Origin of the sequence: Shewanella sp. NKUCC05_KAH (assembly GCF_019345585.1) — a bacterium.
GTDB classification, from domain to species: domain Bacteria; phylum Pseudomonadota; class Gammaproteobacteria; order Enterobacterales; family Shewanellaceae; genus Shewanella; species Shewanella oncorhynchi.
The window spans coordinates 403,700-447,058 of sequence record NZ_JAHKQZ010000001.1 but is presented as its reverse complement, the minus strand read 5'-3'; the positions used below and the strand labels follow the sequence as shown (position 1 = coordinate 447,058).

Sequence of the window (43,359 nt, the reverse complement as noted above, 5' to 3'; positions counted from 1 at the left end):
TGCTCAAAGAAATTATCGGTTAGTAAATCAAAAAGGAGATAAGTCATTTACACTTTATCCACTAAACCTATAACAAGTTTATCAACGAACGCCACTTCGTGGCTGGACAGCTTAAAGCGTGGCTTCGCCACAGGCTGCCCGTTATAAAGGCGTTATGCATTTTGAGGTTTATGTGCACAGAATTTTATGGTTGATCTCTGGCCTGCTTGCAAGTAGCGCATTTGCTTCAGATCTAGCTACACACAAGGCCGGAATCTGGACTATTGAATCTACCGAAAATATGAGTCGGTGGGTCATCATTCATAACCTTGAGAGCGCAGCGACTACCGGTGTATTTCATATTGAAGTGATTGGTCGAAAACATGGCAATGCTGCTTGGCAAGTCGAGCGCCTAGTTCGCCATATGGCAATCACAGAAAAAGTATTGAAGGCCAGTGTTAAAGACCCTCTGAATAAAGGCGGTGTTTATCCTGAATCTTTTGACAATGCTTATTCGTCTTGGCAGAAAGAAAACAATGGCAAGGGTGGGGCAATTTGCGACACATCCTTAATAGAGTGCATGTAAATGCATAATCAGGCGTTGTAGTGGATGCCCGACACTGTGCGCTTACTTGCACAATGTGCAAGTAAGCACTCCGTTCCGGCCACCACTGAACTTGGCGTTATGTTTCAGGACAGTCATGAGTGAATATTTGGAATTTGAGCGATTATCCGAAATAGATGATCTGCTGAAACTAAGAGTGAAAGGCGAAAGTAGCGGATTTGCCGGTATAGCCGATTGCTACGTTAATGAAGACCAATTTCAAGAGTTTTGCACTCAACTAATTGGCTTTCCCAAGAAACGAGAGGATAGCGTTCGGTTTTGCTCTGGTGAGAGTGATCAGTTGTCTCATTTCGATATTGTGTTCTCTTGCGCCGATAATTCTGGGCGCATACTGGCGGCTATACAAATTGTATCCAGAGATACCCGTTATCCCCGAGAAAAGGTATGTTTTGTAGCTTCATTCTCATTTAAGGTTGAGCCAGCCGCATTTGATCGTTTTGTAGGTGGCTTATCTCGGGTATCGGTAATTAATAATGTGGGTTCAAAAGCGGCCCTAGTAAATGAAACATAATAATAGGCATCACTTGCGGCCTGCGGCCGCTGGGAGGCCAACCCGCTGCGCCTCGTTGCCTGTGTGTGGTGCGTTAGGCCCCTTTGCTATATGCCACTGATAAGAATCAATTTACTGTTACTGTTCAGCTTATTGGCAACAATAGTATTACTGGTTGCTGCTTTCTTTTCTTACGATTTAGCGCATGGAAATTTATGGCGTTTTTTATCATGGCCTGCTCATAAGGCTCGCCTCTGGAATGGCGGCATCGTGCTCCAATCAATAACTGACTTCATATTCACAAAGTACAGCCAAGGCAATGTACATATCGCAGAAGCCTTGATATTAATTTTTACGTGGTGGCCAGTAACATTTGCAGCCATGTACTTTACATTCCGAACCAAGCGTAAAGGCCCCTAACTAGTGGTTCAAATCGCTCGCTTCGTTCACTGGGACGGGCCCCGCCCCTTAACCAAACGTTAGGTTTCGAAACATGGTCGCACATCGACTATTTTTTGTTTCTATCCTACACGGTCTATGTTGCGGGTTGTACGGGTGTCATGGGTAGTTCGCACTAACTCATAATGGGGCAGAAGTGAGTTAAAGCAACTTGTCGAATCAAATTGCATTGTGATTTGAATATTGACAGGTTAAGTCCATGACTAATCCAGTTTAATCATGCGTTCAGTTTGATCTGTTCTTAGACCACTATCTTCACCTGCAGACGTGTCACCCGATAACATTACGCTTCATGCCCTGTCGTCAGCTTTAACCAATCCCAATACAAATCATGAGCCGTGGGCAGTAATGCACTAATGCGGTGGTCGATCATGGCCGGTATCTAAGAGTGTTGTTCCTATGTTCCTGCCGCGTGTTAACACTGCAAGTGTGTCTGCTAATTTTATGCTGGCTAATTGCTTGTTGGGATAAAGGGATGGATAGGGCCGATGCCTAGCATTAATGTGCATGTTTACGTTTGTAAGCGGCTTTACCTGCAGATGCATTAGGCGTTCAGATATTCGCTTATGTCTGTGGGTGAAGTCAGCTTTGATAGGGCAGATATAGGCGTGTTGTATCGCGATGGCGAGTGGCAGATACCGCACGTTTTCTTTGCTGTAGTTGTTACTTATATGTTGTGTGGTGATAGGGGGATTACACCGTTATGGTTCAACAGTGCTTCGATGCGGCCTAGATAATCCCTAGATCCACTCAAAAAGTTGGGAGCACTCTAGACCATGCAGCAGTAGGGCTATAGGCGAGTCATTGCATCAACCCTACAGGAGGATGCAACGACTCGCTTTTGTTGGCCTTATGTTAATTTTATCAGGTTAAAAAGATCAGGGGAATTGCGAGGTTTTGAGTAGTCTTGCGTGAGCTCCAAGCGCTCAATCTCCACTCGACATCACACTTCTGGACAAAAGCGAGCTAGGTTTTTTATTCTAATTCGTAGAGTTTGGATTAAAATTTCTATGGATTAACGCCGCCTACAGCCGCCTAGCGCAGCGAGGTCCAGCGCGCAAAGATGCTTGGCTTTATTATGTGTGTGATACAAGGTAAGAGCCATATTCATCTTGAATAACGCCTTGGTTTACAAAATTGAGCGAACTTATACCCAACTCTTTAGTCGCATTCTCGATATTTTCAGAGTGTACCACTTTGGCCGGCTCATAGTACTCACCTGTTGGAGAGTCAAAGGTATAGATATCTAGGTAATCTTCTGAACCTTGGTCATAAACTTCCCAAAGACTACCGCTAATACCTTTCTCCGTCTTTGCAAAGGAAGCCCAACGAATGCACCTTTCATCATTGAGTGTGAACCCTCCGAGGAATATCTCAATTAACTTTCCGCGATGCAGCGCGGAATTCGCTTCTTCAATAGTGAGGTATCTACGAGTCATAATTTATCCAAAATTGAATTGCCACCGTTACTTTGGTCACTTTGAAGCATTACTAAAATTTGTTCAACTAGCGGATTACTTGCAAAGTGCTGATGTGGAACAAAAATCATTTTGGGGCATAAACGTGCCAGAACGGTTCGGCCTGACACGAGTATGGACCAGAGCTCGCGAGCCCGAAGCTCGCGCAAATGCCAGCATGATACGCGTGAATCTGTCTATTCTAGAGTAATTCACTGAAACTAAACATTAAATTTTTTCATTAGAAAATATCTTGCTGGACTGCCAGAAAATTCAGGAATGACACCTGCAAGTTCAAAACCTATTTTTTGATAAAAAATTGGTGCTTGAATTGATAAGGTGTCCAATTGTGCTATTAGGCATCCTCTGTTTTTAGCTTCTAATTCAGCCATGAGCATCAACTCACGTCCTAAGCCTGCACCTCTATGCTTTTTAGCAACCCATACAACATCAATTAAAAAATTTCTGTATATGGTTCTACCTGATATGCCACCAATAAGTTGATCACTTTCATCTCTAGCGGTCAGCATCAACGGCTGTGCTGCTTCATTTCCTATTTGCTCATGAATATGTTCTCTAACACCTTCAATCAGCGCGTTAAAAATTGTTGGTTCTTGCTCATTTATCACTTGAAATTTCATTAACATACCTTAGCGTTAATCTATAACTCGTCATTGATTTTTGGTTAAAACTGGATTGGTGGTTTTTAATGAAGAATGTTGCTTTAGTAACCTGCCAAATCCTGCCAAATTCCGGTAAGTGAAATGAGTTCTTCAGGTGGTGTTGCTGCTGCTCGCCAATAATGCCGACCATCGCCGGTGCGCTTTAACAGCTTATGGTTACACAATTCTCGCCTAATAAGCGCGAAGTCAGCAAATCCAAGAAAACGCTTAATTACGCTATTAACGTCCTGTTCACTGTAGGATTGTTGGTACTGAAAACGGCACCAAAAAAACCATAAACTTTGATCTTGAAGGGCACGTTTAGCTGGCCACGCTCTAAGGATGTAATTTGAGTCCATGAAAGGTTGTAGCTTTCGCGGAATCATAATATCAAGTTGTTTGGGTTTGTTTAATTTGACCGCATTATTTGTAGTTAACGCAGCATCACGAAAATGTTGGAAATTGGCATGTCCTGCCGACTGGGCAAGAATATTGAGCATTTCAAGGTGCGAAGGAAACCTTTCACAATTTTTAAATTGATTACGCAGATATTTAGCCAGCGTCGAAATATCTTCACAGCTAAAAGGGATGATTTGTTTCGTCATAGTGATACCCGTTTATGGGTGCCCACAATTAAGTTGTCTATTTGCAATGCAAACAGAGTCACGATCGCCGTCCTACGACATAGGCACACAATATACAAAGTACCTTTATATTTAACGTTTCGGCAGGTTTAGCTCTACGATTTTTCGTAGCGGCGATGCCTAGGTGAACTGCCGACCAGCCCGTATTATTAATTAACAAGATCAATATGACAAGTTTTTAATGTGACTTAAAAGCGGCTACAAAACGAGAAAAATAATAAAATCATGACAGCGATTTTAAGAGCTCTCGAACCAGAAATCGTTCTCTCAAATAGCATACCAAGCCAGTGAATCAGACTAGGCAAGTATGATTCACTGTAACGATTTTTGAACTCCCTCATGGTCAGGTCATACTTTTGGGTATCCATTACTTTATGTATATCTAACTATCAGACTAAGCAAGAGCTAGCCTTCGAGCCGTGGCAAGCTTTGGGGCAGAAGTGAGCTAAAGCTACCTGTCGGATCTAATTGCATCGTGCGTTCTGTTTGACCTGTTCTTAGACCACTTTCTTCACCTGCAGACGTGTCACCCGAGCACCTTACGCGTCATGCCTAGTCGTCAGCTTTATCTAATCCCAATACAAATCATGAGCCGTGGGCAGTAATGCACTAATGCGGTGGTCGATCATGGCTGGTATCTAAGAGTGTTGTTCCACTTGGTCCTATGATCCTGCCGTGTTGATCTGCAGGTGTGTCGCTAATCTCACGCTGGCTAATTGCTTGTTGGGATAAGGGTATGGATAGGGCTGATATCTAGCATCAAGGTGAATGCTTACGTTCGTTAGCTGCTTAATACCTGCAGATGCATTAGTCATTCAGGTATTCGCTTATGTCTGTGGGTGAAGTCGGCATTGATAGGGCATATATAGGCGTGTTGTACAGCGATGGCGAGTGGCGGATACCGCACGTTTCCTTAGTCTTATTTGTTACATGTGTGTTGTTTTGAGATAGGTGTATTACACCATTGGGATTCAACAGTACTTCGATGCGGCCTAGATAATCCCTAGATCCCCTCAAAAAGTTGGGAGCACTCAAACCCATGCAGCAGTAGGGCTACAGGCGAGTCGTTGCATCAACCCTAGAGGAGGATGCAATGACTCGCTTTTGTTGCTTTTGTGTTAACACTTGAGGGCGTAAAGGGTAGGGCAAAAGGTGAGTTTTTTGGTAGTTCTGGGTGAATTGATGGCGCCCAAATGGATCCTTCTATTCGGCTCACTGTTTCGGTCGCGGCCTCATCCTGCGAAGGCGTTATCCGCTCCCCGTTTTTAGTCATCGAAAGCAGGCGAACTGGGATGATCTGCACACTGTTTCTGGGTGATTGAACTCGTTTTTAGGCTCATGCTGCCTTAATCTGAATTGTTATTGATATGTTTCTATTCAATGGGTGTTGCTCAGTGTGTTGCACCAATATGGTTCAACCGTTTTTCGATGCGGCCTAGATAATCCCTAGATAGCCTCAAAAAGTTGGGAGCACTCTAGCCCATGCAGCAGTAAGGCTACAGACGAGTCATTGCATCAACCCTAGTGGAGGATGCAATAGCGTGCATTTGTTGCTTTGGTGTTAAATATTGACGATAGGGTGAAGAGGGTAAAAGCCAAGGTTTTAAACGGTTTTTGACGGTTTTATGTGAACAGTAGCTGTCTAGGCCTTGGCTCATTTTAACCGAGTGCCTGACTCGTTCTCTTTACCTATATTAGTCATCCTGCATGGATAGGAATGGAGCGATGATCATGTGCAATTATGAGGAATTTTGATTTTCAGATGGGCGGATTTCGTGCCTCGCCGATGCTCACGGTTTGATTGAAGCAGAACGCGACACCTTATGGTGATGAGAATCACTCGCAACACGATGTAGATGCGAACTATTATCATCGCGGGTCCTTCCGGCTCGGTTGATTGCGGGTTCGGTGACGCGCAGTGCTTCACTACATATGAGGATTTTAGAGGGCTTGGTTGTTGTTTTATTAGCGGGCTTTTAGGGGGCGTTCATAATATTGAACGCTATATATGGTGTTGATTATAAATAATTATTCTCCTTACTTTCTCCGAAGCTCAAAAATAGGTGTGCTCGGATATACCAACTTCGACAGATCGATTTTGTGATCCTTTGATCTTTGCTTTATGCGCCAATGTTATATCTCCATTTTTTTACTTCGGAGGATGAGGTAGTGGCGATATAAGCGGAGCAAAGAGGGCTAAACCACCTTCTTAGGAAGGTGGTTTATTTCAATTTGGCTTATTTTTTAAAGAATGCTTCGTTTGTACCGTATGGGCCTAGGTTAAGATCACGTTTACGAATGGCATCAACACGATCAAAGGCTTCTTCAGCCACTCTCAAGTTTTTCACATCTTTGCGCCAATAGTATTTAAAACCATCAAAGTGAGCATTATTCGGATACCAGTAGAACACGCCTAAACCCTCTTTGTTTAAAATTGGCGTGTTGTGGATATGAGCCCCAGGTATGTAGAAGTATTGACCTTTAGCTAGGGTTTCAAATTTATTGTTTGCTAATGTTTTACTTGTGCCATTTACGACGTAATAACACTCAGGTTGGCCATGAAAGTGCGGCTCATGATCTGACTTGCCACCATTAGTAATACCGATAACAACTGGGCTGTCAGACAATTCTTTCCAAATATAGCCAACGGGAGAGTTTTTAGGGTCGCAGTTTTTTGCTTCTAGGACATTGCCATTATCATCCAAGGTTTTACAGAAACGTTGATCCGCGGCGATGCTGTCGTTGGGTTTAATGGTATTAAAATCGATTTTGCCTGCTTCCCAATCAGTAATATAAGCTTCAATTTCTGGGTTACGACATTGCTCAGGCATAGTATCTTGTGGGACATAAGGAGTACTGTCCGCTGGCACCGGTGTCATTTGTTGGTATGGAAGTTGTGCATGGTTACATTGTGGGCCTTGCGCCATAGCTGCCGTTGATGCCAATGCGGCGATTCCAAAAAGCATTTTTAATTTCATCATTATCTATCCTATTGTCTTAATTTTTAAAATGGCGGTATTGTGTTGGTATTATTGTTCTGTCACTAACAATAAAGAGATTGGTCTACCGCAAAGGTGAAATGGATCACGTCATGTTTTCAGTGGCAAACTTATTCGTGACTCTGCTCGCGAATAATCTTATCTGCGACCCTAGCATTAGAAATAGAATTGCAGACTGACTTGTGCATAGTTGGAGGCTCCCTGAGTTGCCCTGGGCTGGGATACTGTGGGCACAAGAGAAGTGATATTGTCTTGCATTTGATAACGACCTATTTCAGCGCCTAAAGTGAGTGATTGGGTTAAATTGGTGAATAAGTTAACCCCAGAATGACTACGATCTGTTTGTTCTACTTTTGTGGATGTGTGCCCATAAAAGATACTTGAACGTGTGTGTTGGGTCCAAAAGTGCCTATAGGCGAACATGACGGATAAAGAATTTTCTAATTGCCCATCTGTGATATCTCTAGCTGCATCGGTTCCTACATAGCGCCCTAAATGACCATAGTGCAATTGAATACGAAGATCATCTTTCCCTATGGAATGTATTTTTGCCGCTATTGATGTACCACCACCCCATTGGGCTGTATCGGCGGAGTCTAAATATCTTAGTAAACCTGATATCGACACATTACCCCAGTCACCCGATTGGTTGTAACGAACGATCATGTCTGGCAGATAATCATGGTTGGTATCAATCCATAGCGGTTCTGTTGACGTGAGTGCTGTGGCGAATTTAGTTTGTGCACTTGCTTGTTCTGGTGATTGAGTTCCGTAGGTGTAGGGGTTTTCTAGGGCAAACTGCCAATGGGCTGTGTCATAGCGTACCAGCGCTTGTCTTATCATGGCTTGACCAACTAATGGCCCGCCTAAATCGGCTGTTTCAGCAAAGGTGCTGGTATTGACTAAGGTGGACCAAGTTTGCCCAGCCGTTACGCCTTGGTAGGATATAAATGCGTGCCTTAGGCGGGGGCTGTAGGAATTGGAAATGATCGGATTCCCCTGTGCCGAGCCAACAAAGTCAATTTCAGCAAAGGCTTGAACTTCATTTGAGGTGATGGTCATATTTACGCGACTTTCTTGCGCACTGAATTGAGTACGTTTAGTGTTATCCGCGAAAGAACCTCCACCTGTCCAACTGTCTTGAAACTTCAGATTACCTTCAACATAACGTGCGTTTGCCTTAATAAATCCCCCCATTTGTAACTCTGTTCCATAGAGTGGTGAAAACGGAATAAAAAATAGGGATAAGGCGAGTAAAGTGTGTTGCTTCATGGTTGGCTAAATCACATTGAAAAATAAAAAATGCCCTAATAAATAGGGCATAAAAAGAAGGGTCGATCAAAACCGCTGGAACGTCCCGATCGACTTGATTATTACAAACAAGAGTTAGAATGGAGAGTTAGAAATAATAGCCAAAGTTGATGTTAATGCGTTTATCCCAATCATTACCGACTTCCGGTAATCCAACATGGTCGTTATTGGCAGTAGAGAAGGTCATATTTTTACCCATAACAAAGTCGATCATTGTGTAGGTAGGACCTGCAGAAATCGCCATACCAGTGACGTTTTGCATACTGTTATCGTAGCTATCATCATCAACATCTGGCGTCATTAAACCAAAGTCGTTGTAGAACTTAATGCTACCCCAATCTGTGTTCACGGTTTTGGCAATGTTGATGTTATAGGCTTGGCCCTTAGAAGCAATTTCATACTGCCAGCTCACTACTGACACGCCAATTTTATTGGAGTCGATAGCATCTGCAGCATCGTATTCATATTGCATGGCTTGCATTTGTAAATTCCAGCCTTTGTAGCTGCTGTCTAAATGCAATGCTACGGCATAGCGATCGCCATTGTTGCCCGTCTCGCTGTTGTAGATTTGGCCATACTGCACAGAGCCACCAAAGGTAGTCGAGCCGCCTTCGTATTCTGTTGTATAAGTTTGGCGCACGTTTAACTGGTTAGTCTCTTCATTGTGATACTCAGTGCCATTGATGGTACCGGTATACAAATCGGTCGAATAACGCTTGTTCTCGGTCGCACCATATTCAGCATTTTTGTAAAAGGCTAAATCAGTATGCCAGCCATTTTTTTCGTAAGTGGCTTTAAGACCGATATCATGATCATCCTCAAAACCTAAGTAGTAAGGTAGACCAAACCACCAACTGTTAGAAATAAACTCGCGATTACCAAAGGGGACCTTGTTGATACCAAATTGCAGTTGCCAGTCTGGATCAATGTTGTAGTAACCATAACCGTACTTGATATAGTTAGTGCCTGAAGTAAAACGGTATTCTGCGGCTAAACCGAAGTCGCCTTTTTTACCATCAAATTTAATTGCGGCCATATCAAAATTAAAATCGCCGCCTTTGTCTTTTGAGGCTTTGTCATAATCTTTATAACCATAGTTAACACGCACTGCACCGCCAACGTTAATACCATCTTCTTGTTGTTCTGCAGCAAAAGCGGCTGAACTCGACATGGCCATTGCAGTTGCAACCATGGACAACATAAACCGAGTGGATTGTTTCATCATCGTTACCTTTTATTTTAGTATTTGAATTTTAATAATTAATTTACATTTCTTTGAACCAAGTACGGTGGCATTCAGCACAAACTGGGGCCTTTTTTTCGTGTTCAGCGTGGCAGGCTAAGCAGCTTGCACCTTCGTTGTAGTGCAACGATTTGTGCGGATGAGCCTCTGGGATCGGTAGCTTTTTCTCGTCAACGGGGATACTGGTTATGTCACCGTGACATTCAACGCACGCTGCGTCGGTAGCATTTTGCTTACCTGAACCTTGGTGACAGCTTTTACAGCCTTCTTGATAGAGAGACTCATGATTTACTCGGCCTTGAGTACTGCCTTTCATTTTTACCAGCTCTCCGGCGTTTACATTGCCAGCAAATACGAATCCAATAAGGAGTGTGAGTAGTAATTTATTCATAATATTTAAGCCTGCATGTCAGATTTGATGGTTTCAGATACGATAATTCCCATCGTCAAGCACTCTAGGCATGCCGTTGAACTTAAACGTGTTCCACCATGTGTACCACCGGTCGCTTCGCCAACTGCATACAGTTTCTTAATTGTCGTTAACGATTGACTGTGCATAACACGGGCACCTAAATCGGTTTTTAATCCTCCCATGCAGTAATGCACTTTTGGCCAGATCCGCGAGACAATAAAGGGAGGTTTTAGCTGTACAGCCGTATCCATCATGCGGCCAAAGAGTGGATCAACACCTTTAGGTACTTGTTGGTTGTACTCAGTAACGGTTTGTTTTAACTCATTTAGTGGGATATTAAACTGCTTAGCTAATTGCTCTAGGCTATCGACTTTCCAGGCAATTTGGTCACGCACGGCACGGGTGACGCGTTCATCGCCAACATGGTCATCATGATTAAAAAACACGACAGGATAAGCGGGGGAACCATCTGCATTACGGTTTTTCATTATGGCGTCAGAGCAGGTTTTTCTGTCGGCACGTTCATTCATAAACCGTTTACCATCAAGAACATTGACGGAAATGCCCTTATGGAAACCAATCGACAGTAACGCATTTGACCAACCGAAGCCGCCTTCATCAGGCGAACCCCAGTGGCCAGTTTGAATAAAGCTCATATGTATAGGCAGTGCACCGTGTGCCATGGCTGTAAGGGTGACTTCTCCAGTCGCTCCTAGCGCATTGGTGCAATCAAGTGTCTTATCAAGCGATGGATCAACCAGCTCACGCAGTTTTAAATTTCGAGAAAAACCACCGTGGGCAAGGATAACGGCCTTGTTAGCTTTGATATAGATTGTTTTGCCGGTTTTGAGATCGGGGAAACGATAATTTTGGCGAACTTTGAGGCCGATAATTTCCTGACCATCCATTATGAAATCTTCAACATAGTGTTGAAGACGATATTCAACTCCTTCTTTTTTACCCACTTCATAAAGTTTAGTGGTGATATCGCCGCCCACACCGTGTTGGGTACGAATCGCTCGTGCTTTATTATGTCCACCCACTTGCTGGTTAAATCCTTCGCGAAACTTTACCCCTGCATTAATACACAGGTCATAGGCATCCAGTGCGCGATTAGCCATTTGGCGCAACATGTCAGTATTTTGCATACCGCGGCCAGAAATGATTTGATCTTTAACCAGTTCCTCTGGCGAATCATCTTGAATGCCTTGGGCTAATTGGATTGGATTTTTGGGAATGGCTAGCCAACCGCCATTAATCGCAGAGTTACCGCCAATGACTTGCATTTTTTCCAATACAAGTACGGAACCAAGACCTTGGCGTTTAGAATTGAGTGAAGCAGATAAACCCGCGAAACCTGAACCCACGACGATAACATCGCGTGTTTCATCCCATTTTATGTTTGATGCGCACTCATTAGCTGATGCTGCACTTGGCAGTGCGGCTGCAATACCGCCAATAGCTGCACCTGCACCCAGTTTTAAAAAGTTTCTTCTATTATGCATGTTGTTCACCCTCTACTTCAGTATGCAAGCAAGATAGAGGCTATGGGGCAGGCTAAAGGTGAACTAAGTCACGGCTTTTTTGGAGTGGCAAACTTATTCGTGAGTTATGTCTAGAATAATCTTTTTTGAAAATGAAAGTTTTTTGCAACAAAAATGTAAGTGAAGGGATTTTAATCTTTGAAAAAAACTTGTTGTTGCAATGTATGCTTGAGGTAACTCACAAAGAACATAAATAAAATGCTCACTTGCGTGAGCTTTATCCCGATTAGTCATCCTTACCCTATAACAGGTATAAGTTAACAACGCATAATCCACGCTTACTTAGCGTTTTATTCGGGTTTAGTGCATGAAATGTCCTTCTGACACACTATCTATTTTAAGGTGCAATCAAATACTGGATGCAGCTGAGCTGTTGATTGAGTCGCAAGGCATCGTCTCTTTTAAGTTTTCTCAACTGGCTAAAGAAGTCGGTTGTTCTACTGGCACCTTGTACAAATTTTTTGAACGAAAAGAAGACGTTTTAGTTTGTCTGTTCCTAAGAAGTGCAACCTCTAATCACTTGCCAATTTTTATTAATAAAAATCCTGAATTAACGGCTAAAGAACGAGTATTGTTGCCAATTCTATTTACCTTTGAAACGATAAAACGCAGCAAAAGCTTTGCAACGTTACGTTCTGTTTCTGTTAATACTATGGTATGGCAACTTGCCAGTGATGAAAAAGTCGAACGCTTTAAAAAGCGCATTAATGCGTTCTGGGGCTGGTTTACTGACTCGCTCAATCTAGCAGTAGAAAAAGGGGAATTAGAGGCGACACCATTACAGGTAAAGGAGTTAGTACAGGGCATCACCTTTTATTTAACCGGGGCGTTAACTCAATTTGAGAGCCAGCTTATCGCGCCAGAATACCTTTCTAATCGTCGCGAAACCTGTTACCGACATTTGGCTAAATTGATGGGGCAATATAAGTGGAAAATGCCCTTAACCCCAGAATTATATGATTCTTTAGAGGCCAGAACGATTAAGTTCTTCGACCAACATTATCGTGATCATATGAGTTGCGCTGCATGTAGTGCGCTGTCTTGTACAAATGGTGTTGGGGGTAACGGTGATTGAAATCAACAAAGCTCTGTTTCAGTAGGTTTTATACTTGTGCCCAAATTCAACTCAGAAGAATGGTTTCTTTTACGGATAATTTATCAAACTAGTGTGTTGCGGCTCTTCATAGCAATCTAGTTTTTGATCAAACTTTATTATGCTTCTAGATAAAGTCGGAGCGACGTTGGCCTGAATAAAGTCATCAGGCTAGGTATGCCTGCAAATAATTCGTTCGCTGTTCATATTTTCAGCATGAAATATTCGTTTAAAAAAATAGATTAGATTTGCTTGTGCTAAAAATAGTGCAAATTGTACGGTCAAATACAGTGTAAGCTATTGAATACACAGGCTGCACATTTCGCATTTGCATGTAAATGCACATAAATTATTAGGGTAATTAAAACGTGCAAAATTACATAATTTATGTTTAAATTTAGCAGGTTATGATTAAACGGTTCACTGTCATGGGGTGTCAGGGGTCGGAGGTTCGAATCCTCTCATACCGACCAAATTCCTCTTTTTATAAGAGTTAAAAAGCCTGCAAACTTAATCGTTTGCAGGCTTTTTTATTTTTATGCAATTTTAAAGTTCTTTTTAAGCATGCCAAAAGACTTAGGTATATGCATGGTAAAGTGTCCTAGCTTGAATCATGAAAAAACATAATAAATATGGGCAGGCTGCGCGTAGCTGCGACTTTATCATAGTGTTGAATCACCCCGAGGTTTGATTGATAGGGGGGGATGTATAAGTTGTATTGTTAAATAGAAATTTTCTGAAAGCTTTGGGTAATGCTTTGAAGATTCAGAAGTGGCATTTATTGGGAGCAAAAAAATTAGTTGGACACACTTTTGTTCCCATCTTATAGTTGAATAAACTGCATTAAAAAACCCAAATACCACGCCAACAAAGACGCCCAAGTATAACCCCAAACTGCCATCAATAAAGCAGCGGAAGCCAGCCTTGGGTGAAAAGCGCTGGCGATAACTGGTGCAGAAGCCGCACCACCAATATTACACTGACTCGCGATCGCGAAGTACATGATAGGTAATCGAAAAAATACAGTAAAAATAAATAAGATAATAATGTGTATAGAGAACCAAATAAGAGCGATACAAACGTAATAGGGCGCGGTGCTCAATGCGCTAATATCAAAGTTCAACCCCATCAACATTATCATTATATAGATAAAAAAAAGAGCTGCCTGCTGAGTTTCCTTGACTAACACATGTCTTGCATTTGTTAATGAAAATAATAATCCTAAAAAAGTTGCAATTAATACTGACCAAAAAAATTCAGAAGTAAGATTGTATTTAAATAAGTGTGGGAAACTATTAGCGATTCTTGTTGCAAGGAAAGATGATAATTTTTCACTAAAGAGAATTACAATGAAAAAAGTCAAGCTCAATATCAGAATCCAATAATAGCTTGTTTGTTTTCCTATCACTTTACGTTTGATGTCAGTGCAAAATATCGGTCTATAGCTTTTATCAGCTTTCAGGAAATCATCGATTTTATCTTGGCGTTCTGCAATGAAAAGTAATATAACCATCCATATACCGGAAAAAAGAATATTAATAGCCATCATTACCGCAAATACGGCATCACCGACACTGTGGATTTCTTTTACAGCCAATTGATTGGCGGTTCCGCCAAGCCAGTTTGCCATCAGTGTTGACATGCCTTTCCAGGCAGCATTATCTCCCTGCCAGACGAGTTCGTTCGGAAAAAATATAGAGCCTAACCATAGGCTTAATGGACCGCCAATACAGATGCTCACAGCACCTAGCACGTACATACCGAGAAGTTTTTTTCCCACTAAACTGAGAGCAAAGAAATCGGTACCTAAAATCAGCAAAAATAAACAACCGGGCATTAAGTGTGTTTTTGCCATTTCGCTAAGTTGACTATGACTTGCATCAATAATATTTAGCGAGCTAAAGATGGCAGGTAAGGTGTAGCACATTAGCATCAGTGGAAAAATACGATAAAATTTCTTAAAAAGTGTAATAGAGGATGTGTGTGTATAAAATAAACCACATAGTAAAAAGACTAAAAAAAATCCTATTCCAAGATCTGATGATATCAATTAAATTCACCTAGTAAGAATAGCTGGTATACATTATTTTACAGTAGCTTACTAAAGGCTAGGAAACTCATGCTTAATGCAGATAATTCTTCTCCTTCACGCTGAATTGACCAATAAGTTCGTTTATAATCCCATCCATCCACAGGTAATAAAATAAGGTCTTTTCTTGCTAATTCAGCGTCAATCGCTAATAGGGGTAATACACTCAAACCTATACCTGTTCCAATTGCCCTTTTAATAGAGCCAATGGTTGACATGCAGATTTCATCACGAACGTGGATATTTAAGCTTTTTAATAACTGAATTGCACGAATTCGAGAGAACGATGATTCATGGTCGAATATCCACAATTGTTCACTAAGCCAAGATTTTGTATTTAAACCATTTGCAGCAGGATGAGTTACACCACTCACAATGCAAAGATTATCTTGTAACCAATGCTCACAAATGAGATTTTTACTCGCGGGTTTAGCATCAATAAAGCCTAAGTCTAGTTCTTTTTCTGAAACCATTTTTTCAATAACTAAACTATTATCAATGACTAGTTTTATTTTTACATCGGGATATTGGTTCTTAAATAATGGAATTTTTTTAGATAATACATAGTTACCAGCAGTCTTACTGCTCCCAATGGTTAACGTCCCCTTAATGCCATGTTCAGGGAATGAAAATATATTTTCTAACTCTTTTCCCTTGGATAGCATTTCATTAGCATAAGGTAATATTATTTCTCCATGCGCATTTACAACCAAACCTCCCGCCACTCGCTCAAATAATCTGCAGCCTAAAGAACTTTCTAATTCTTTAAGTGCCATACTTACAGCAGGCGTTGACATATGAAGTACTTTTGCCGCTTTTGAGATCTGCCTCTCAGAATGTATGGCTTTAAAGATCATCAATTGTCTTAATGTTATCCGCATCAAATGCTCCGCGAGGGGGAAATCAGTTATACTAGCAGTATAATAGTTTAAAACGATAAATAATTAACATGATAAATATCTGATTTTTATAAAGCGGCTATTTAGCCGCTTTATCTATAGAGGTTAAAATAGATATCTTGTAGATACAAAAATGAGAGTGTCATCAAACTCAGTATGTCCTTTGACGTCAGTATAGTCACCATCAAAATAGGAAATACCTACCCCAAAAGTCAAATCCTTTTGAGCCTTAAAATCAACGCCTACTGAATATTGACTTACATCACTCTCTTTTAGTGTTTTTAGATCTGCTCCGGCATTTTTTGTCACTTTACCCAGCCCAGCATCATCTTTTAAATATTGAAATTTTATATCATATTTATTAATAGGAACAATCATACTTAACAGATAGGAGTTACCTTTAATATCATCATAAATACTTGACTCAGAGTGCTGGTACATAGCCCCCAATTTTACGGATGAAATAGCAACACCACCCACCAGTCTTGTTGCCTCTAACTGGTTCAATCCATCAGCATAGGCTATTGAAATATAGTGACTATTCTTTTTAAGTGCTGCATCGCCTAGGGACAAGCTAATTGCATAATTGTTTTGTTTATCAGAAAGTTCTGGATTTTTTTGATTAAAATCCTTATCAAAAACATAACTGATACCCATAGTAACACCTGCGACCTTAGCGCTATTTAATGTTACCGAATCGCCTAATCTATCGTTACCTGCAATGATCATATTCATATCGCTTGAGGTAATATTAAATAAATCTACTTTACCTTCAGCACTTTTAAAAACGGTATCATTTCTTCCGAAAACAGCCGAACCATAGTTAGTTTTAAAACCTAAGTAAGAGTTCCTCGGTTTGAAAATATTAGAGTCATCGTTATCAAAGCTTTCTATCCCAGCTTCAAATTTATATAACAAGCTAAAATTATCATATACACTATACTCACCTTTAACGCCTAAATACGATGCATAATTTTCAAGGGAAAATCCATCAACTTTTTCGTTACCAGAAAGACCATTACTTGAGTTGGCCACACCAAGCCACAGTCTTCCATAAAAATCTAATGGCTCAGATAAAGCTGGAGTTGAACAAATTAAAATAAAACTAAAACCAATATATTTAGCATTTTTCATCGACATCACCTTTTTAGAATGTAAAAGCAATGCCATATTAGAGATTTAAGCAAACACATCTCCGCTTTAGATCACATCTAATCAACAAAAACATCGAGTTAAGCATAACTTAAAGTGTGTTAAGTTATATTTAATGATTTCAATTTATTGCTCTATGTCACTATTTAAAAAAATTAAGAAACTATCATCACGCCAAATCTTACCAAAACAAAAACTGGAGAATTGCATGAAGATAAAATACTTGAGTATTATTGTCTGTTCGATTTTAACTGCGTCATCATGGGCTGCTGATAATAAAAATGATTTAGCATCATTCCATAAAGATGTTAATGGTTGTAAAACCTGTCATACAGCACCTAATAAAGTGAGCGATAGCGAGACATTTGAAAATAAACAATGTAAATCCTGCCATGGTGATTATGGGAAACTAGCAAATCCTAAACTAGAAATTGACCCACATTCTTCACACTTAGGTGATATTAATTGTACGTCTTGTCATAAAGGACATGAACAACCAAAGTTATATTGTAATGAATGTCATTCATTTAAAGGGCTTGACATGCCTTTTAATAAAGCAAAATCTAAAGAACCGTGGGACAAAGGTTGGGATAATGAAGCAATAAATAAAGCGATAGCTGCAGGTCCTAAAGAAACAACGGATGTGATTGTTGTTGGAGCCGGTAGTGCTGGGTTTAATGCTGCGATTGCAGCTAAAAAGGCGGGGGCTAACGTTATATTGCTTGATAAAGCACCATTTAGTGGTGGTAACTCTATGCTCGCCGCAGGCGGGTATAATGCTGTGGGTACAGTTCAGCAAAAAGATCATAAAGTCGATGATAAAATCGAATGGTATGTCGAAGATACCATGAAAGGCGGTCGATATGCTAACGACCCTAAATTGGTACAAATATTAGCGGAGCAATCGGCTGATGGAATTAAATGGTTAGAATCTTTAGGCGCCAATATGGATGATTTAAAACGCTCTGGCGGTGCTAGAGTCGATAGAACACATCGTCCATCTGGTGGTTTAAGTGTTGGTCCACATATTATTGATGTACTAAGAAAAGCATCGGATAAAGAAGGGGTTGATACAAGACTCAACTCCAAAGTTGTTAAACTGGTTGTTGATGATGAACAAAAAATTGTGGGTGTTGTCATCCACGGTAAACACTCTGGTCACTATATGGTTGCAGCTAAGTCAGTTGTTTTAGCCACAGGTGGTTATGGGTTTAACAAAGAAATGATTGCTTTTTATCGCCCTACATTTAAAGGCATGACAAGTTCAAATAATATCACTTCAACTGGGGATGGTATTGAACTTGCTAAAGCAGTCGGTGCAAGTATGACTGATATTGATTGGATCCAGACACATCCAACAGTAGGAAAAGATAGCCGTATATTAATTTCAGAAACGGTTCGAGGTGTCGGGGCCATAATGGTTAATAAAGAAGGCAATCGCTTTATCAATGAATTAACGACTCGAGATAAAGCCTCCGATGCCATTCTAAAACAGCCTGAACAATATGCTTGGCTAGTATTTGATAATGAATTATATAAAAAAGCTAAAATGGTTCAGGGGTATGATCATTTAGAAATGCTTGAAAAGGCCAATACTGTTGCAGAGCTTGCAAAAATAACAGGAATGACCCCAAGTGTTTTAGACAAAACTATCACAAACTACAACCATTATTTCAAACAGGGTAAAGATGAGGCATTTAACCGTGAGCAGATGCCGCTATCAATAGAAAAATCTCCTTATTATGCCGTAAAAGTTGCTCCTGGCATCCATCATACTATGGGAGGAGTTGCCATTGACACTAAAGCTGAAGTACTCGATATACAAAGCCAACCGCTCAAAGGTTTATTTGCGGCGGGAGAGGTGACTGGTGGTGTTCATGGGTATAATCGACTGGGTGGTAACGCTGTCGCTGATACCGTAATTTTCGGTAAAATTGCAGGGACAAATGCTGCCAAACATGCTCTAAATACAAAGTAACACTAAATCAGTGAGAGACTCGTTATTGTCTCTCACAACATCTCAAGTTTTATTCATCGTAAATATTAGCAATAAAATTATTGCTTGAGTTAAAGTACTCCCCTGCTATTTTTTGAGAGGCTAATGTAGCCTCTCTTTTTTATTTGTCGGCAGAATTAGATTCGACGGATTTTGCTCACTTTTCGATGGCTTCATCTTTTTAGATAGCGCGGGAATATTGGCGAAATGTACTTACTCTTTCCATGAATCGAATAATACACTGTAGGCGAGTCCAGCATCGCACCATTTCTTAGAGAACCAATTACAGATTTGAACGTCGGAACCTTAAGCCGGATACGCAGTAACGATTACTATCACTGAACCTACATTTCCAGCGTTTAAAATTATTACACATATATTGATCAGCTTTAATGCTCAATAGGATTGTGTTGGTAGACTTTCCTACAGAGCATCAAAGCGGGTGAGGCTATTTGGCAGTATTATGCCGCGCAAGCCAGGCACTCAAGCGCTCTTGTGTGCCGATGACAAAGACAAAAAACGCCGGTACGAAGAATATTGCCAGCAAGGTACCACTGAGCATGCCACCGAATACGCCAGTACCGATTGCATGCTGAGTTTCGGCGCTGGCACCGCTCGCAAGCATTAAGGGTACCACTCCGAGAGTAAATGCCAATGAGGTCATCAGAATTGGCCGTAGACGCAGGCGTGCTGCGGTCACTGCAACATCTATCAGCGTATGGTCCTCGGCATGCAATTGGCGGGCGAACTCGACGATGAGGATAGCATTTTTTGCCGATAGGCCGAGGTGGTGGCTAGGGTGCAGGCGGTATTGCGACGCGCCCGCACTAACACGCTCATAAATACCCAAATGTTGCGCGTTGGTCCGTTCCAAATCGATTTAGACAGTCACGAGGCTAGCGTAATCTGTAACGGTCAGCAGGAGGCACTGGATCTGACCTTGACCGAGTTCAAAATACGCGCCAGCATGCAGAACCTGGCACTTTGACTGTGCAACTCTACTGCTCGGGGCAAGTTGTTATCTAACCGTAGAAGATGAAGGCCCTGGAATTCCTGATGAAGCAGCAAGCTACATATTCGAGGCATTTCGCCGAGTTGATCCGTCTCGCTCTCGAAAAAGTGGTGGCAGTGGGCTTGGCCTCGCAGTGGTTAAAACAATTGCTGAAGCTCACGGCTGCCACGTGGTTTGCCAGCCATCGGGTCGTGGAGGAACAATATTCGTTCTTTCTTGGCCAGTTAAAGCTGGTTTAGGACCTCCTTAACTATGTCCTGGTGATTCCTGCACGTACGGTCACCACGCCAGAGCACATTGCTGAATCGGGAAAATGCAGGGATTGTAGGTATTCCCTAGATCCCTTTGGTTGTTATCCGATATTGATTACAACTAATGGGATGTTATTTTGTTTGAATACTCTCAATTTGTTGTACTTGTAGCCTTGATATCGCATTTACGTGTAAGTGTACATAAATTGTTGAGCTAATTAAAACGTGCAAAATTACATGATTTATGTTTAAATTTAGCAGGTTATGATTAAACTGTTCACTGTTATAGAGTGTCAGGGGGGGAAGTTCGAATCTTCTCATACCGACCAAATTAGATGCTTAATTGTTAGTTTGTTTTAATCATTAAAATAACCAGCAGTTAAGTAAAACAAAACCCCGTGTTAGCATTGCTATACGGGTTTTGTTTTTTATACCTTTTCGCTGCCGATATGACTAACGCTGCTAGCGACTAAGGTTCAAGTTCGAGTGATTAGGCTGGCTTTGGCACAGCAAAAGGCAAAAGGCAAAAGGCAAAAGGCAAAAGGCAAAAATTTTCAAGGCGAAATCGTCAATTTCACAAATTATATGCATCCGCCATTTAGCATTTAAGACATTATTGAGTAGGACATTTACCTATGCGCGCGTTTGTTTTACGAGCAAGATCAGCACCTACTGACAGTCAGTTGTTTTTGGCTTCTGTCGGCCAAGAGGCGCATACCGAGATTTTAGCTCATACCCTGATGAACACTATCTTTGTGGCTCAGTCCCATCGAAACGATGTTGTCGTTTATTTGGTGCTAGAAAGTACCCATGATTTTTCCCGCACTATTTGCTTCGATACTCGAAATATTTGCCATATTGGTGGTTTTCACGAGCAAGCTTTGCTCATTAAAATTGCCAAAGCCTTAGATATTTCTCGGGGCATGACGAAGGAGCAAACCCGTGTTGTTGATGAGGGTATCAGTGTCAGTACCATCAGTTTTGAAAAGCTGGTGCAGGACCTCGCGGTGGATTATCAATTGTTTATGATGGATAAGAAGGGCACTTCAATCCGTGAGCAAGAGTTTGTGGGGAATCCGTGCTTTTTGCTGACCGATCATATTCCTATGCCGAAGAAAAGTTTTAATACCTTGAAACGACTCGGCGCGCAAAAGATTAGCCTAGGGCCTAAGATGTTGTTTGCTTCCCAGTGCGTGGTATTGATCCATAATGAATTGGATATTAATCAATAGCCTCTGAGTCTTATGTATCCGTTGCTAACGCTGACTATCCTTGTGTCGCAACTTGTGTGTCGAACCCCATTTTTTAATGGGGTTTTATATTTTCCCCTTTAAAAATGTGATCGCTTTTTGGGCTCTGCGTGACAAGGGCCATTCCGCGCGGTGGATAAGCCAAATGGTGTCTACAACTTGGCTGCCACATTCCACAACATAGATATCTTCTTGTCGTTCAAAGGCTTTGCGGGCGTATTGCGGTATAACCGTAAATCCTAGCCCTTTTGCGACAGGCTCGAGAATGAGGCTGATTTGGTTGGTAAATCCCTTGCAGGGGATCTCTTGAATGCCGGGATGGGTTGGATATTTACGGCTAAGCAGCCGAGTCGCCATAGCCTCACCATCGGGATGGGAGATAAACCCTAGCCGTTGTAAATCAGTCCATTCATGTTGCTTATGGCTCGCCGGTACCACAAGTTCAAGCGGCTCTTCGGTAAAATGTGTGCTGTGAATACGAGGATCGGAAGGTTTTAAGGTTACCATGCCGATTTCATGTTCATTGGCCAACACTGAGGCCACTATCTCACTGTCAGGTGCAAAACGGTGGCGAATGCTTAACGCCGGAAAGGCTTGTTGTAATTCGATTAATAATGGAAAAAGCGTTAAACCAATGCTACCTGGAGTGATAAGGCTAATATCACCGGCATTGGCGTCATCATGGATAAGTTTCTGTTGTAGGCGTTTTTGCGCGCATTCAACTTCTTTAACGTAGGTCAGCAGGTTTTCCCCTATGGGAGTGATTTCAAGCTGGCGGGTGCGGCGTAAAAACAGTGTGCCGTAGGTTTCTTCTAAGCGACTGATATGCTGACTCACGGCCGCTTGGGTGATACCTATGGCTTCGGCGGTGCGGGTGAAATTGCCTTTCTCGACTAGCACGCTAAAGGTGTGTAACCACTGTGGATTTATCATAAGTAAAATTTATCAAATCTATAATCTGTATGTGCTTTTAATTATGGCACGATAAGACTAGTCTGTCGTCATTCAGTATTCAAATACCTTTTGATCTTAATAGACACAGGAAACACCATGGCCGATCTATTTTCATCCTTTAAACTTAAAGACATTACCCTCAAAAATCGTATTGCCGTTGCGCCCATGTGCCAATACCAAGCCACTGATGGACTCATCAACGACTGGCATCAGGTGCATTACACTAGCCTTGCCCGTGGCGGTGCCGGTCTTGTTGTGGTTGAAGCCACTGCGGTTTCTCCTGAAGGCCGTATCACCCCCAAATGCCTTGGGTTATGGAATGACGAACAAGCACAAGGCTTAGCAAAAGTGGCTAGTGCGATTAAAAATGCGGGTGCTGTTGCAGGCATTCAGATTGGTCATGCAGGCCGTAAAGCGAGTGCCAATATCCCGTGGGAAGGGGATGACCATATTGCTGATGATGACACGCGAGGTTGGCAACCGATTGCACCATCAGCTGTCGCATTTGGCGCAAACTTACCTAAAGTGCCTACCGCTATGACGATTGAGGACATTGAGCGGGTTAAAGCCGACTTTGTGGCGGCAGCAAAGCGTGCCTTAGCGGCAGGATTTGAATGGTTAGAACTGCATTTCGCCCACGGTTATTTAGCCCAAAGTTTCTTTTCAACCTATGCCAATCAACGCACCGACCAATATGGTGGCAGTGCCGAAGGGCGGGGGCGCTTTTTGTTAGAAACCATTGCCGCGGTAAGAGACGTTTGGCCATCGCATTTACCCTTAACGGCGCGATTTGGCGTGATTGAATTCGACCATAAAGATGAAGAAACACTGACGGAATCGATAACCTTGGTGAAGCAATTTAAGCAAGCGGGGCTCGATATGTTAAACGTCAGCATTTGCTTCTCGACCCCAACGGCAAATATTCCATGGAGTCCTGCATTTTTGGCGCCTATTGCAGCGCGGGTTCGTCAAGAAGTGGGGTTCCCCGTTGCGACTTCTTGGGGTATGGATGATCCACATCAAGCCAATGCGGCCATTGAAGATGAACAAATGGATTTAGTGATGATAGGTAAAGCGTTTTTAGCGAATCCACATTGGCCATATCAAGCGGCGCAAACCTTGAAAATTGCGCGCCCATCTTGGGTATTACCCGCTTCTTACGCCCATTGGTTAGCACGCTACTCTACGGTTAAAGCCGATTGATTGTAGAGTGACTTGAGTTGATTTAAACCTAAGCCTTAAAAAGCCGTTATCTAGCGATAGCGGCTTTTGGCTTTAGTGGCAGGTAAGGTCCATCATAAGAGACTAGCTTCAAGATAATGGCCACGCAGCCCCACGCAGTTAAATCCAAGCTTCGTGCATTTCGTATTCATCCAGTCGCCAGGGAATAAAAAAGCCCCAATCCTGTAGGAATGGGGCTTTCTTAACTAAGATGATGAAGCTCAGTGGTTATAGAAACGTCGACCTTCACGCATCACTTCAATCAATTCAGGCGCGCTCATTTTTTTATTGAGCCTATGTTCATAGTTTTCATCGTAAATACGATATTTACCGTGGCGGTCAATCACTGTCACTTCTGCTTCTTGATAGATAGCAAAAATACGGCTATCACCTATATAGATCCACGTTTCTTTGTCAGGTTGTAATAGGCTGCGGCCAGCGCTGTAATCTGTCGTGTTATTGGTGCAACCTAGCACGTGGGTCATTAAAGTCGGCGCAATGCCGTAATGGCTGGTGCGGTATTTGACCTTAGAAGCACCCGTATTCGGCCAGTGGATCACTAATGGCACTTTGACACTCTGTGGTGACAGGTTGCGATTAGCTTCATCACTATTGCTGGTGAACATTTTGCCATTGACCCCAGTGATAATCACTAAGGTGTCGTTGGACACATTGGCCAGCATCGCCTTGAGTTGTTGATCGACAAAATACAGAGATTGGCGATATTGATTAAACAATACTTTTTGCGCTGGCATAAGGTCGGTATCGGCTTTCACTGTTTCGATACCCAGAAAACCTACGGGAGTATCAAAATTTTCTGGCGCTTTTAAGTTAACGAGCGCCAACCAAGGTTTATGTTGGATGCTGTGCCACTCGTTAAAACTGGCCACTGTGTGCAAATCGGCATCGGCGCTGCCATTGGTTTCTTTGGCTACGACAGGATTAAAGTCATTAAACATCGCCTGTGATGAACGCAAATTGAGATTGGTTTCAGGGAGGAAAAGCCCCAATTCATAGCCTGCTTGTTGAAAACTTCTGGTCAGTAAAGGACTGGTGCTATTAAAAATTCGCGCATCGCCATAACTGCCTTGCAGGCCATAGAGTAGCGAAAACATGCCTGTTCTAAATTGGTTGCCGCCGCTGAAATGCTGGGTAAAAGATTGATTATTTTCAGTGTATTGTTGTAGGAATGGCATGCTTTTACCGTCGACCATATCCGCCCGCAAACTGTCGATGGTAATCATCAACACGTTGATTTTCGTGTCGGCTTGGCAGGTGAGTGGCTGCTCTGGATAGCTGAGTACACTGGTGTTGTGATTGACGTCATCGCCTTGGTATGAACCATCGATACCGTGACTTTCCATAAAGGAGCGAGCAGTCGCGGGATAAGATAAAGGATAAGTATCGTCGAAACGGGTAATTTCGGTGATATCGGCGGCATCGGCCCAAATGTGGATCAAGTGGCTGCTGATAAAACAGATACACACTAAGGTGATAACTTTATTGCCTAAATTGAGTTTTTGGATCTTCTCTATGCGTTTCCACAAAAAATTGGCCATGGTCAGTTCAATGGCGATGATGGCCAACGGGGTGACGATATAAGAAGTACCACGGAGCAGGGCATTGAGATCCGCCCAAGCTAAATCGAAGGCGAAGGGGCTCAAGTGCATGCCGTAATCGGCGTAAACAATGGTATCGTACAATAAGATACAAAGACTTAGGGTCGCGATCACCGCCGCGACACCTCTTAATATCTTTGAATAGGGCAATATCAAGGTTAGTGGAAATAGGCAGATCAAATAGGCGATAAAGGCGAGAAAGCTAAACTGACCAATAGTGCTGACGCTCAGATAAAACCAGCCATACCAAGTTTCTGGATAACCCACGCTGCCAAGGTATCGGCTTCCGACTATCATGGCTAATAAGCCATTGAAGAAGGCGAACCAATGCCCCCAGTTGATGAGCCGGGAAACCCGATCGCGGCTCATTTGCTTTTTTCGCTCGACCATAGTGATCCGCTTATTCCTAAAAGGCCTTGTATCTTATATTCTTTTGATGATTATTACCCAGTTAACTTACTGGGATTTAACCGATTGTGCGAGTGCTTTTGCAAATTGTTCGGCCACGGCTTGACGCGATTCGCTGGGCACTTTACGTTCTAGCAGGTTAGTCACGCAGTTACCCAATGCCATCAGGCTCAGGTCAGTCGGTGCTTTATGCTTTTCTAACACAGCCAATATTTCGGCGATTAATGATTCAACTTGGGTGTTTGAGTATTTCGATTGGATTGCCATAATCAAAAAATGTTTCACTTTGGAATGGATTAGCGGCATATAATAGCGGATTTATCCCAGTATCACTATCAGGGCTTATGAGTATTAACATCGAACACGCAATTATTCACGAGATTTCTCAGGACAGTCAGGGGCAATTACGCTGCCGTTTGCGTCCTCAACCTCTGCTGAACGGTCAGGCGGTCGAGGTGATGCTCGACGAGTTGCATCAGACATATACGGGAAAGGCCGGTAAAGGTTTTGGCTATTTTGGTATTCACGGCGACGACGGTGAGGCGAATCCTGCTTTTGCCAATGCGCTAACTCAATACCGTGGCGGCGATTTAGGGTTTGTGGAGTTTTCCGGTCAAGCCAGTAAATTGCTGCAAGAAGAATTGTCAAAGTACGACTTCAGTCAAGGCGGTTTCCTGTTGATGTCTTGCTATACCAGCATCACCAGCGATTATTTGTTTGTGGCTTTATTAAGTGCGAAGTCGTCAATGACAGTATTAGACGATATGGAACTGTCGCAAAATAACCACTTGGATTTAAATAACATCCAACTCGCGGCACGTATCGATTTAACCGAGTGGCAAGCCGATAAGGATTCTCGCAAGTATATCTCCTTTATCCGTGGCCGCGCGGGACGTAAAGTCGCCGACTTTTTCCTCGACTTTATGGGCTGTGTAGAAGGCGTCAACACTAAGGCGCAAAACAAAACCTTAATGAATGCGGTTGAAGATTTTGTTGCCAGTAGTGAGTTGACGAAAGACGAGCGTCAGCAGTGCCGTAATAAAGTGTTTGAATATTGCAGTGAGCGTTTCGATGAAGGCGCTGACATTGAGATCAAAGACTTGGCCGATGAGTTAGCCGATCAAGGTATGGACTCCTTCTATGATTTTGCCCGTGGCGGCAGTTATGATCTCGATGAAGAGTTTCCGGCCGATAAATCGACCCTGCGCCAATTGAAGAAGTTTTCTGGTACAGGTGGCGGCGTAACGTTAAGTTTTGATGGCGGCCACTTAGGTCAACGGGTGATTTACGATCCCATCTCGGACACGATTTTAATCAAAGGTGTGCCAGCAAACTTAAAAGATCAGCTTGATCGTCGTCTTAAAGGCGAATAGCACTTAATTAATCCATCGTTTTTAAGCGAAAGAATAACCAAAGGCCGAGAGTTTTTACTCTCGGCCTTTTTGCTAACTAAGTCGCGCTGACTTAGTGTCTATGCTAAGTGAGTACAGCTAAGTGAGTACTTCTTAGTCAGTGACTCGTCGCCTATGTTAATTATTGGAGCTAAATGGCACTGGACGTGGCGTATCTTTATTCGATGGTGGCAAAATAGGTAGCGTGATTTGCGGCTGATCGCCCGTTAAGGACTCAAGGAAGGCGACCATTTCTTTCACTTCTTGGTCAGAGAGTTTTTGCCCTAATTGAATGTCTGCCATGGTATTCACCGCTTCTTCCAAGGTCCAGACGCTGCCATCATGGAAGTAGGGATAGGTGAGTTCAATATTGCGTAGTGTAGGCACTTTAAACACATATTTATCAGCTTCTTTACCAGTGACGCCCTTACGACCTTCTGCTGGGTTATTGGTGTGGAACGGTTTGATGAGTCCCATTTTCATATACATAGTTCCACCGACAGCGGGGCCGTTATGGCAACTCACGCAACCTTTATCCTTGAAGAGTTGGTAACCCGCTTTGGCATTCGCGCTTATGGCCTCTTGCTTGCCCAGAAGAAATTGATCGAAGGGGCTATTAGGGGTAACTAAGGTTTTTTCAAAGGTGGCAATCGCATCGGTTAAACGGTCAATTGTGACTTTTTCATCGCCATAGACCTTGGCGAAGTGCGCTCGGTAGGCAGGCATAGAGGCGATAGTTTCAGTTGCGAGTTCATGGGTAAAGCCCATCTCTTTCGGGTTGGCGATAGGGCCCGCGGCTTGTTCTTTCAAATCACTGGCACGACCATCCCAAAATTGAGCCAGCATAAAGTCGGCATTAAGCACTGTGGGCGAGTTAATTGGGCCTTCCTGCCAATGATGACCAATGGACGTTGGCAGAGCATCGACACCACCAGTGGATAAATTATGGCAAGAGTTACAAGAGATAAAGCCAGATTTAGACAGTCTGGGTTCGAAGAATAACATTTTACCTAATTCAACTTTTTCAGGCTCAGTGATCTTGGCTGCTGTAATGACTTCGATGGGTTCTGCACTGATAGCATGGGTACTGGCTAACATACCTGCGATGAAAATGGCGATAGATGTAAGTTTGGTCATCTTATTTCTCCCTGTATAACCTTGGTTTTTGTATGGTTTAACAGGGATGCTAGCGGTTAATGATGCTGAGTGATAATGCTTTGTTTCGATTGGGTCTATCGCTGTTGCGGATTAAGCTTTTGCGATCTAATTCGCTGTTTTTACGTTGTTATTTTGCTAGGTTGAGTGATGTTTCTGTTAAGGCTTTATCTGTTAATCGATAAGGTCGATGCATTGTTGCTTTCTGCCTATCGGTACCTGATGGTTGCAATGAGTCGAATTGCTGGATTTTCGACTACCTGATACACACATCTGATACAAACATCTGATACAAAATATTGGGCCGAGTGGATTCATTTGTCGCGACAACAGACGGAATTGATTAGAATCTCCATTCATGTTGAGTTAACTCGTGTTGAGTGCCTCAAGTTAGCATGCTCGGCAATCGCCAAGCGGTGCTATAAAATTATATAGGTGGACTGTTTTTCTGCCGAGGAGCGTTAATGCAATTGTTTGTCAAAGATTTAACTGTGATCGATTTTTCCTATTTGTGCCCAAAGCGCGGCATGGTGGGGGAGAGTTGGATTGTTGATGTTCTGTTAGAGGGCGGATTAGACGAGCAAAACATGGTACTCGATTTTGCTAAAGTCAAACGTACGATCAAGCAGACCATAGATGCGGTGGCCGATCATCGTTTATTAGTGCCTACGGCCTGCAGCAGTGTGCGATGGCAACAGCAGGGCGATAGAGTATGGATGGATTTTGATAGTCAGCTAGGTGAAATTCATTTGGCCTGTCCTTCCCAAGCCTTTGCCTTAGTGCCGACCGAAGAGATTGATATTCCCAGCGTGAATGCCTTTTTACAGAAAGCGTTGCGTGAAGCTTTACCTAAGAATGTCGAAGGGATCACACTCACCTTAAGACACGAAATACTCGATACGCCTTATTACCATTACAGCCATGGTTTACGTAAACACGATGGTAATTGTCAGCGTATCGCCCATGGGCATCGTAGTCCTATTCACGTTTATGAAAATGGCAGTCCAGCACCTAAGTGGGATGAGTATTGGGCCAAACGTTGGCACGATATTTATTTAGGCAGTGAAGAGGACTTGGTTTCAGTTAAGACCCTTAATCTTTCGCCGCAAACGCGGATAACCGATGACAGCCACTATGGTTTTCACTATCAAGCGCCCCAAGGGGATTTCCAATTGGCAATGCCAAAGGAATGCTGTGATTTAATTCCCCACGACACGACGGTTGAGTTGTTAGCCGATTATATTGCCACGACATTAGTCGCTAAAGTGCCAGGAAGTCAGTTTAAAGTGGTGGCGTTTGAAGGTGTTGGCAAGGGCGCGATCGTCGTTAAGGGATAGGCACTACGAGCTGATATAAGTGAATGGACTTAAACTATTCACCTTTTAATCACGGATTTAATAGGCCTCGGTAGATTATCGGGGCTTTTTTGTGTGTTTTTAGCATAGGCTGAACTGAGATTACGACAGGGATGTGGGTTTGCAGAATCGATTTTTATGGTGCGTTAGGTTAACGTGGCATTGATTGAATTCGGCTGCGTTTTTTGTCGCGATGAATGTATTGAGTGGGTCTTGATCCCTATTGCCCATCGATAAGTATTTTTTGAAGATGTTGGAAACTAGGATATTGGAAACTAAGATGCTGGAAAATAATAAGATGTTGGGAAATAAAGTATCGCAATTTTTATCTCACGGTGGAGCCCCCCTAAGTTCAAATCCAGTGCGCTGCTTATCGGCATTATTCACTTTGGGCCTAGTGCTCATTGCGCCTCAGGTACAAGCTGAGGTGAGTTTACAGGGTAAGTTAGAGCAAGGCGCATTAATGCGGGGTCAAGCGCCAGCGGGCACTCAGATTAGCTTAAATGGTGAAGCCATCAAGGTCACGCCAGACGGCCATTTTGCCTTTGGTTTTGATCGCGACGGTGAACTGAGCCAGCAGCTAACCTTGGTTTATCCCGATGGTTTGACTGAGGTTAAGCCTTTAACCTTAACCAAGCGAGAGTACGACATTCAAAGTGTAAAGGGCATTAGCTCGAAGATTATGAAGCCCGATCCTGTCGCGCAGGAAAGAGCGGCGAAAGACACGGCGCAGGTGAAAGCGGCACGGGCAACATTTAGTGAGCAAACTGCATTTTTACAGGCGTTTATTTGGCCGCTGACGGGGCGTATTTCCGGGGTTTATGGTAGCCAACGTATTTATAACGATGTACCCGGTAATCCACACTTTGGGGTGGATGTGGCGGCGAAAACCGGCACTGTCGTGGTAGCACCCGCCGATGGTGTTATTAGTCTTTCTGTGCCTGACATGTTTTATTCGGGCGGGACTATGGTGATCGACCATGGTTATGGCGTGAGTTCGAGTTTTTTGCACTTGAGTAAGCTGTACGTCAACGCGGGTGAAGCGGTTAAGCAAGGCCAAGCTGTTGCAGAGGTGGGCGCAACAGGCCGTGCAAATGGTCCACACTTAGATTGGCGAGTGAACTGGTATCAAATGCGTCTCGACCCTACGACCATAGTGCCGCCAATGGCAACAGTGCTGGCGAATGAGAAGGCCAATAAAGCGGCCAAAAAGGGCTAGGTTCGATATTCAACTCTGGCTCACTTAAATGGCGCAATGATGCGCCATTTAATGGTGATCCTTATCGTGAACACTTAGTGGGTTGGCTTCTTTTTAGGCTAGCTTCAAATGTCTGCTTGCCAATAATCATTTTTAACCGAGTCGTCTAAAAAGATTACTTCAACAGTGGATGATCAGCAGGCAGTTGGCGGGTGATCCATAAAATCAGTTTGTGTTTCATGTTTGGCCCATCTTCTTTATCTTTGGCCAGTGGCTGAATCAAGTTGTCGGTGACCAATAAACGATAAATGCATTCCACTTTGTCTTTGGGTGAGATGCCTTTGTCGAAGTCTGCATATCCGCGTTTTTTGGCATAGCCCACGCCGATTTCCATGGCGAACTTCAATATTTGTGCTTCGTTCTTGTGTGGCTTCATTGGCGCTCCTCTGTTTGCACATAGCATCCATCTACTGGACACGATAATTTGTGCCTGATGGCATCTGCAAGTTATATGTCCTAAGTTACGCTAAATATGCTGTTTTTTAGATTTAATTTTGGCGATTTTTGACAAAACTACCAAAAAACTGACCTAAAAATAACGAGAATATTGAATCTGATTAAATTGTCATCAACTCAGATGTTAACTCAGGTACTGTCGTAGGTTTTAGCTAAGGCAAGTGCCGATGAAAATCTAAGCTCAGTTTTATCTGCCTGAGTTTAAGTCTGACTTAACATTCATATACTTGTTCGCTCGCGATGACCGCTTTTATGCCATGGGGATGTACTTTAATGCACACATTGCCGCGTTTAAAGGCGATAGTTGGATTGGCTAAACGTTCTTTATCGCCTTTGGGCGAGCTCATCTTGACCTTAATCTCAGCTTGGGATGGCAAGTCTGGTAATCTTGACTGCTCTGATTCAGCTGTCTGCTCAGATTGCGGCAATGGACTCAGTCCTTGGTTGAGTAAAGGGCGGAGTGTTGGACATAAGACCAGTAAATCTTGGCTCAAGGTATTGTAATCTTTGGCTTTAGAATCAATAACTAATTCTATGTGCTCCCAGCCTTCCTGTGGATAAACTTTATCACTAGGATAGGGAAGCTCGACGCAGGCAATGCTAAATTGACCGAGTGTGAGTGGCGTGTCTAGCTCGATGATCAGAATCGTACGGCCATTGATAATGTTGTCTGAAATGATTTTACCTATGCGGCTAAAGGCGTCTTTCAGTGCATTGGCACTGGCGATAGAGTTAACGCGTAATGCCACGTGATCGCAAAACAGTGCTTTATCTGTTAAATCTAAGGTCTTAAGGAAAGCGACAATTTGTGCTTCAAAGGCTGGCCAGCCTTGGATTAATTGCTCATAGCTGAGGTTTGCACTGTGCGGCGCAACAGGCTCGTTGAATTTAGGCATAAATACTCCAAGGCATTTCTATTGGCGTTAGTTTTTATCCCTTAAGTAAATGACTGAGAATATTACAACTAACATCATGCTTTTAATGGTTAAATAAAAACGCCCATTAAGCTGGGCGTGTTTGATATCGTTCAATTATCTATTTGGCATTTTGCCATCTGGATATTGGCTAAGGTTACGGCCAAATCTCAATTGGTGTTCCTTCATCGACCACTTTCCACACTTCATCCATTTCGGCGTTGGTAATCGCGATACAGCCGTCAGTCCAGTTGTATTGCTGTGCTTGTTCTGGCGGCAGTGACGACTTAGGGTTTTGGCCGTGGATCATGATCATGCCTCCGGGTCTAATGCCTAAGGCTTTGGCTCTGAGTTTATCCTCTTCATTAGGATAGGAAATATGGATCGATTTATAATAAGCACTATCTGGCTTTTTATAATCTAGGGTATAACGCCCCTGTGGTGTGCGTTGATCGCCTTCCTTTAATTTGTGTCCAGCGGGTAGGTCACCCATGGCGATACGATATTGTTTGAGCACTTTGCCATCGCGCAATAAAGCCATACTGGATTCGGATTTAGTGATCACCACCAGATCCACTTTACCCATGCCAGAGGCATGTAATTCGGGTGAAACGAGAGCCGCGATAGTCACAGTGAGAGATGTCAATGTGGAAAGTAGGGTGGCGCGCATGAAGTCCTCGAAAATAAACACAGGTTGTTGGCTTTTTTCGGCATCATACCGCAATTTTATCCTACTGTGAGTAGATAATTTTGAGCTAGGTGCAATTGCATGGCAGACTCGTGGCATATTTATGCTGTAATCCCTGTGTTAGTCAGTTTGTTGCAAGGAAGTAAAAGTTTGTATGTCTGAGAATATCGAATCCGAAAGCCCGTTAAAACGTCAATTACGTACCATTATTTTTGGCACTGATACTCCCGCTGGCCGCTATTTTGATATCGCCCTCATGGTGTGTATTGTGTTGAGTGTCGGCTTAGTGTTCCTCGACACAGTAGAGATATTCCATCGCGAATACGGCCAGCTTATTTCTGTGTTGGAATGGGTATTCACCATTATTTTTACGATTGAATATGGCCTACGTTTGTACTGCGCGACTCATCCTGTGTTATATGCTCGCAGCTTTTATGGTTTAGTGGATTTGTTATCGGTATTGCCAAGTTATCTGGCGTTGCTGATCCCTGGTGCTAACTTTACCTTAGTCATCCGGATACTTAGGCTGTTTAGGATTTTCCGCGTACTCAAATTACTGCGTTATTTGAGTGAAGGAAATGTTCTACTTAGGGCGATGATGCAGTCGAGTCGTAAGGTTTTTTTGTTTTTCTTCTCGGTCAGTTTGATCGTTATGGTACTGAGTTCAGTAATGTATGTGGTTGAAGGGCCTGATAATGGTTTCAGTTCAATCCCTAAATCTGTGTACTGGACAATTGTGACTATTACTACAGTCGGTTATGGCGACATTACCCCGAAAACCGGATTAGGTCAGGCGATTGCGGCTTTTACTATGCTGATTGGTTACTCGATTATCGCAATCCCAACGGGGATTTTAACCGCCGAGATATCCCAAGAAGTAGGGCGCCATCGAGATTTACGCTCGTGCAATCAATGCCATAAGACAGGTCATGATATTGATGCAATGTATTGTAGTCGTTGTGGATGTGAGCTAGATAGCCTAGATGTGCCCGTTGATAAAGGCGTTTCCTGATGACTTCGGCGAACACTTTTTATTTTTGTAGGTAAAAGACACGTATGACGCAAGCCAAGTTTGTTGAAGGCCCCATATTACGCCATATCTTAGTGATGAGTTCGACCGCCGCGATAGGGATTTCTGCCTTATTTGTCGTGGATTTACTGGATATCTTTTTCCTGAGCCTATTGGGAGAGCATGAACTTGCGGCGGCTGTGGGCTATGCGGGGAGTATTTCGTTTTTTACCACATCGATTGGAATTGGTTTATCGATTGCATTAGGGGCTTTAGTGTCTCGCTCGATTGGCGCAAAAGAGGTGGTGTTGGCAAAGCGCTTATTACTCAATAGCGCGGTTGTGACGACACTGATCAGTGTGCTGGTGGCGGCTGTGGTCACCATCTTCATTCCTGAGCTAGTTGCCTTAGTGGGCGCGAATGGTCATACGGCAGAGCTTGCTGCCAGCTATTTGTATATTCTCGTGCCTTCCTTGCCTTTTATCTGTCTTGCGATGGCGCTCGGCGGGGCTTTGCGCGCCGTGGGTGATGCAAAGTTATCTATGATGTCGACCTTAGCGGGGGGCGGCGTTAATGCTGTACTCGATCCGATTTTTATCTTCATGTTCGCCATGGGGATTGAAGGCGCTGCATTGGCATCCGTTTTAGCGCGGGTGGCGGTATTTGTGATTGCCGCTCGCGGTGTGGTGGTTAAGCATAAGTTGTTAGGCCATTTTGATAAGGCACATTTTGTCGCCGATCTTAAGCCCATCTTTGCCATTGCAGGCCCTGCGATGTTAACCAATGTGGCAACTCCCATCGGAAATGCCTTTGTGACCCGAGCGATCGCCGATTTCGGTGATGCTTATGTGGCAGGCTGGGCAGTATTGGGGCGTTTAATCCCTGTGGCTTTTGGGATGATCTTTGCACTGTCCGGCGCGATTGGACCTATTGTTGGGCAAAACTTTGGCGCAGGTCAATTTGACCGAGTACGTGAGAGTTTAACGCGGGCGATTCAGTTTTGTACTGTATATGTGCTGGTAATGTCTTTGCTGCTGTTTATGCTTAAGTCACATTTGGTCAGTGTGTTTGATATGAAGGGTGACAGCGCTGATCTTATTCACTTTTTCTGCAGTTATATCGCAGTATTCTTTATCTTTTCGGGGATTTTATTCGTGGCGAATGCGTCCTTTAATAACCTTGGCAAGGCCAAATATTCCACGCTATTTAACGTAGGTAAAGCCACTTTAGGCACTGTGCCTTTTGTGTATTTTGGTGCACTTTGGGGCGGTGTTTACGGTGTACTGATTGGGCAAATTTTAGGGTCTATCTTGTTTGGTACATTAGGTGTGTGGGTTGCCTATCGTTTAGTGGATAAAGTGGCGGCGCAGGCACAGTTTTCAGCCGCGCCTAATCTTGATGCTGCGAATGCTATCCCCCGTAATGTTGTACTGAGTGAGGAAGAGGAAATCGCTAATTGTGTTGCACAGAACTTACCGAGTGCGACCAATCCGCTTTCATCCTCGTGCGTGCAGATGGCGCAATTAACGGAGGAGCAAGAGAATGAGCCCGTATTACCCTATTTAGACGAGGGTAAAAAGCCTAATTGACGTTATGTGGCTTAGCTGCGCCGTGTAGAAGCTGTGGGCAAGAACGCAGATAAAGATGAGCTCTTAATAATGAGGAGCAGTCAGAAAGCTTAATGATAGGAATGCTGAAAAACAAAATGCCACAAGATTGCTTGTGGCATTTTGTTTGAAACGGCGTTTGCACTTCATTTAATTAAGCTAACAATGCCAAAATACGCCGCTAAAAGACTATTCTGCTGAACTTCTTATTCTTCGTTACTGCTTATTCTTCAATACTTGGCGTGTCTTGTTGGCCTTCGACTTGTTCAGTCGCGGCTTCAGATGCCGCCATTTTTGCGCGATCAGCCTTAGAGATGTAACCTGATTTTGCAGGTGAGCCGATAGTCACTGGGTCGACTTTATTCAGTCTGGCCTTAGCGCGTTTAGCTATTTTCTTGATGATCTTTTGTTTCTTGTTCATGACGTCTCTAATTTCGTTTCGCACCCGCTACGCGCAGGAATATGAGGCCAAGGGCTCAATTGAGGCGGGATTCTAACTCAATCTGAGCGAACTGACCATGTTTTGCTGAATTTTGTCGAAAACAACGGCTACTCTTTGGGAACTAGTTTTGCTAAATGGCGTTAGCATAACAATTTGACTTAAACGGCGCTGTTAGTATTTCACACGACAAATGCTGCAAATTCTGCGGTGTAGACTGTCTGTGTGGATCAAAAGCCATTATATTGCCTAGCATTATGAGTTTGAAAAATTAACTCTACTGTTATTTTATTGCTCATATCCTGAGCCGAGGAAGATGTGTGTTATTAACTAAAATCACTTTTTTTGAGCGCTTTGAGCACGATATATTAAGTGGCACTAAAACCATTACATTGCGTGATGAAACGGAATCCCATGTGATTGCAGGTCAAACGCTTCCCGTTTCAACCTTCGAAACCGACCGCTGGTTTTGTGATATCCATATTATTGATGTCGTGCCAGTGACCTTAACTGAGCTCTCAGACATTCATGCTAAGCAAGAGAATATGACGTTGCCGCAGCTACGTGATGTGATTGCAGAAATTTATCCCGGTCTTGAGCAATTGTTTATGATCCAGTTTAGGGTTTTACCGCAGTAAAAGTATAGAGCGTAATTTTGTAAAACAAAAAAGGCCGCACAGCAGCCTTTTTATTACAAATTCAATGGCATATTAAGTTGTCGAAGATTGCTGAACTGTTCAAGAACATCAGCTATCCAAGACAACTAAACCGTCCAAGGTAACAGTTTTTTGGCAAAGTGATCGGCTTGGCCTAAGCGAATCGCTGCGCGGTGACGCATCCGATAAAATGCTTGATAGCACAGGGGGACTAAGTACAAGCTAGTCACTGTCGAGAACGATAAGCCACCGATAATGGCGATGGCCATGGGGTAATATGGCGGGCCGCCGCCACCGATTTGGGTATCACCCATCGCCAGTGGGACTAATCCCAGTACTGTTGTACCTACTGTCATTAACACTGGCCGCAAACGGGTGATACACACCTCCCGAATGGTGTCAGACAATTTGTCGAGATCCGGTGTCATCTGATTGATTTGATCCACCAGAACGATACCGTTGTTCACCACTATCCCCATTAAAATCAAGATACCTATCATTGCCATCACAGAAATAGGGGTGCCTGTGATAAACAGCGCCCAGAATACACCTGTGATGGAAAATAGGATCGAGGTAATAATCGCTGTCGGTAACAGTAGAGATTCAAACAACGCCGCCATAACAATATAAATCATCGCGACAGCCAAGAGCATATTAGTCACCATCACATTCTGATCTTCATCTTGGCGCTCAAAGCCACCACGGAGTGAATAGTCGTAACCATCGGGGAAACGGATATTTTCCATCACTTGCTTGATCTTAGTTTGCGCCTCTTCTGTGGTGAGGTTTTCTAAGTTAGCTCCAATCGACAGCGAGGTTTGGCGATTGAAGTGTTTGATAGTATCGAAGCGGGGTTGGATCTCAATCTTCGCCAAATTATCTAAGGTGTACACTCTTTGGTCGAGGCGTACTATGGGTAACTGCTTGAGTTTCTCAAGTGACTTTTGCCACTCTTTCTCGTAGGCCATTTCGATGCGCAGCTCGCCATTAGGATCGTGGCGGAAGGATCGTAGCGGTGAACCGCGCAGTGCCATGGAGATACTTGAGGCAATTTCATTGAGTTTTAAATCTAACCGCGCCGCCATTTGTCTATCAATGCGGATAATCACTTCTTGCTGAGCGCCGTTAAGCTCGGAGCGAACATCTTGCAATCCTTTGATATTTTGCAACAAAGGAATAACTTGCTCGCTCAAGTTAATCAGCTCAGAGGTTGAACGTCCTGTCAGTGTGACTCGCACGCCAGAGTTGTCATTGCCCCAGCCAAATTGCGGTTTGGCGATGGAATACTTAGGGAAGCCACTACGGATTTTCTTTTTTAACTCATCCACTGACATAGGCAAATCTTTCTTTAGGAGGATCACTGATGAGCCATCGTCAGAGGCATAATAGCTGTAGACAGAATCAATATGGAATTCCTCTTTATTGTTATAAAGATACTCTTCCATTTGGTTGATCATTGCCTCGGTAACATTGAGATTATGTCGACCTTCTACTTGATAGTTAATGTAGATTCGCTCATTGCTCTCGCTGTCTTCTTGGTCCTGTTTAACCATAGATAGCGGCAGGGCGGTGGATGCGAGGATCGCTACAGCAATCACACCTGAACGCCAGGGTCTGAGCAATACCCAATCTAGGCTATTGTTGTAGAAACGCTGTAATTTACCCCCATCCTTTTCGGGGGCGATGTCGAAGTGGAGCTTAGTCAACATCAAAGGGATTAAGGTTTTTGCGACCAATAGCGACGCGGCGAGTGAAATACAAATCGCAATAGCAACATGCTCTAGAAAAATGGTGATCTCGACTTTTACGCCAAAAATATTAGGTAAAAATACAATGGCGGTTGTCATTGTGCCTGCCAATACCGCCAGAGACACTTTATCGACCCCCGTCATGACAGACTCTTCATTGTCCTTAGGGTGTTTACCTTGTTTTTCCTGCAGTACGCTCTCAGTGACAACTACAGCATTATCAATCAACATACCGACGGCAAGCAGGAGTCCCATCATAGACAGGATATTCAAGCTGTAGCCGAGTAGATACATAGCGGCGAGCGTCATACCGATTGAAATAGGCACGGATGACACAACCACTAAAGTTATTTTCAAATTACGCAGGAATAAGTACAGCACCACAAAGGACAGCAGTGCACCGATTAACCCTGAAAGCAGCAAATCCATTAGTGAAGATTTTACTCCAGAGGCTTGATCTTCCATGATAAATAGACGAATACCTTGGAACTGTTGGTCTTGCTTCGCAAGCTCAATTACCTTCATTACACGGTCTGACACTTCGACTAAGTTAGCGCCAGATTCCTTAAACACATCCAAACCCACGGCATAGTGCTTATCTAAATGTCGACCTTCGATACGTTCAGGTAGGGCAAATTGCACATCGGCGATATTGCCTAAGGTCAATCCGGGGATCAGTACTAGTGCTTTGATATCTTCAAGGTTTCTAAACTCACCCTTAGGTGAAACTTGATAAACGATATTACTGGCCCTGAGTGTACCTGCGCTCAGCACAAAGTTCTCTCTGCCGAGACGTTGTTGCAAATCTGTGGCTGAAAATCCACTGGCGGCAAGGCGGTCGGCATTGATGCGTACCTCAATTTGCTTTTGCTCAACGCCGTACAGGCTGACCTTAGAGACACCTTCAACACGTTCAAGCGGACGCTTGAGCTGTTTATCGAGTAGATCGAATGCACCTGAAAGCTCACGATCACTTGAGATGCGTATGGTGAGCACAGGCATGTCGGCGGTGGAGAATTGGCGGATAAAGACCCGCTCCACATCCTTGGGCAGTAAATGCCGCACTGCATCGATTTTTTCCCGCGCTTCTAAGCTCTTAGTGGCAACGTTTTCCCCCCACTTCATGTTGATTTCGATTTCGGCGCCTTCTTGGGAGGATTCTGATTCAAGCTCATCAATCCCCCCCATAGTCGCGAGGGATTCCTCCAGCACTTTGGTAATATCGCGCTCCACTTCAGCTGGGGTCGAGCCTTTGTAAGGCACTTCCACCACTATCTGTGGGATATCAATACCGGGGAACATTTCCAGCGGTAATAGGCGACTCGAGGCGAGACCAAACAGCAAGATAGCAAAGAAGAACATGCTGGTGGTTACGGGGCGCTTAATGGCTAAACGGGTGAGGTTCATGGGCGAGCCTCCTCTACGTTTACATGTGAGCCAGTTACTGCGTATTCTTTACGGTCGAATAGGGCATAGAGCACTGGGAGCACTATTAAGGTCAGTAGTGTTGATAAACTCAGACCAAAGATCACCGTAATCGCCATCGGTGCGCGCACCTCTGAGCCATCACCTAGACCTAGCGCCATCGGCAATAAGCCTAAGATCGTGGTGAGGGTTGTCATCATAATGGGGCGTAGGCGCGATTTAGCTGCATCGCGAATGGCATCAAGTTTTTGAGCACCTTCGCTACGCAGTTGATTGATCCGATCCACAAGCACAATCGCGTTGTTCACGACGATCCCCGCCAACATGATAAGGCCAATAAATACCACCACACTCAAATGAGTTTGGGTGATATAAAGCCCAAGTACACTGCCACCTAATGCCATAGGTACGGCAAAGAGAATAAGCAAGGGATGTAATAGTGATTCAAACTGACTCGCCATGACTAAATACACTAAGAAAATCGCTAAGATAAGGGCAATTTTGAGTGATTGGAATGAGTGCTCCATTTCCTCATTTTGACCACCAAAACGGGCCTGAACCGATGCGGGTAGCACTTGTTGCGATAGTATCTGCTGCGCCTGTGCAACCGCATCGCTTAAATCACCATAGGCGAGGTTAGCTGATACGAGAGCCACACGTTGTTGGCTGATGCGGTTAATCGCAGATGGGCCTAATTGCAATGAAACTTCTGCAACTGCGCTTAATGCAATAGGCTGACTGCTATTCGGATTGATGATTAAGGCGTCGATATCGCTGATTTGATCCCGCTCCGCGAGTTCACTGCGCACCAGAATATCAATCTTACGGTCACGCACTGTGTATTGACTGGCAACAGTACCACCAACACGTTGGGCAATACGGTTCGCAACCGTTGGTGCATCCATTCCTAGGGCCGCTAACCTTGCATGATCGAAACGGATACTTAGTTCAGGTTGACCATCACGTAGACTGGTATTCACGTCGGCAAAACGCTCCGATGCGGATAATGCTTTGACGAGACTATCTGCGCTGCGTTTGAGTAAGTTTAAATCGTAACCTGTGAGCTCAATCTCCAGTGGCGTTTTAAAGCTGAATAACTCAGGTTGCTCAATTTTCGCTTCAAGTTCAGGAATGCGGCGCGCAGTATCACGTAATACTTGAGTGACTGCGTTATAGGCACTGTGGTCGTTAAGCACCACTTGCAAGCGGCCCCAGTTTTCACCCCCGCGGGCAGTATCCGAAGTCATCAAACCGCCACTACCGGCTTGGCTATAAGCATGTTTAACTTCGGCTCTGTCTTTAATGGACAGTGCAAGTTGCTGTAATATCTTGTCGGTTTCGCTCACTGCCGTACCCGGCGGTAGCAAGATCTCCACATAAAACTCGCCCTGATTCATTGGCGGAAGAAGCTCCATACCAAGTCGCGGTAACAAGCTAATACAAGCGCCTGTTATCGCAATCGTGAGTAACAGCGTTGCTTTCTGTTGGCGCAGCGCCGAGGCCAGAAGCTTGTAATAAACCTTCTCAATACTGTGGTAGACAAAGTTAAATGCTGAGCTTAACGGGCGCATCACTAGACCAATAAGCCATGAGAAGAAGCGGCCTAAAATCAACACTAAGGTCAGTAGTGCACTGGGTAAGTAACTAACAATTAATAGAATAGGAAAGGAAAACACAGTCGCACTATAGTGTTTAAGCTTGCCCATTTTAGTGGTGGGTTTATCCTTAGGTGTCGTTTTTATCAGCGCGGGTAAGGTTTTAAAGCCTTCACGTGATGCCAGCATTGGAATGGACGTTAACGCGACTAATAGCGATGCTAACAGCGCAAAAGTGACCGTTAGCGCTTGGTCTGAGAAGAGGGCGCCAGCAATCCCATCCACAAATACTAGCGGCACAAACACCGCAAGAGTGGTGAGTGTTGAGGCAAAAATCGCGCCTGCCACTTCTTTAGTTCCCGTCACAGCGGCTTCTAATTTACTCATGCCTTCGCTACGGCAGCGGTCTATGTTCTCTAATACCACAATGGCGTTATCGACCAAGAGACCGATGGCAAGGGCAATACCACCTAATGACATAATATTTAAGCTAATATCGGCAAAATACATCATGTTAAAGGTGGCGATCACTGAGAAGGGAATCGAGATAGAAATAATCAGTGTCGGGATGATATTACGCAAGAACAGGTAAATCACTAGCATAGATAACAAGCTGCCCATCAGCGCAGAAGAGGTGACTTCGCTGACCGCACTTTCGATAAACTCAGACTGATCGTAAATCACTTCGAGCTTATTTTGCTTAGGGTCTTGATTGATTTTGACGAGTTCATCGCGCAGTTTTTTGGCGACAGCGACAGTATTTGCATCACCTTCTTTATAAATGGCCAGTTCAATCGATTCTTGACTGCCGATGCGGGTGATGTCACTACGCTCCTTGTAGGCATCTGTGATGGTAGCAACTTCGAATAAACGGACTAAAGCTTGCTCATCGCGATAGACGATCACTTGGCCGAGTTCATCTAATGAGTTGAATTGGTTTAGCGTTCGTACTAAGTATTCGCGATCACCTTGGATCACTTTACCCGCAGAGAGGTTGATGTTTTCCTCATTAATACGACGTTTAATATCATCGGCATTGAGATTGAGCTGCGACAGTTTTTCTTGATTGAGCTGAATATGCACTTCTTGCTCTAGGCCGCCAGATAAACGCACTGCGGCGACCCCAGATAGCGCCTCTAAACGACGCTTAAGCTCTTCCTCTGCATAGGTGCGCATTTGTTTGAGATCGGCTTCAGATGCATTTGGCACCGACAGCGCAAGACGCATAATGGGGTCGAGATTGGGGTTAAAACGAAGTAATAAGGGCTTTTTTACATCGAGCGGCAGAGCGATAGTGTCGAGTTTTTCACGTACATCTAAACTCGCCATATCCATTGTTGTGCCCCATTCAAACTCAAGCACCACATCTGACATGCCGGAGCGCGAAATAGAGCTGATTTTACGTAAGCCTTTGACCACGCCAACGGCTTCTTCAATCGGTTTAGAGACGAGCTGTTCAACTTCTACTGGCGCCGCACCGTCATACATAGTGCGAATGGTTAACGTGGGATAGCTTAAGTCTGGCAGTAACTTCACCGCTAGGCGGGAAAATCCCACCATACCGAATAAAATCACTGCCAGCATGAACATCCATACCGTGACTGGCCGTTTAACGGAAGTGCTGATAATTGACATGAAAGGCTCCTATCAGTTCTTAGCGGAAGCAAGATCGAGTGGGGTGATCACTTCGACTAAGGATTGGTCTTTCAAGTTTTGCTGGCCACGGGTAACGACTTGCTCACCGGGGTTAATACCTGTAATCACTTCTACCGAATCACCTTCACGGTAGCCAATTTCGACTTCACGACGGTTCGCATTGGTACCATCAATAACATAAAGCGCTTGTTTGTTGTCTTGGTTAATCAAGGCGCTGTAGGGAACAGTAATCACGTTC

The 43,359-nt window shown here is 43.6% G+C and carries 35 protein-coding genes and 1 pseudogene (1 of these 36 running past the window's edge); 13 read left to right on the top strand and 23 right to left on the bottom strand.

All coding sequences use genetic code 11. From position 1 onward, the window contains the following. Positions 1-118: 118 nt before the first annotated feature. Together KO533_RS01885 and KO533_RS01880 are read left to right on the top strand one after the other, a co-directional pair. Positions 119-565, top strand: coding sequence for a DUF5086 family protein (locus KO533_RS01885; protein WP_231466235.1), 447 nt, complete (start codon positions 119-121; stop codon positions 563-565). Positions 566-680: 115 nt separating this feature from the next. Continuing rightward, positions 681-1,115, top strand: a complete 435-nt coding sequence (locus tag KO533_RS01880; RefSeq protein ID WP_028760220.1) for a hypothetical protein — start codon at positions 681-683, stop codon at positions 1,113-1,115. Between the two features lie 1,514 nt (positions 1,116-2,629). Here the strand turns inward: KO533_RS01880 and KO533_RS01875 are convergent. From KO533_RS01875 to KO533_RS01840, 8 genes are all read right to left on the bottom strand, one after another. Continuing rightward, a complete protein-coding gene (locus KO533_RS01875; protein ID WP_219252641.1) occupies positions 2,630-2,992 on the bottom strand; it encodes a hypothetical protein in 363 nt (120 codons plus the stop codon). A 239-nt stretch (positions 2,993-3,231) separates the two neighbouring features. Further along, positions 3,232-3,651 carry a GNAT family N-acetyltransferase gene (locus KO533_RS01870; protein ID WP_219252640.1) on the bottom strand — a complete coding sequence of 140 codons (420 nt, stop codon included), beginning with the start codon at positions 3,649-3,651 and terminating at the stop codon, positions 3,232-3,234. Between the two features lie 83 nt (positions 3,652-3,734). Further along, complete coding sequence (locus tag KO533_RS01865) at positions 3,735-4,277, bottom strand: DUF2087 domain-containing protein (RefSeq protein ID WP_219252639.1); 543 nt, start codon at positions 4,275-4,277, stop codon at positions 3,735-3,737. Between the two features lie 2,276 nt (positions 4,278-6,553). Next, positions 6,554-7,297: a cupin gene (locus tag KO533_RS01860; RefSeq protein ID WP_028759672.1), complete on the bottom strand. Its 744-nt coding sequence runs from the start codon at positions 7,295-7,297 to the stop codon at positions 6,554-6,556. A gap of 174 nt (positions 7,298-7,471) precedes the next feature. Then, on the bottom strand, positions 7,472-8,587 hold the full coding sequence (locus KO533_RS01855; RefSeq protein ID WP_219252638.1) for a hypothetical protein: 1,116 nt from the start codon (positions 8,585-8,587) through the stop codon (positions 7,472-7,474). A gap of 127 nt (positions 8,588-8,714) precedes the next feature. Beyond that, positions 8,715-9,851, bottom strand: coding sequence for a hypothetical protein (locus KO533_RS01850; protein WP_012089431.1), 1,137 nt, complete (start codon positions 9,849-9,851; stop codon positions 8,715-8,717). Between the two features lie 40 nt (positions 9,852-9,891). Then, entirely contained in the window at positions 9,892-10,260 is a 369-nt protein-coding gene (locus tag KO533_RS01845; protein WP_012089430.1) for a cytochrome c3 family protein, read from the bottom strand. Between the two features lie 5 nt (positions 10,261-10,265). Further along, on the bottom strand, positions 10,266-11,786 hold the full coding sequence (locus KO533_RS01840) for a flavocytochrome c (protein ID WP_219251615.1): 1,521 nt from the start codon (positions 11,784-11,786) through the stop codon (positions 10,266-10,268). 346 nt (positions 11,787-12,132) lie between these two features. Here KO533_RS01840 and KO533_RS01835 point away from each other — a divergent pair, with 346 nt between their 5' ends. Then, positions 12,133-12,900 (top strand): TetR/AcrR family transcriptional regulator, encoded by a 768-nt coding sequence (locus tag KO533_RS01835; protein ID WP_105252712.1) that lies wholly within the window; start codon positions 12,133-12,135, stop codon positions 12,898-12,900. Positions 12,901-13,741: 841 nt separating this feature from the next. Here KO533_RS01835 and KO533_RS01830 read toward each other — a convergent pair. The 3 genes from KO533_RS01830 to KO533_RS01820 form a co-directional block, all read right to left on the bottom strand. Next, positions 13,742-14,968 (bottom strand): DUF819 family protein, encoded by a 1,227-nt coding sequence (locus KO533_RS01830; RefSeq protein WP_219252637.1) that lies wholly within the window; start codon positions 14,966-14,968, stop codon positions 13,742-13,744. Between the two features lie 38 nt (positions 14,969-15,006). Beyond that, a complete protein-coding gene (locus tag KO533_RS01825) occupies positions 15,007-15,888 on the bottom strand; it encodes a LysR family transcriptional regulator (RefSeq protein WP_028759678.1) in 882 nt (293 codons plus the stop codon). A gap of 123 nt (positions 15,889-16,011) precedes the next feature. Next, on the bottom strand, positions 16,012-17,040 hold the full coding sequence (locus KO533_RS01820) for a porin (RefSeq protein ID WP_219252636.1): 1,029 nt from the start codon (positions 17,038-17,040) through the stop codon (positions 16,012-16,014). Positions 17,041-17,266: 226 nt separating this feature from the next. Here KO533_RS01820 and KO533_RS01815 point away from each other — a divergent pair, with 226 nt between their 5' ends. Beyond that, entirely contained in the window at positions 17,267-19,036 is a 1,770-nt protein-coding gene (locus tag KO533_RS01815; protein WP_173496814.1) for a flavocytochrome c, read from the top strand. Between the two features lie 466 nt (positions 19,037-19,502). On the opposite strand, the pseudogene KO533_RS01810 reads toward KO533_RS01815, so the two are convergent. Beyond that, positions 19,503-19,841 (bottom strand): annotated as a pseudogene (locus tag KO533_RS01810) (efflux RND transporter permease subunit); the annotation flags it as partial. 214 nt (positions 19,842-20,055) lie between these two features. Here KO533_RS01810 and KO533_RS22590 point away from each other — a divergent pair. Together KO533_RS22590 and trmY are read left to right on the top strand one after the other, a co-directional pair. Further along, entirely contained in the window at positions 20,056-20,316 is a 261-nt protein-coding gene (locus KO533_RS22590; protein ID WP_275956775.1) for an ATP-binding protein, read from the top strand. 636 nt (positions 20,317-20,952) lie between these two features. Further along, positions 20,953-21,549 carry a tRNA (pseudouridine(54)-N(1))-methyltransferase TrmY gene (gene trmY / locus KO533_RS01800; RefSeq protein WP_219252635.1) on the top strand — a complete coding sequence of 199 codons (597 nt, stop codon included), beginning with the start codon at positions 20,953-20,955 and terminating at the stop codon, positions 21,547-21,549. Between the two features lie 84 nt (positions 21,550-21,633). Here trmY and KO533_RS01795 read toward each other — a convergent pair whose 3' ends face one another. After that, on the bottom strand, positions 21,634-22,500 hold the full coding sequence (locus KO533_RS01795) for a LysR family transcriptional regulator (RefSeq protein ID WP_028759683.1): 867 nt from the start codon (positions 22,498-22,500) through the stop codon (positions 21,634-21,636). A 117-nt stretch (positions 22,501-22,617) separates the two neighbouring features. On the opposite strand from KO533_RS01795, the gene KO533_RS01790 reads away from it, so the two are divergent. Next, complete coding sequence (locus KO533_RS01790) at positions 22,618-23,724, top strand: NADH:flavin oxidoreductase/NADH oxidase (protein WP_028759684.1); 1,107 nt, start codon at positions 22,618-22,620, stop codon at positions 23,722-23,724. Between the two features lie 239 nt (positions 23,725-23,963). Here KO533_RS01790 and KO533_RS01785 read toward each other — a convergent pair whose 3' ends face one another. Then, complete coding sequence (locus KO533_RS01785; protein WP_219252634.1) at positions 23,964-25,751, bottom strand: DUF3413 domain-containing protein; 1,788 nt, start codon at positions 25,749-25,751, stop codon at positions 23,964-23,966. A gap of 66 nt (positions 25,752-25,817) precedes the next feature. Next, a complete protein-coding gene (locus tag KO533_RS01780; RefSeq protein WP_011847036.1) occupies positions 25,818-26,036 on the bottom strand; it encodes a YejL family protein in 219 nt (72 codons plus the stop codon). Between the two features lie 77 nt (positions 26,037-26,113). Here KO533_RS01780 and yejK point away from each other — a divergent pair, with 77 nt between their 5' ends. Continuing rightward, positions 26,114-27,142, top strand: coding sequence for a nucleoid-associated protein YejK (gene yejK, locus KO533_RS01775; RefSeq protein ID WP_006081997.1), 1,029 nt, complete (start codon positions 26,114-26,116; stop codon positions 27,140-27,142). 156 nt (positions 27,143-27,298) lie between these two features. On the opposite strand, the gene KO533_RS01770 is transcribed toward yejK, so the two are convergent. Continuing rightward, on the bottom strand, positions 27,299-28,297 hold the full coding sequence (locus KO533_RS01770; protein WP_219252633.1) for a cytochrome-c peroxidase: 999 nt from the start codon (positions 28,295-28,297) through the stop codon (positions 27,299-27,301). Between the two features lie 482 nt (positions 28,298-28,779). Between KO533_RS01770 and KO533_RS01765 the strand changes: the two genes are divergently transcribed. Both KO533_RS01765 and KO533_RS01760 read left to right on the top strand, forming a co-directional pair. Then, entirely contained in the window at positions 28,780-29,652 is an 873-nt protein-coding gene (locus tag KO533_RS01765; protein ID WP_028759687.1) for a 6-carboxytetrahydropterin synthase, read from the top strand. A 316-nt stretch (positions 29,653-29,968) separates the two neighbouring features. After that, positions 29,969-30,889, top strand: coding sequence for a M23 family metallopeptidase (locus KO533_RS01760; RefSeq protein ID WP_249195635.1), 921 nt, complete (start codon positions 29,969-29,971; stop codon positions 30,887-30,889). 154 nt (positions 30,890-31,043) lie between these two features. Here KO533_RS01760 and KO533_RS01755 read toward each other — a convergent pair whose 3' ends face one another. The 3 genes from KO533_RS01755 to KO533_RS01745 all read right to left on the bottom strand — a co-directional run bounded on the left by KO533_RS01755 (position 31,044) and on the right by KO533_RS01745 (position 32,968). Then, positions 31,044-31,304: a DUF5062 family protein gene (locus tag KO533_RS01755; RefSeq protein WP_006081993.1), complete on the bottom strand. Its 261-nt coding sequence runs from the start codon at positions 31,302-31,304 to the stop codon at positions 31,044-31,046. A 292-nt stretch (positions 31,305-31,596) separates the two neighbouring features. Beyond that, positions 31,597-32,280, bottom strand: coding sequence for a VOC family protein (locus tag KO533_RS01750; protein WP_219252631.1), 684 nt, complete (start codon positions 32,278-32,280; stop codon positions 31,597-31,599). Positions 32,281-32,455: 175 nt separating this feature from the next. Next, complete coding sequence (locus KO533_RS01745) at positions 32,456-32,968, bottom strand: L,D-transpeptidase family protein (protein WP_028759690.1); 513 nt, start codon at positions 32,966-32,968, stop codon at positions 32,456-32,458. Between the two features lie 172 nt (positions 32,969-33,140). On the opposite strand from KO533_RS01745, the gene KO533_RS01740 reads away from it, so the two are divergent. Both KO533_RS01740 and KO533_RS01735 read left to right on the top strand, forming a co-directional pair. After that, entirely contained in the window at positions 33,141-33,998 is an 858-nt protein-coding gene (locus KO533_RS01740) for an ion transporter (RefSeq protein WP_028759691.1), read from the top strand. Positions 33,999-34,042: 44 nt separating this feature from the next. Then, positions 34,043-35,584 (top strand): MATE family efflux transporter, encoded by a 1,542-nt coding sequence (locus KO533_RS01735; protein WP_219252630.1) that lies wholly within the window; start codon positions 34,043-34,045, stop codon positions 35,582-35,584. A 241-nt stretch (positions 35,585-35,825) separates the two neighbouring features. Here KO533_RS01735 and KO533_RS01730 read toward each other — a convergent pair whose 3' ends face one another. Then, positions 35,826-36,023, bottom strand: a complete 198-nt coding sequence (locus KO533_RS01730; protein ID WP_028759693.1) for a DUF2986 domain-containing protein — start codon at positions 36,021-36,023, stop codon at positions 35,826-35,828. Between the two features lie 338 nt (positions 36,024-36,361). Here KO533_RS01730 and yqfB point away from each other — a divergent pair, with 338 nt between their 5' ends. Further along, positions 36,362-36,679: a N(4)-acetylcytidine aminohydrolase gene (gene yqfB / locus KO533_RS01725; protein WP_113940516.1), complete on the top strand. Its 318-nt coding sequence runs from the start codon at positions 36,362-36,364 to the stop codon at positions 36,677-36,679. A 125-nt stretch (positions 36,680-36,804) separates the two neighbouring features. On the opposite strand, the gene KO533_RS01720 is transcribed toward yqfB, so the two are convergent. The 3 genes in view from KO533_RS01720 to KO533_RS01710 are tightly spaced (at most 12 nt apart) and all read right to left on the bottom strand, a layout consistent with a single transcriptional unit that may run on beyond the window. Beyond that, a complete protein-coding gene (locus tag KO533_RS01720; RefSeq protein ID WP_219252627.1) occupies positions 36,805-39,852 on the bottom strand; it encodes an efflux RND transporter permease subunit in 3,048 nt (1,015 codons plus the stop codon). Then, positions 39,849-43,100 (bottom strand): efflux RND transporter permease subunit, encoded by a 3,252-nt coding sequence (locus KO533_RS01715; RefSeq protein ID WP_219252626.1) that lies wholly within the window; start codon positions 43,098-43,100, stop codon positions 39,849-39,851. Before KO533_RS01715 ends, KO533_RS01720 begins: the two co-directional genes overlap by 4 nt. A gap of 12 nt (positions 43,101-43,112) precedes the next feature. Continuing rightward, positions 43,113-43,359, bottom strand: partial view of an efflux RND transporter periplasmic adaptor subunit gene (locus tag KO533_RS01710; RefSeq protein WP_105252698.1) — the end only. 818 nt of this gene lie beyond the right edge of the window; 247 of the gene's 1,065 nt are visible here — the last part of the coding sequence; the start codon falls outside the window, past its right edge; it ends in the stop codon at positions 43,113-43,115.

Bases quoted from the DNA above. Each gene is read 5' to 3' on its own strand.
- KO533_RS01840 (WP_219251615.1), bottom strand. From the start codon at position 11,786: ATGCATAATAGAAGAAACTTTTTAAAACTGGGTGCAGGTGCAGCTATT.
- KO533_RS01760 (WP_249195635.1), top strand. From the start codon at position 29,969: ATGTTGGGAAATAAAGTATCGCAATTTTTATCTCACGGTGGAGCCCCC.
- KO533_RS01860 (WP_028759672.1), bottom strand. From the start codon at position 7,297: ATGATGAAATTAAAAATGCTTTTTGGAATCGCCGCATTGGCATCAACG.
- yejK (WP_006081997.1), top strand. From the start codon at position 26,114: ATGAGTATTAACATCGAACACGCAATTATTCACGAGATTTCTCAGGAC.
- KO533_RS01780 (WP_011847036.1), bottom strand. From the start codon at position 26,036: ATGGCAATCCAATCGAAATACTCAAACACCCAAGTTGAATCATTAATC.
- KO533_RS01825 (WP_028759678.1), bottom strand. From the start codon at position 15,888: ATGCGGATAACATTAAGACAATTGATGATCTTTAAAGCCATACATTCT.
- KO533_RS01770 (WP_219252633.1), bottom strand. From the start codon at position 28,297: ATGACCAAACTTACATCTATCGCCATTTTCATCGCAGGTATGTTAGCC.
- KO533_RS01785 (WP_219252634.1), bottom strand. From the start codon at position 25,751: ATGGTCGAGCGAAAAAAGCAAATGAGCCGCGATCGGGTTTCCCGGCTC.
- KO533_RS01795 (WP_028759683.1), bottom strand. From the start codon at position 22,500: ATGATAAATCCACAGTGGTTACACACCTTTAGCGTGCTAGTCGAGAAA.
- KO533_RS01765 (WP_028759687.1), top strand. From the start codon at position 28,780: ATGCAATTGTTTGTCAAAGATTTAACTGTGATCGATTTTTCCTATTTG.
- KO533_RS01715 (WP_219252626.1), bottom strand. From the start codon at position 43,100: ATGTCAATTATCAGCACTTCCGTTAAACGGCCAGTCACGGTATGGATG.
- KO533_RS01855 (WP_219252638.1), bottom strand. From the start codon at position 8,587: ATGAAGCAACACACTTTACTCGCCTTATCCCTATTTTTTATTCCGTTT.
- KO533_RS01820 (WP_219252636.1), bottom strand. From the start codon at position 17,040: ATGAAAAATGCTAAATATATTGGTTTTAGTTTTATTTTAATTTGTTCA.
- trmY (WP_219252635.1), top strand. From the start codon at position 20,953: ATGCGCGCGTTTGTTTTACGAGCAAGATCAGCACCTACTGACAGTCAG.
- KO533_RS01720 (WP_219252627.1), bottom strand. From the start codon at position 39,852: ATGAACCTCACCCGTTTAGCCATTAAGCGCCCCGTAACCACCAGCATG.
- KO533_RS01755 (WP_006081993.1), bottom strand. From the start codon at position 31,304: ATGAAGCCACACAAGAACGAAGCACAAATATTGAAGTTCGCCATGGAA.
- KO533_RS01870 (WP_219252640.1), bottom strand. From the start codon at position 3,651: ATGAAATTTCAAGTGATAAATGAGCAAGAACCAACAATTTTTAACGCG.
- KO533_RS01835 (WP_105252712.1), top strand. From the start codon at position 12,133: ATGAAATGTCCTTCTGACACACTATCTATTTTAAGGTGCAATCAAATA.
- KO533_RS01745 (WP_028759690.1), bottom strand. From the start codon at position 32,968: ATGCGCGCCACCCTACTTTCCACATTGACATCTCTCACTGTGACTATC.
- KO533_RS01740 (WP_028759691.1), top strand. From the start codon at position 33,141: ATGTCTGAGAATATCGAATCCGAAAGCCCGTTAAAACGTCAATTACGT.
- KO533_RS01735 (WP_219252630.1), top strand. From the start codon at position 34,043: ATGACGCAAGCCAAGTTTGTTGAAGGCCCCATATTACGCCATATCTTA.
- KO533_RS01880 (WP_028760220.1), top strand. From the start codon at position 681: ATGAGTGAATATTTGGAATTTGAGCGATTATCCGAAATAGATGATCTG.
- KO533_RS01865 (WP_219252639.1), bottom strand. From the start codon at position 4,277: ATGACGAAACAAATCATCCCTTTTAGCTGTGAAGATATTTCGACGCTG.
- KO533_RS01730 (WP_028759693.1), bottom strand. From the start codon at position 36,023: ATGAACAAGAAACAAAAGATCATCAAGAAAATAGCTAAACGCGCTAAG.
- KO533_RS01815 (WP_173496814.1), top strand. From the start codon at position 17,267: ATGAAGATAAAATACTTGAGTATTATTGTCTGTTCGATTTTAACTGCG.
- KO533_RS01850 (WP_012089431.1), bottom strand. From the start codon at position 9,851: ATGATGAAACAATCCACTCGGTTTATGTTGTCCATGGTTGCAACTGCA.
- KO533_RS01875 (WP_219252641.1), bottom strand. From the start codon at position 2,992: ATGACTCGTAGATACCTCACTATTGAAGAAGCGAATTCCGCGCTGCAT.
- KO533_RS01750 (WP_219252631.1), bottom strand. From the start codon at position 32,280: ATGCCTAAATTCAACGAGCCTGTTGCGCCGCACAGTGCAAACCTCAGC.
- KO533_RS01790 (WP_028759684.1), top strand. From the start codon at position 22,618: ATGGCCGATCTATTTTCATCCTTTAAACTTAAAGACATTACCCTCAAA.
- KO533_RS01845 (WP_012089430.1), bottom strand. From the start codon at position 10,260: ATGAATAAATTACTACTCACACTCCTTATTGGATTCGTATTTGCTGGC.